60 protein-coding genes, 1 tRNA gene and 1 other RNA gene (1 of these 62 only partly in view) are annotated in these 54,876 nt (G+C 58.9%); 43 read left to right on the forward strand and 19 right to left on the reverse strand.

From position 1 onward, the window contains the following. Window positions 1-456 precede the first annotated feature (456 nt). From C8265_RS14990 to greA, 3 genes are all read right to left on the reverse strand, one after another. Window positions 457-533, reverse strand: a tRNA-Arg gene (locus tag C8265_RS14990). A gap of 261 nt (window positions 534-794) precedes the next feature. Continuing rightward, the gene (locus tag C8265_RS14995) at window positions 795-1,805 is read right to left on the reverse strand and encodes a hypothetical protein (protein WP_108484945.1); all 1,011 of its coding nucleotides are present in this window, start codon (window positions 1,803-1,805) and stop codon (window positions 795-797) included. A gap of 31 nt (window positions 1,806-1,836) precedes the next feature. Further along, entirely contained in the window at window positions 1,837-2,307 is a 471-nt protein-coding gene (gene greA / locus C8265_RS15000) for a transcription elongation factor GreA (RefSeq protein WP_108484846.1), read from the reverse strand. Between the two features lie 161 nt (window positions 2,308-2,468). On the opposite strand from greA, the gene C8265_RS15005 reads away from it, so the two are divergent. The 5 genes from C8265_RS15005 to C8265_RS15025 all read left to right on the forward strand — a co-directional run bounded on the left by C8265_RS15005 (window position 2,469) and on the right by C8265_RS15025 (window position 8,486). Then, a complete protein-coding gene (locus C8265_RS15005; protein ID WP_164512346.1) occupies window positions 2,469-3,461 on the forward strand; it encodes a phosphatase PAP2 family protein in 993 nt (330 codons plus the stop codon). A 143-nt stretch (window positions 3,462-3,604) separates the two neighbouring features. After that, on the forward strand, window positions 3,605-4,069 hold the full coding sequence (locus C8265_RS15010; RefSeq protein ID WP_108484848.1) for a CreA family protein: 465 nt from the start codon (window positions 3,605-3,607) through the stop codon (window positions 4,067-4,069). 123 nt (window positions 4,070-4,192) lie between these two features. Further along, a complete protein-coding gene (locus C8265_RS15015) occupies window positions 4,193-5,839 on the forward strand; it encodes an electron transfer flavoprotein-ubiquinone oxidoreductase (protein WP_108484849.1) in 1,647 nt (548 codons plus the stop codon). Between the two features lie 120 nt (window positions 5,840-5,959). Then, window positions 5,960-7,666 (forward strand): tetratricopeptide repeat protein, encoded by a 1,707-nt coding sequence (locus tag C8265_RS15020; RefSeq protein WP_108484850.1) that lies wholly within the window; start codon window positions 5,960-5,962, stop codon window positions 7,664-7,666. Continuing rightward, window positions 7,653-8,486, forward strand: a complete 834-nt coding sequence (locus C8265_RS15025; RefSeq protein WP_108484851.1) for a 4-(cytidine 5'-diphospho)-2-C-methyl-D-erythritol kinase — start codon at window positions 7,653-7,655, stop codon at window positions 8,484-8,486. The genes C8265_RS15020 and C8265_RS15025 overlap by 14 nt, the downstream gene beginning before the upstream one ends. Here C8265_RS15025 and C8265_RS15030 read toward each other — a convergent pair. Then, on the reverse strand, window positions 8,483-9,481 hold the full coding sequence (locus C8265_RS15030; protein ID WP_108484852.1) for a polyprenyl synthetase family protein: 999 nt from the start codon (window positions 9,479-9,481) through the stop codon (window positions 8,483-8,485). The genes C8265_RS15025 and C8265_RS15030 overlap by 4 nt on opposite strands. A 67-nt stretch (window positions 9,482-9,548) precedes the next feature. Here C8265_RS15030 and C8265_RS15035 point away from each other — a divergent pair, with 67 nt between their 5' ends. From C8265_RS15035 to C8265_RS15045, 3 genes are all read left to right on the forward strand, one after another. After that, entirely contained in the window at window positions 9,549-9,764 is a 216-nt protein-coding gene (locus C8265_RS15035; RefSeq protein ID WP_108484853.1) for a putative signal transducing protein, read from the forward strand. Beyond that, a complete protein-coding gene (locus C8265_RS15040; RefSeq protein ID WP_240611109.1) occupies window positions 9,748-10,509 on the forward strand; it encodes a tRNA1(Val) (adenine(37)-N6)-methyltransferase in 762 nt (253 codons plus the stop codon). The genes C8265_RS15035 and C8265_RS15040 overlap by 17 nt, the downstream gene beginning before the upstream one ends. 104 nt (window positions 10,510-10,613) lie before the next feature. Next, complete coding sequence (locus C8265_RS15045; protein WP_108484855.1) at window positions 10,614-10,781, forward strand: DUF465 domain-containing protein; 168 nt, start codon at window positions 10,614-10,616, stop codon at window positions 10,779-10,781. 242 nt (window positions 10,782-11,023) lie between these two features. Here the strand turns inward: C8265_RS15045 and phbB are convergent, their stop codons facing one another. From phbB to C8265_RS15060, 3 genes are all read right to left on the reverse strand, one after another. Then, the gene (gene phbB / locus C8265_RS15050; protein WP_108484856.1) at window positions 11,024-11,749 is read right to left on the reverse strand and encodes an acetoacetyl-CoA reductase; all 726 of its coding nucleotides are present in this window, start codon (window positions 11,747-11,749) and stop codon (window positions 11,024-11,026) included. 92 nt (window positions 11,750-11,841) lie between these two features. Further along, window positions 11,842-13,014, reverse strand: a complete 1,173-nt coding sequence (locus tag C8265_RS15055) for an acetyl-CoA C-acetyltransferase (RefSeq protein WP_108484857.1) — start codon at window positions 13,012-13,014, stop codon at window positions 11,842-11,844. A gap of 125 nt (window positions 13,015-13,139) precedes the next feature. Beyond that, entirely contained in the window at window positions 13,140-13,979 is an 840-nt protein-coding gene (locus C8265_RS15060) for an EAL domain-containing protein (RefSeq protein ID WP_108484946.1), read from the reverse strand. Between the two features lie 121 nt (window positions 13,980-14,100). Between C8265_RS15060 and C8265_RS15065 the strand changes: the two genes are divergently transcribed. Then, on the forward strand, window positions 14,101-14,676 hold the full coding sequence (locus C8265_RS15065) for a DNA-3-methyladenine glycosylase I (RefSeq protein WP_108484858.1): 576 nt from the start codon (window positions 14,101-14,103) through the stop codon (window positions 14,674-14,676). Here the strand turns inward: C8265_RS15065 and C8265_RS15070 are convergent. Beyond that, complete coding sequence (locus C8265_RS15070) at window positions 14,673-15,221, reverse strand: TlpA family protein disulfide reductase (RefSeq protein ID WP_108484859.1); 549 nt, start codon at window positions 15,219-15,221, stop codon at window positions 14,673-14,675. The two genes, C8265_RS15065 and C8265_RS15070, sit on opposite strands and share 4 nt — an antisense overlap. Window positions 15,222-15,236: 15 nt before the next feature. Here C8265_RS15070 and argH point away from each other — a divergent pair, with 15 nt between their 5' ends. The 5 genes from argH to C8265_RS15090 all read left to right on the forward strand — a co-directional run bounded on the left by argH (window position 15,237) and on the right by C8265_RS15090 (window position 21,125). Then, entirely contained in the window at window positions 15,237-16,628 is a 1,392-nt protein-coding gene (argH, locus tag C8265_RS15075; protein ID WP_108484860.1) for an argininosuccinate lyase, read from the forward strand. An 8-nt stretch (window positions 16,629-16,636) separates the two neighbouring features. Beyond that, complete coding sequence (locus C8265_RS19540; protein ID WP_164512347.1) at window positions 16,637-16,777, forward strand: hypothetical protein; 141 nt, start codon at window positions 16,637-16,639, stop codon at window positions 16,775-16,777. Continuing rightward, window positions 16,777-17,085 (forward strand): DUF2834 domain-containing protein, encoded by a 309-nt coding sequence (locus tag C8265_RS15080; RefSeq protein ID WP_108484947.1) that lies wholly within the window; start codon window positions 16,777-16,779, stop codon window positions 17,083-17,085. The genes C8265_RS19540 and C8265_RS15080 overlap by 1 nt, the downstream gene beginning before the upstream one ends. A 212-nt stretch (window positions 17,086-17,297) precedes the next feature. Then, window positions 17,298-18,563 carry a diaminopimelate decarboxylase gene (gene lysA / locus C8265_RS15085; protein ID WP_108484948.1) on the forward strand — a complete coding sequence of 422 codons (1,266 nt, stop codon included), beginning with the start codon at window positions 17,298-17,300 and terminating at the stop codon, window positions 18,561-18,563. Window positions 18,564-18,602: 39 nt separating this feature from the next. Next, a complete protein-coding gene (locus C8265_RS15090) occupies window positions 18,603-21,125 on the forward strand; it encodes a TIGR02302 family protein (RefSeq protein ID WP_108484861.1) in 2,523 nt (840 codons plus the stop codon). Between the two features lie 25 nt (window positions 21,126-21,150). On the opposite strand, the gene C8265_RS15095 is transcribed toward C8265_RS15090, so the two are convergent. Further along, a complete protein-coding gene (locus C8265_RS15095) occupies window positions 21,151-21,936 on the reverse strand; it encodes a zinc-ribbon domain-containing protein (protein WP_164512348.1) in 786 nt (261 codons plus the stop codon). A 162-nt stretch (window positions 21,937-22,098) separates the two neighbouring features. Between C8265_RS15095 and C8265_RS15100 the strand changes: the two genes are divergently transcribed. Genes C8265_RS15100 through C8265_RS15110 form a run of 3 tightly spaced genes read left to right on the forward strand, consistent with a single transcriptional unit; the run spans window position 22,099 to window position 24,421 of the window. Beyond that, window positions 22,099-22,776: a cell division ATP-binding protein FtsE gene (locus tag C8265_RS15100; RefSeq protein ID WP_108484949.1), complete on the forward strand. Its 678-nt coding sequence runs from the start codon at window positions 22,099-22,101 to the stop codon at window positions 22,774-22,776. Continuing rightward, entirely contained in the window at window positions 22,776-23,675 is a 900-nt protein-coding gene (locus C8265_RS15105) for a cell division protein FtsX (RefSeq protein WP_108484863.1), read from the forward strand. The genes C8265_RS15100 and C8265_RS15105 overlap by 1 nt, the downstream gene beginning before the upstream one ends. Beyond that, the gene (locus C8265_RS15110; protein WP_108484864.1) at window positions 23,675-24,421 is read left to right on the forward strand and encodes a lysophospholipid acyltransferase family protein; all 747 of its coding nucleotides are present in this window, start codon (window positions 23,675-23,677) and stop codon (window positions 24,419-24,421) included. The genes C8265_RS15105 and C8265_RS15110 overlap by 1 nt, the downstream gene beginning before the upstream one ends. 53 nt (window positions 24,422-24,474) lie before the next feature. Here C8265_RS15110 and C8265_RS15115 read toward each other — a convergent pair whose 3' ends face one another. Further along, window positions 24,475-25,437, reverse strand: a complete 963-nt coding sequence (locus C8265_RS15115; protein ID WP_108484950.1) for an acetyl-CoA carboxylase carboxyltransferase subunit alpha — start codon at window positions 25,435-25,437, stop codon at window positions 24,475-24,477. A 304-nt stretch (window positions 25,438-25,741) separates the two neighbouring features. Further along, on the reverse strand, window positions 25,742-26,698 hold the full coding sequence (locus C8265_RS15120) for an L-malyl-CoA/beta-methylmalyl-CoA lyase (RefSeq protein ID WP_108484951.1): 957 nt from the start codon (window positions 26,696-26,698) through the stop codon (window positions 25,742-25,744). Between the two features lie 299 nt (window positions 26,699-26,997). Here C8265_RS15120 and dgcN point away from each other — a divergent pair, with 299 nt between their 5' ends. From dgcN to C8265_RS15135, 3 genes are all read left to right on the forward strand, one after another. Then, window positions 26,998-27,999, forward strand: coding sequence for an N-acetyltransferase DgcN (dgcN, locus tag C8265_RS15125; RefSeq protein ID WP_108484865.1), 1,002 nt, complete (start codon window positions 26,998-27,000; stop codon window positions 27,997-27,999). Continuing rightward, window positions 27,996-28,964: an N-acetyl-D-Glu racemase DgcA gene (gene dgcA / locus C8265_RS15130; protein ID WP_420818872.1), complete on the forward strand. Its 969-nt coding sequence runs from the start codon at window positions 27,996-27,998 to the stop codon at window positions 28,962-28,964. Before dgcN ends, dgcA begins: the two co-directional genes overlap by 4 nt. 111 nt (window positions 28,965-29,075) lie before the next feature. Then, window positions 29,076-29,933, forward strand: coding sequence for a D-amino-acid transaminase (locus C8265_RS15135; RefSeq protein ID WP_108484866.1), 858 nt, complete (start codon window positions 29,076-29,078; stop codon window positions 29,931-29,933). 116 nt (window positions 29,934-30,049) lie between these two features. On the opposite strand, the gene C8265_RS15140 is transcribed toward C8265_RS15135, so the two are convergent. Next, complete coding sequence (locus tag C8265_RS15140) at window positions 30,050-30,340, reverse strand: DUF1244 domain-containing protein (protein ID WP_108484867.1); 291 nt, start codon at window positions 30,338-30,340, stop codon at window positions 30,050-30,052. Between the two features lie 204 nt (window positions 30,341-30,544). On the opposite strand from C8265_RS15140, the gene pyk reads away from it, so the two are divergent. From pyk to C8265_RS15180, 8 genes are all read left to right on the forward strand, one after another. Then, a complete protein-coding gene (pyk, locus tag C8265_RS15145; RefSeq protein ID WP_108484868.1) occupies window positions 30,545-31,990 on the forward strand; it encodes a pyruvate kinase in 1,446 nt (481 codons plus the stop codon). 30 nt (window positions 31,991-32,020) lie between these two features. After that, the gene (locus C8265_RS15150; protein ID WP_108484869.1) at window positions 32,021-32,245 is read left to right on the forward strand and encodes a hypothetical protein; all 225 of its coding nucleotides are present in this window, start codon (window positions 32,021-32,023) and stop codon (window positions 32,243-32,245) included. A 109-nt stretch (window positions 32,246-32,354) separates the two neighbouring features. Beyond that, complete coding sequence (gene rpmI, locus C8265_RS15155) at window positions 32,355-32,555, forward strand: 50S ribosomal protein L35 (protein WP_108484870.1); 201 nt, start codon at window positions 32,355-32,357, stop codon at window positions 32,553-32,555. A 12-nt stretch (window positions 32,556-32,567) separates the two neighbouring features. Then, window positions 32,568-32,933, forward strand: coding sequence for a 50S ribosomal protein L20 (gene rplT, locus C8265_RS15160; protein ID WP_108484871.1), 366 nt, complete (start codon window positions 32,568-32,570; stop codon window positions 32,931-32,933). A 139-nt stretch (window positions 32,934-33,072) separates the two neighbouring features. Continuing rightward, window positions 33,073-34,146 (forward strand): phenylalanine--tRNA ligase subunit alpha, encoded by a 1,074-nt coding sequence (pheS, locus tag C8265_RS15165; protein WP_108484872.1) that lies wholly within the window; start codon window positions 33,073-33,075, stop codon window positions 34,144-34,146. Beyond that, entirely contained in the window at window positions 34,146-34,589 is a 444-nt protein-coding gene (locus C8265_RS19320) for a hypothetical protein (protein ID WP_126623180.1), read from the forward strand. Before pheS ends, C8265_RS19320 begins: the two co-directional genes overlap by 1 nt. Beyond that, a complete protein-coding gene (pheT, locus tag C8265_RS15175) occupies window positions 34,586-36,982 on the forward strand; it encodes a phenylalanine--tRNA ligase subunit beta (protein WP_108484874.1) in 2,397 nt (798 codons plus the stop codon). Before C8265_RS19320 ends, pheT begins: the two co-directional genes overlap by 4 nt. A gap of 104 nt (window positions 36,983-37,086) precedes the next feature. Beyond that, a complete protein-coding gene (locus tag C8265_RS15180) occupies window positions 37,087-37,533 on the forward strand; it encodes a YtoQ family protein (protein ID WP_108484875.1) in 447 nt (148 codons plus the stop codon). Here the strand turns inward: C8265_RS15180 and C8265_RS15185 are convergent. Continuing rightward, window positions 37,530-38,228: a glutathione S-transferase family protein gene (locus C8265_RS15185; protein WP_108484876.1), complete on the reverse strand. Its 699-nt coding sequence runs from the start codon at window positions 38,226-38,228 to the stop codon at window positions 37,530-37,532. The genes C8265_RS15180 and C8265_RS15185 overlap by 4 nt on opposite strands. 130 nt (window positions 38,229-38,358) lie before the next feature. On the opposite strand from C8265_RS15185, the gene mscL reads away from it, so the two are divergent. Continuing rightward, on the forward strand, window positions 38,359-38,790 hold the full coding sequence (gene mscL / locus C8265_RS15190; protein ID WP_108484877.1) for a large conductance mechanosensitive channel protein MscL: 432 nt from the start codon (window positions 38,359-38,361) through the stop codon (window positions 38,788-38,790). A 47-nt stretch (window positions 38,791-38,837) separates the two neighbouring features. On the opposite strand, the gene ald is transcribed toward mscL, so the two are convergent. Next, complete coding sequence (gene ald, locus C8265_RS15195) at window positions 38,838-39,956, reverse strand: alanine dehydrogenase (RefSeq protein WP_108484953.1); 1,119 nt, start codon at window positions 39,954-39,956, stop codon at window positions 38,838-38,840. 130 nt (window positions 39,957-40,086) lie between these two features. Here ald and C8265_RS15200 point away from each other — a divergent pair, with 130 nt between their 5' ends. Beyond that, window positions 40,087-40,548 carry an Lrp/AsnC family transcriptional regulator gene (locus C8265_RS15200; protein ID WP_108484878.1) on the forward strand — a complete coding sequence of 154 codons (462 nt, stop codon included), beginning with the start codon at window positions 40,087-40,089 and terminating at the stop codon, window positions 40,546-40,548. On the opposite strand, the gene C8265_RS20005 is transcribed toward C8265_RS15200, so the two are convergent. The 3 genes from C8265_RS20005 to rpsU all read right to left on the reverse strand — a co-directional run bounded on the left by C8265_RS20005 (window position 40,545) and on the right by rpsU (window position 41,759). Continuing rightward, window positions 40,545-40,919, reverse strand: a complete 375-nt coding sequence (locus C8265_RS20005) for a DUF1294 domain-containing protein (RefSeq protein WP_108484879.1) — start codon at window positions 40,917-40,919, stop codon at window positions 40,545-40,547. The two genes, C8265_RS15200 and C8265_RS20005, sit on opposite strands and share 4 nt — an antisense overlap. Before the next feature lie 69 nt (window positions 40,920-40,988). After that, window positions 40,989-41,435: a transglycosylase SLT domain-containing protein gene (locus C8265_RS15210; RefSeq protein ID WP_108484954.1), complete on the reverse strand. Its 447-nt coding sequence runs from the start codon at window positions 41,433-41,435 to the stop codon at window positions 40,989-40,991. 117 nt (window positions 41,436-41,552) lie between these two features. Beyond that, window positions 41,553-41,759, reverse strand: a complete 207-nt coding sequence (rpsU, locus tag C8265_RS15215) for a 30S ribosomal protein S21 (RefSeq protein ID WP_007118112.1) — start codon at window positions 41,757-41,759, stop codon at window positions 41,553-41,555. Window positions 41,760-41,868: 109 nt separating this feature from the next. On the opposite strand from rpsU, the gene C8265_RS15220 reads away from it, so the two are divergent. The 3 genes from C8265_RS15220 to C8265_RS15230 all read left to right on the forward strand — a co-directional run bounded on the left by C8265_RS15220 (window position 41,869) and on the right by C8265_RS15230 (window position 44,648). Continuing rightward, window positions 41,869-42,552 carry a COQ9 family protein gene (locus C8265_RS15220; RefSeq protein WP_108484880.1) on the forward strand — a complete coding sequence of 228 codons (684 nt, stop codon included), beginning with the start codon at window positions 41,869-41,871 and terminating at the stop codon, window positions 42,550-42,552. A 20-nt stretch (window positions 42,553-42,572) separates the two neighbouring features. Next, window positions 42,573-43,556, forward strand: coding sequence for an NAD(P)H-quinone oxidoreductase (locus tag C8265_RS15225; protein WP_108484881.1), 984 nt, complete (start codon window positions 42,573-42,575; stop codon window positions 43,554-43,556). A 120-nt stretch (window positions 43,557-43,676) separates the two neighbouring features. Then, entirely contained in the window at window positions 43,677-44,648 is a 972-nt protein-coding gene (locus C8265_RS15230; RefSeq protein WP_108484882.1) for a DUF808 domain-containing protein, read from the forward strand. Here the strand turns inward: C8265_RS15230 and C8265_RS15235 are convergent. Beyond that, window positions 44,645-45,274, reverse strand: a complete 630-nt coding sequence (locus C8265_RS15235) for a ribonuclease T2 family protein (protein WP_108484883.1) — start codon at window positions 45,272-45,274, stop codon at window positions 44,645-44,647. The genes C8265_RS15230 and C8265_RS15235 overlap by 4 nt on opposite strands. A 132-nt stretch (window positions 45,275-45,406) precedes the next feature. Between C8265_RS15235 and C8265_RS15240 the strand changes: the two genes are divergently transcribed. The 8 genes from C8265_RS15240 (at window position 45,407) to recR (ending at window position 51,117) form a co-directional block, all read left to right on the forward strand. Next, a complete protein-coding gene (locus tag C8265_RS15240) occupies window positions 45,407-46,153 on the forward strand; it encodes a DUF1013 domain-containing protein (protein WP_108484884.1) in 747 nt (248 codons plus the stop codon). A 73-nt stretch (window positions 46,154-46,226) separates the two neighbouring features. Then, an RNA gene (gene ffs / locus C8265_RS15245) (signal recognition particle sRNA small type) lies at window positions 46,227-46,325 on the forward strand. 145 nt (window positions 46,326-46,470) lie between these two features. Beyond that, the gene (gene rsgA, locus C8265_RS15250) at window positions 46,471-47,514 is read left to right on the forward strand and encodes a ribosome small subunit-dependent GTPase A (protein WP_240611110.1); all 1,044 of its coding nucleotides are present in this window, start codon (window positions 46,471-46,473) and stop codon (window positions 47,512-47,514) included. A gap of 26 nt (window positions 47,515-47,540) precedes the next feature. Then, the gene (locus tag C8265_RS15255; protein ID WP_338065791.1) at window positions 47,541-47,909 is read left to right on the forward strand and encodes a YidH family protein; all 369 of its coding nucleotides are present in this window, start codon (window positions 47,541-47,543) and stop codon (window positions 47,907-47,909) included. A gap of 56 nt (window positions 47,910-47,965) precedes the next feature. Continuing rightward, complete coding sequence (locus C8265_RS15260; protein ID WP_108484885.1) at window positions 47,966-49,684, forward strand: DNA polymerase III subunit gamma/tau; 1,719 nt, start codon at window positions 47,966-47,968, stop codon at window positions 49,682-49,684. After that, the gene (locus C8265_RS15265) at window positions 49,684-50,076 is read left to right on the forward strand and encodes a hypothetical protein (RefSeq protein WP_108484886.1); all 393 of its coding nucleotides are present in this window, start codon (window positions 49,684-49,686) and stop codon (window positions 50,074-50,076) included. Before C8265_RS15260 ends, C8265_RS15265 begins: the two co-directional genes overlap by 1 nt. A 56-nt stretch (window positions 50,077-50,132) precedes the next feature. Further along, on the forward strand, window positions 50,133-50,477 hold the full coding sequence (locus C8265_RS15270) for a YbaB/EbfC family nucleoid-associated protein (protein ID WP_108484887.1): 345 nt from the start codon (window positions 50,133-50,135) through the stop codon (window positions 50,475-50,477). 40 nt (window positions 50,478-50,517) lie between these two features. Continuing rightward, entirely contained in the window at window positions 50,518-51,117 is a 600-nt protein-coding gene (gene recR, locus C8265_RS15275) for a recombination mediator RecR (RefSeq protein ID WP_108484888.1), read from the forward strand. A 98-nt stretch (window positions 51,118-51,215) separates the two neighbouring features. Here the strand turns inward: recR and C8265_RS15280 are convergent, their stop codons facing one another. Next, the gene (locus C8265_RS15280; protein ID WP_420818873.1) at window positions 51,216-53,198 is read right to left on the reverse strand and encodes a bifunctional 2',3'-cyclic-nucleotide 2'-phosphodiesterase/3'-nucleotidase; all 1,983 of its coding nucleotides are present in this window, start codon (window positions 53,196-53,198) and stop codon (window positions 51,216-51,218) included. Window positions 53,199-53,410: 212 nt separating this feature from the next. Between C8265_RS15280 and nudC the strand changes: the two genes are divergently transcribed. Further along, on the forward strand, window positions 53,411-54,373 hold the full coding sequence (gene nudC / locus C8265_RS15285) for an NAD(+) diphosphatase (protein ID WP_108484889.1): 963 nt from the start codon (window positions 53,411-53,413) through the stop codon (window positions 54,371-54,373). Between the two features lie 48 nt (window positions 54,374-54,421). Beyond that, a protein-coding gene (locus C8265_RS15290; protein WP_108484890.1) for an SRPBCC family protein crosses the window boundary here: on the forward strand, window positions 54,422-54,876 show its 5' portion. It continues 13 nt past the right edge of the window; the window shows 455 of its 468 coding nt (coding positions 1-455); it begins with the start codon at window positions 54,422-54,424; its stop codon lies off the right edge, out of view.

A 54,876-nucleotide genomic window follows, 5' to 3' on the forward strand; every position in this document is an offset into this window, starting at 1 on the left:
GCACAGCGCCATCGGCTATACTACGCCACAAGAAGCAGAGGACGCTTTCTATGAAAACTTAAACGGCCATGATAAAGCAGCCTAAGATTTGAACAAAACACTCTCCGGTAAACCCGGGGCGGTTCAGTATCGTCCGAGATAAACGCGTCAGCAGCAAGGGCCGGGCACGACGGGAGAAACACTTTCTCGGTCAGTTTCGCGATTGCCAGCACATCGAGGCCGCGAGCCGCTGTGCGGCCTTCATCACGTTCGACAAAGCAGCCGCGAGACTTGCGAAAGCCACTTACTCTTACGCCGAAGGGGCGACCCAAGTCATCTGCTTGGAAATTCGCGAAACCTGAGTGCCGCCCACGATCAAGCGATGCCTTCCGAAACCGGAAGAAATTGCTTGACACGGTGTGCACGGGAAACCGGCGTTTCGTGCACACTCATGACCCGTTTACATGAATAAGAAAGTGGCGATCCCGGGAGGACTCGAACCCCCAACATCCTGATTAGAAGTCAGGTGCTCTATCCAGTTGAGCTACGGGACCGTTGCTCTTTGATAACGGTTTGGAAAATGGTTCGCAAGAAGGCGTGTTTTACTGACCGTTTGTTGTTTCATCCTGTCGCGAAGCCAGATTCAGGTATTAGACGGCCCAGCCTTTGATCCTGTTTGGCTATCGCCCGGTGGGGCGGTTTTGTCGCGCCGACGTGCGGATGTCGACGGGTTGGGGTCATGCGTCTTTGGCCATCTTTTCGCAGAGATCAGGAATGGCTTATCTGCGGAGGCTGCCCAAGCCTATCCGCTTTTCCTAATCAAACGTCCCGGTCACGCGGCCCAAAAGCATGAAGGCGCGGGCGGTTCTTGTGTCGGTTAGGGCGGCGATTTCTGCATCGCTGGCGGTTTTTTCAAACTCGACGAATGTGTGGTCGAATTTGCGCAGGAAATGATGACAGGCGTCGCGAAATATCGCATCGCTGCGCATGCGTGCGGCTGACAAGGCAAGAGATGAACGATCACGAATGCCGCCCAATGGGGCGACGGCGCGGCCTCTTTCGCCTTGGGCAAATTTGCGCCAGATGTCGGGCCGTGCCCGGTCGGGGCGCAGATCATCCATGTAAATTCCGTCTTGCGACAGCAGGGTCAGCACATCCTGGGCCGCCTGCACCAACTGCGCGGCGCGCCGATCTTGCAAGGCCCGGCGCAGGGCGCGAAACCCGTCCTTGTCTTCGGGGTTCTCGGGGAATTGCAGGGCCGAAATGAAATCGGCGGTTGCAAGGGGTTGGGCCAGGGAATCGGCAGGTGTGCCCAGGGCCAGGCTGGCCTGTTGTTCGGTCTGGCCCGGGGCCGGGGCTGGGGGAAGTGGCGGTGTCTGCGGGCGAATTGAAATGAACGTCGCCAGAACCGTTTCGGTCTTTTTCTGCTGTTCGACAATTTCATTCAGCTTGCGCGCAACCTCGGGCGAGGCGCCGGTTGCCGTGGTCTTTTGCGCCTTGAGATAGGCGGCGCGAATACCGTCGATGGCCAGATGCAGGCGCGCGGATTCTTCGCGCATCACGCGGGCGCTGCGCATCGCGGCGGCCCCGACCCAGATCAGTGCCACGGGCAGGAAAATCGCCAAAAGCGTGGTCACCAGGCGCAAGGGATCAAACCCCGTGCTGCTGACCCCGGTGCCGAGCATGAGAAAGAAAATCCCCGTGCCGATCAGCCAGAGCAAGGCGAGCACCAATGCCAATTTATCCCCGTCGCTCATCACGGGCGCGGGGGGCGGTTTGGCATAAATGCCAAGATCAACGGCGCGGTCTTGATCTGTCTCGGCCATTACAATCCTTTCGGGGGGCATCGCCCGCCGGTCAGCTGTAGACGATTTTCAGCACTTCATAGCTTTTCTCACCGCCGGGCGTGCGCACTTCGACGCTGTCGCCTTCGTCTTTGCCGATCAGGGCGCGGGCGAGAGGGGATTTGATGTTCAACTTGCCCGCTTCCAGGTTTGCTTCGGGTTCGCCGACGATCTGATAGGTCTTTTCGGCCTCGGTGTCTTCATCGACCAATGTGACCCAGGCGCCGAACTTGATCGTGCCCGACATTTTTGAAGTGTCGATCACATCGGCCAGGGACAAAATCCCTTCGATTTCCTTGATCCGGCCTTCGATAAAGCTCTGCTTTTCCTTGGCGGAATGATATTCGGCGTTTTCAGACAGATCGCCGTGTTCGCGGGCCTCGGCGATGGCACGAATGATCGCTGGCCGCTCAACGCTTTTCAGGTTTTTCAGCTCCGCGTTCAGGGCGGTCTGGCCATTTTTTGTCAGTGGAATTTTTTCCATGTGTCAGGTCAGCCTTAATCAATTACATCGCAAAAGAGTCACGCTGTTAATCCAAGCCACGGGCACAAAGTCAATAGGAGGCGCCCGACCTTCGGCTTAGTTTTGCCGGATTGTCGCGGTAGGCAGGAAAAACGATCATCCAGATGAGGTGTCGGGCCACTATGACATTGTTTTTGCGGTTTACTGCGATCTACGTTCTGTTCGGAATGGGATTTGTGGTGGTGTTTCGGGCCTCGCCACTGGCCCTCATCCTGGACATGGCGGCAGATGTGTCGGCGGTGACGTTGATGTTTTTCGATCAGGGCGTGTGGCCGCTGGCGGTGTTTTGCGCGCTGTTTTTCTTTTTGCCGCGGGGCGAACTTTTGCGCCGTATTCCTTTGGCCCTGGCGGGGCTGATGGGGTGCAGTTTGTTTTTTCTGACCTTCACCATGGTCAAGACTTCGCTGCCGTCGGCCGTGCCGTTCTGGGCCGATGGGGTGTTGGGGCATGTGGATCGGGCGATGCATTTCGGTGTTGACCCGTGGGTGATCACCCACGCGATGCTTCCGGATTGGCCGGGCAATTCGTTTCAGGTGTATTATATCGGCCTGTGGATCATGCCGGCGCTGTTTTTTCCGGTTTTACTGGCGCTTTTTGATGGCGATGAGGCGCGTGTGCGAAAATACGTCATTTTGTATATCTGGGCCTGGGTGGGTGTTGGCACACTTTTTGCAATGGCTCTAATGTCGGGGGGGCCGATTTATCATCAGCATCTGACCGGCAGCGATATGTTTGCGCCGTTGTATGAAACACTCGCCACATCCGGCATTACCGACAGCGTGGTGGGCGCCACCCAGTCGATGCTGTGGGCGGCCTATGCCAGTGGCGGGCAGAACCTCGGCTCGGGAATTTCGGCGTTTCCCAGTGTTCATGTGGCTGTGGCCAGTGTGATTGGCCTGTATGTGATTGACAGGTGGCGGATTGCCCTGATCCCCATGGTTGTGATGATCGCCGGATATCAGATCCTGTCGGTGCATCTGGGGTGGCACTATGCGATTGATGGGTATTTTTCGATCCTGACCGTGCTTGCGCTCAGGGCGGTACTGACGCGTCATGCGGTAAAACACGATTTTGCATCCGACCCGGCCCAATGGCCTGATCTTGCAGAAAACTGACGATGGAACCAAATCAGAGGCCGAGGGTTGTGAGATCACAAGCGTGTTATCTGAAGGGACAAGGAAATCATGAGAAATATTTTTTACATCATCGGCGTTATTGTCGTTATCGTTGCAATCTTGTCTTTTGCCGGCATCGTTTAATGCGCTTTTTGGGTTTTATCGCGGTTGTTGCCGGACTGGCCCTGTTTTCGGGTCAGGCGGCAACCGCCGAAGAGGTTGGAAATGTCGATGTTGACTGGTTGGGCAATGACATCATCATCGAAGCGTTCGGTGATCCGAAGGTTGAGGGTGTGACCTGCCATGTGGCATATTTTGACCGAGGCCTGATTGACCGTTTGCAAAAAGGCAACTGGTTCGAAGACCCGTCAAATTCGTCGATCTCGTGCCGTCAGACCGGGCCGATTACAATCGGTGACATTGAAGAGGACGACGATGGCGAAAGCGTGTTTTCCGAACGCCGTTCGATCATCTGGAAATCGCTGAATGTGCGGCGCATCTTTGATAAATCAAACCAGACATTGATTTATATCGCCCATGCCCGGCAGGTGCAGGATGGTTCGGCTAAGATGGCGATTTCAACCGTGCCTTTGTATCAGGGGCCGTAGGCGGATAGCAGAGCCTGCTTCTTCGTGTCGCAAAATCGCTGTTGCGATTGACCCATGGCCCCTTGGTTGTCTATCCCTGCGGCTATGGCCCTTGCGGGGCCAGAGCATAGGGAGAGGCAAAGCATGACCGAACGCGAATCCATGGAATACGATGTTGTCATCGTGGGGGCCGGGCCTGCCGGGCTTTCGGCTGCGATCCGGCTGAAACAGCTTGACGCGGATTTGAACGTGGTCGTGTTGGAAAAGGGATCAGAGGTCGGCGCGCATATTCTGTCGGGTGCCGTTCTGGATCCATCCGGTTTGGATGCGCTGTTGCCCGACTGGCGCGACATGGGCGCGCCAATTACCGTGCCGGTGGTCGAAGACAACTTTTACATGTTGGGCGCCGGGGGCAAAATCCGCGTTCCAAATTTTGCGATGCCGCCATTGATGAACAATCACGGCTGTTTCATCGTTTCCATGGGCAATGTGTGCCGCTGGATGGCCGAGTTGGCCGAAGGGCTGGGCGTTGAAATATTTCCCGGCATGGCCTGTTCCGAGTTGGTGTTTGGCCCGGATGGTGCGGTGACCGGCGTTGTCGCGGGCGAATTTGGCCGCAATCCCGACGGCACAGAAGGGCCGGGATATGAGCCGGGCATGGAGTTGTTGGGCAAATACGTGTTCCTGTCCGAAGGTGTGCGCGGATCGCTGAGCAAACAGGTGATTGCCAAATATAACCTTGATGCCGATTCAGACGTTCAGAAATACGGTCTGGGCATGAAGGAAATCTGGGAAATCGATCCGGCCAAACACAAACCCGGCACCGTGACCCACACCATGGGGTGGCCTCTGGGCAGTAATGCCGGGGGCGGATCCTTTATTTATCACATTGATAATAATCAGGTTTATGTGGGTTTCGTGGTGCATCTGAACTATGAAAACCCGTATCTGTATCCCTATATGGAATTTCAGCAGTTCAAACATCACCCGGTGGTGGCCGACCTTTTGAAGGGCGGCAAACGGGTGGCATATGGCGCGCGGGCCATTTCCGAAGGCGGATATCAATCAATTCCGCAAACGGCGTTTCCGGGCGGTGTTTTATTGGGCTGTTCGGCGGGTTTGGTCAACGTGCCGCGGATCAAGGGCAACCATAACGCCATGCTGTCGGGCAAACTGGCCGCGGAACAGGCGTTCGCGGCGATTGGCGCGGGCCGGTCGGGCGACACGCTGGATGGCTACGATTCCGAACTCAAAAGCGGCCCGATCGGGCAGGATTTGAAAAAAGTGCGCAATGTCAAACCATTGTGGAGCAAATTCGGGCTTCTGACTTCGCTTGGATTGGGTGGGTTGGATATGTGGACAAACACCCTGTTGGGCATGTCATTTTTTGGGACACTCAAACACGGGAAATCCGATGCCGAAGCGACGCGCAAACACTTTGGATATGCGCCGATTGATTACCCCAAACCCGATGGGGTGTTGTCGTTTGACCGGCTGACCAACGTCAGTTTTTCAATGACAAACCACGAGGAAAGTCAGCCCGCGCATCTGAAGCTGGCCGATCCGGCGATTCCTGTCGATTATAACCTGCCTGATTATGCCGGCCCGTCGGCCCGGTACTGCCCCGCAGGTGTGTACGAATTCATCAAGGAAGAGGGCAAACCGACCCGGTTTCAGATCAATTTCCAGAACTGCGTGCATTGCAAAACCTGTGATATCAAGGATCCGGCGCAAAATATCACCTGGACCGTGCCCCAGGGCGGAGATGGGCCGAACTATCCCAATATGTAACGGTTTCGTCAGGGGCGGCGGCATTGCGCCGCCCAGCATGGACTTGGCCGGGGACTGACACTAGATTCCAGAACAGCCGGGGGTGATTGGCACCCGCGTGATTTGCGAAAAGGTTTGTCCATGCCCGTGACACAGCATCTGCGTTTTCTTGCTTTGGCGGCGGGTCTGGGCCTGTCCAGTCCGGTCTGGGCCGATGTGAATGCGGGCGCATATCTGGCAGGGCGCACGGCGGCCACCACATATGATTTTGCCGCCGCGTCGCAATATTTTGCCCAGGCATTGCTGCGCGATCCGGGCAATCCGCAGATCATGGAACTTGCCAATACCGCCTATCTGGGGTTGGGCGATGTCGACCGGGCCGTGGTTATCGCCCGGCAGATGATCGCAACCGGGGACGAAAGCCAAATTGCAAATCTGGTGCTGTTGGGCGATGCAGCGGCCAACGGAAAATGGGGAAACATCATCGCCGATCTGGATGCCGGGCAAACCGTGGGCCCGTTGTTTGACGGGCTTTTGCGCGGCTGGGCGATGTTGGAAGGTGGTGATATCGCCGCTGCCGTCGCCCAGTTTGATGTGGTCAGCAATACCCAGGGCGTGCAGGCGTTCGGTCAGTATCACAAGGGGCTGGCCTTGGCGGCCACCGGCGATTTTGCCGCCGCCGCCGATGTTCTGGCCGACCCCGATATGCGGCTGACCCGGCGCGGTTTGGTGGCGCGGGCGCAGATTTTATCGCAGTTGGGCGAATTCGAACAGGCCATCACCGTCTTGCGCGATGTGTTCGGCCAGGATGTGGATCGCGCTCTGGAAGAGTTGATCACGACTCTGGAGGCGGGCGAGGCGGTGCCGTTTGACATCACGCCCAATGCCACCGCCGGTGTGGCCGAAGTGTTCTTTTCCATCGCCAATGCCCTGAGCGGTGAGCCAAATCTGGGTTACACCCTGTTTTATGCGCGGATGGTTGAACATTTGCGCCCTGATCACGTCGAAGGCATGCTTCTGACCGCCGGTTTGCTTGAACAGATGAACCGGTTCGATCTGGCAATTGCGGCCTATGGCCGTGTGCCGCGCGATCACCCGGCATCGGACGCTGCGCAATTGGGCCGGGCCGAGGCGTTGCGCAAATCGGGCCGCGTCGAGGCCGCGATCGAGGCGATTCAGCAAGTGGCCCAACAGCGCCCTGATCTGCCCGTCGTGTACGTGACCCTGGGCGATACCCTGCGCGAACAGGATCGTTTCGATGAGGCGGCAAAGGCGTATGATCAGGCTGTGGCCTTGTTGGAAAAACCGGCTGCCGGGCAGTGGATCATATATTTCGCCCGCGCCATCACATACGAGCGGACCGATAGATGGCCCGAGGCCGAGGCCGATTTTCGCACAGCGCTTGAGCTTAATCCCGATCAGCCGCAGGTTTTGAATTACCTTGGTTACTCTTATGTCGAGAAACAGCAAAATCTGGATGAGGCGCTGGCGATGATTGAACGCGCCGTCGCCGCCAGCCCCGATAGCGGTTACATCACCGACAGTCTGGGCTGGGTGTTTTACCGTCTGGGCCGCTACGATGAAGCGGTGGCGCCGATGGAGCGCGCGGTGGAATTGATGCCGGTTGATCCGGTGATCAACGATCACTTGGGCGATGTCTATTGGGCCGTTGGCCGTAAATTGGAAGCGCAGTTTCAGTGGAAGCGCGCGCTGTCATTCATTGATCCCGCCGATACCGACGGCGAGGCCGATCCGGTGCGCATCAAACGCAAGCTGGAGGTCGGATTGGACGTGGTGTTGCAAGAAGAGGGCGCGCCGCCCCTGACCGTGGCCAATGACGACGGCTGAATCCTTTGCGCCCGCGAAAATCAATCTGACGCTGCATGTCACCGGACAACGCGATGATGGCTATCATCTGTTGGATTCGCTGGTGGTGTTCGGGGATGTGGGGGATCATGTGCATGTCAGGCTGGCGCGCGACTGGTCATTGGTTGTGACCGGCCCCAAAGCGGCCGGCGTGCCATGTGACGCGGATAATCTGGTGTTGCGTGCCGCCCGTTTCGCTGGCGGGCATCCCTGCGCGATCACGTTGGAAAAGAACCTGCCGATTGCGTCGGGCATTGGCGGCGGGTCATCGGATGCGGCGGCGTGTCTGCGCGCCTTGCACCGTTTGGATGGTCGCCCCATTCCCGATGGTCTGGAACAGATCGGGGCCGATTTGCCGGTGTGCATGGCCGCCTCGCCCACCCGCATGTCGGGCATTGGCGAGGTGTTGCAGCCCGTGCCAACCCTCCCGCCTTTGTGGGTCGTGCTGGTGAATCCGGGGTTGGGTGTGGCAACCGGATCGGTGTTTCGCGCAATGCGATCACGCAGCAATCCGGCGATGGCACCCAAACTGCCCGATTGGCATGGGGGCGATGGGTTGATTGAATGGCTGGCCGCACAGCGCAACGATCTTGAACCGCCCGCCTGCCTTATCCTGCCGGAAATTCCGCGCACCTTGGATCAGTTGCGCAAAACCGATGGCTGTAAACTGGCCCGCATGTCGGGATCGGGGGCCACCTGTTTCGGGCTGTTTACCGATGGGGCCTTGGCAGAGGCGGCCGCCGAAACCCTGCGCGCCAATGGGGCGGGGTCATGGGTGGCGGCAGCGCCCATCCTGTCTTAGGTGATGCGCGCGACCACGTAATCGGCCAGATCGCGCAGCATGTCGCGCAATTCGCCCGCCGGTAAGGGCGCAAGCGCGTCTTTCGCCGTTTCGGCCCAGTTCAGCGCGGTCTGGCGGGTGCTTTCCAGCGTGCCGTGGTGCTGCAACAGACCCAGCGCGCGTTCAAGATCGCCATCTTCCTGGCGGCCTTTGCCGATGGTGCGCACCCAGAATGCCCATTCGCCTGAATCCGCCGCCGCCACCGCGCGAATCACCGGCAGGGTCAGTTTGCGTTCGCGGAAATCATCGCCGATATCCTTGCCGATTCCCGCGCCGCCGGTCCAATCCAACAGATCATCCACCATCTGAAACGCCACGCCCAAGGCATCGCCATAGGTATAAAGTGCTTGAACCTTATCCTCATCGGCACCGGCAATCACACCGCCCACCTGGGTGGCCGCAGAAAACAGCGCCGCCGTTTTGCCGCGCACAATCTGAAGATAGGTATCTTCCAGCGTTGCCAGATCCTGTGCCGCGGTCAGTTGCAGAACTTCGCCCTCGGCGATGGTTGCGCTGGCATTGGCCAGAATATCCAAAACCCGGATCGACCCGGTTTCAACCATCAACTGAAACGACCGCGCGAACAGATAATCACCCACCAGAACCGATGATTTATTGTCCCACAACAGGTTTGCCGTGGGGCGGCCACGCCGTTTGCCGGATTCATCAACCACATCATCATGCAGCAAAGTGGCCGTGTGAATAAATTCGACTGCCGCCGCCAGATGAACGTGATGATGCCCGGAATAGTCGCATAATTGCGCCGCCGCCAGGGTCAGCATCGGGCGAATCCGCTTGCCACCTGCCTCAATCAAATGCGCCGTCACCTCGGGGATGCGGGGGGCATGTTGGCTGGCCATACGTTCGCGAATCACCGTATTCACGGCGTCCAGTTCGGGGGCCAGCAGGGTGGCGAGGCGTTCGTGTGGTTTGGCGCGGGCGTGATCCAGGCTCATTTCGTGTCCCATGGCTTTGGTGTCAGACGGCTCGACAAACCGGGTGGTCTGCCTGTACATCACGCGTATGAAGGAACTGATCCGCACCAGCGACCCCGTTACCATTGCTATCGCAACCGCGCTTCTGTCAGGCGAGGATATAGATTGCTTTGAGTTGGACGTCCATATGAGCGTGCTGGAAGGATCGATCGGAATTTTGCCCCGCCGCCTGATGGTGCATGAGCGCGATTTGTTTCGCGCCCGCGCGGTGTTGAAAGACAACGATATTGAGCTGCCCGACTGAGCCGATGGAATGTTCCAAAGACGCGTTTCTGAACGGACAGTTGCAGATCTATCAACCAAAACAAGGGTATCGCGCCGGTGTTGATGCCGTTTTGCTGGCCGCAGCGGTGCCTGCTGTGGCCGGAGAATCGGTGTTGGAACTGGGCTGTGGCGTGGGTGTGGCCAGCCTGTGTTTGGGCGCGCGGGTGCGCGGGCTTGACCTTGTCGGGGTCGAGGTGCAACCGGACTATGCCGATCTGGCGCGCCGTAATGGCCACAGCAATGGCATCGGATTTGATGTTCATACCGGCGATTTATCGAATATGCCGCCATCGATACGGCAGCGCAGTTTCGACCATGTAATCGCCAACCCGCCCTATTACATGGGCCAAAGCCGCGTGGCGTCACACAGCACAAGCCGTGAAATGGCCCATGTCGAACAAACGCCACTGTCGCTTTGGATCGACACGGCAACCCGCCGTTTGGGCCACCGGGGAAGATTGACGTTGATTCAACGGGCTGATCGGCTGCGCGATGTGTTGCAGGCGTGCGATGATCGGCTGGGCGCGCTGACTCTTTGGCCCATTCAGGCGCGAACGCACAGACCGGCGCAACTTTTTCTGCTGACCGCACAAAAAGGCGGCAGAACCCCCCTGACCATCCGTAACCCATTGATCATGCACGAAGGTGCACAGCATGAACGGGACGGAGAAAGTTACACAAAACAGGTGCGCGGTGTGCTGCGCGACGGAATGGCGCTGATTTAGGTTTAATTTTACGCACGAAATTGCCGCACCCCACAACTGGGAGGTGACAGAATGGTAAAACTGTGCTGCACTGGTGATACCGAAACCCATTCAGGAGGAAGTCAATGTCAATGAGTTCGCACGTCCAGGAGCTTCGGAAAAAACATCAGGCCCTTTCAGACCTGGTCGAAACGGAACAGCGCAGCGCTGCAACCGACGACCTGCATCTCAAAGACCTCAAGAAGAAAAAACTGCATCTCAAGCAGCAGATCGAGCGGTTGGGCAATGCCTGATCTGTTTTCGCGCCGGTCCGTGTGACCCGCGCAGTGCCGCCCGATGAACAGGGCGGCGCAAATCGAAAAGGGGCCAGACCGCAGTTGTGATGTCGGCCCCAGCAACGCCAAGGTCGCTAGAACCGACGCGGCGTGAAAGGCGGCTTCTTATATGAGGAGGCCGCCTTTTTTGCGGGTACATTTCACGCGATCCGGACATTCAGAAAGGGCGCAGAGTTTTATCTCTGCGCCCCTGATCGTATTTATACGACGAACTGTGCACCATTTGCGCTGACTGTGCTTCCGCTGATGAAACCGGCATCGTCACTGGCAAGAAAGATCACGCAGCGTGCGATTTCTTCGGGCTCGCCCAAACGGCCCACGGGAATCTGCGGGATGATTTTTTCGTTCAGTACCTTTTCATCAATGGCGCGCACCATTTCGGTACCGATATAACCGGGGCAGATGGCGTTCACGGTAATTCCGGCGCGCGCGCCTTCCTGTGCCAATGCCTTGGTCATGCCCAGATCGCCCGCTTTCGAAGCGGAATAGTTTACCTGACCGGCTTGGCCCTTTTGCCCGTTGATCGATGAAATATTGATCACGCGGCCGAATTTCCGCTCGCGCATACCGGGCCAGATCGGGTGGGTCATGTTGAACACGCCGGTCAGGTTGGTATCGATCACCTCGTGCCATTGTTGCGGTGTCATCCGATGGAACATCGCATCGCGGGTGATGCCGGCGTTGTTGACCAACACCTCAACCGGGCCAAGCGCGTCTTCGACCGCTTTGATCCCGGCGACGCAGGCGTCATAATCGGCGACCGACCATTTGAAGGTCTGGATGCCGGTTTCATCGGTGAATTTCTTCGCCGCGTCGTCATTTCCGGCATAATTGGCGGCAACGGTGTATCCGGCCTCTTTCAGCGCAACGGAAATGGCAGCGCCGATTCCGCGCGTGCCTCCGGTCACAAGTGCTACACGTCCCATGGTATTCTCCTCCTTAAGTTCGAAACTTGATTACCCAAAAAGAAACGCCTGCGCAATTTTATTACGCAGACGCCATTGGATTTTTTCGCGACTTAACGCTCGACGCACAGGGCAACGCCCATGCCGCCACCGATACACAGGGTCGCGATGCCCTTTTTGCTGTCGCGGCGGGCCATTTCAAACAGAAGCGTGTTCAAAACCCGGCATCCGGATGCACCGATCGGGTGGCCAATCGCAATCGCGCCGCCATTCACGTTCACGATTTCCGGATCCCAGCCCATTTCCTTGTTCACGGCACAGGCTTGGGCGGCGAAGGCTTCGTTGGCTTCGATCAAATCCAGATCGCCAATCGACCAACCGGCCTTTTCCAACGCTTTTTTCGACGCATGAACCGGGCCGACACCCATGATTGCGGGGTCCAGCCCGGCGGTGGCGTACCCGGCGATGCGCGCCAGTGGGGTCAACCCGCGCCTTTCGGCCTCTTTCTCACTCATCAAAAGAACGGCGGCGGCACCATCATTCAGGCCCGATGCGTTGGCGGCTGTCACGCTGCCGTCACGGGTGAAGGCGGGGCGCAATTTTTGCATGGCCTCTATGGTGGCACCGTGGCGGATGTATTCATCCTTATCAACGACGGTATCGCCTTTGCGGCCCTTGACGGTATAGGCGATGATTTCATCGTCGAACCGGCCGGCCTTTTGCGCCGCTTCGGCCTTGTTCTGGCTGGCGACTGCAAATTCATCCTGCTGATCACGGGAAATCTGCCATTTTTCGGCAACATTTTCTGCGGTTTGGCCCATGTGATAGCCATTGAACGCATCCCACAACCCATCGCGGATCATCGAATCGATCAACTGCAGATCGCCCATTTTCTGGCCCGGGCGCAGATTTTGCACATGGGGCGACATCGACATGTTTTCCTGGCCACCGGCGGCGACGATTGCGGCATCGCCCAGTTGGATATGTTGGGCGCCCAAGGCAACAGCGCGCAATCCCGACCCACATACCTGGTTAAGACCCCAAGCCGAGGATTCAATCGGCAGACCGGCCTTGATATGGGCCTGACGGGCGGGGTTTTGCCCCTGACCTGCGGTCAGTACCTGACCCAGAATAGTTTCGCTTACCTCTGCCTTGTCGATCCCGGCACGGGCGATAATCCCTTCCAGAACGGCGGCGCCCAAATCATGGGCGGGCACGTTGGCGAATGATCCCAGAAAACTGCCGACAGGCGTGCGGCCGGCGGATACGATTACAACATTGGTCATGAACAATCCCTTATGGTTCCAAAATTACCGGCGCCACTTCCCCGGTTGGCTGCATCTAGGTTATGCAATCAAGGGCTGACTTACAACGGAATCTGACACCGGATGGTCACATGGGCTTTCAGGCTCTAAGCTGTTTTTTGATCTTCACAGGGGTCCCACCGGGCGCGGATTGTCGGCGCACCAAAATAATACCCCTGCAGGCAATCGACGCCAATTTTCGTCAGATATTTGGCATCCTCGTTGGATTCGACAAATTCGGCCACAGTCACCATATCAAAATGCCGCCCGATCGACAGCAGCGCCTTGACCAATGCCTGATTGTCGGGATTGTGGGCGATGCCGCGAATGAATTGGCCATCTATCTTCAGGATATCGAAATACAAATCCTTGAGATAGCGCAGCGACGTATACCCGGCACCGAAGTCATCAATGGCAAAGCTGATCCCGCGCGCTTGGAGGTCTGACATGAAGTCTTGCACCAGATCGGGCATCAGAATGGCCGAGCTTTCGGTGATTTCCAGGATCAGGCGTTCCCCCAGGGTGGGGTCAGCGGCCAGATGGTGATCCAGCACGCCCATCCACCGCGGATAGCCGATGGAACGGGCCGACATGTTGATCGACAGGCGCAATCGGGGGTGGGCCGCCAAGGTTTCCAGCCCTTTCTCAAGGGCGAGACAGTCGATTTTGCGGCCCAGTTCACGGGTTTCGACCGTGCCGATGAATTCTTGCGCGGGAATGATGCGGCCGTTCTTATCAAGAATGCGAATCAATCCTTCGTAAAATGCGGGCCGATCCTGCCGCCCGGCGGGCACCACCGGTTGATAGGCCAGCATGACATCCCCATTGGCCACGGCCCGTTCAACGGTGTTCAACACATCGCGATCCCGTTCGCTCACCGCGAAGGACAGTGGGCTTTCCAGACCGATTTGAGCATCGGCAATGCTTTTGGGATAGTCAGGTTGCATTCCACTTTCTCCATCACAGGTATCGCCAACCTGACAAAAGGGTTCTAACAAGATATGAACATTCATATTTTGTTCTAATTTGACTAAACTGCCGACAAATGGCCGTAAGGGGCGAATTTTAATGGATAAAAGATGTGATTGGTGCGGCGACGATCCGATTTATGTGAATTATCATGATACGGAATGGGGCATTCCCGAATGGGACAGCCGCGCTTTGTGGGAAAAATTGATTCTCGATGGGTTTCAGGCCGGGCTAAGTTGGATCACGATTCTTAAAAAGCGCGATAATTTTCGCACGGCGTTTGATGGGTTTGTACCCGAACGCATTGCATCCTGGGGCGAAGCGGACGTGCAGCGCCTGTTGGGGAACGCCGGAATCATCCGCCATCGCGGTAAGATTGAGGCGACGATCGGCAATGCCCAAGCCTTCATCGCGCTGGAGGAACGCCAAGGGTTTGACCGGTTTTTGTGGGACTACATGGATGGCACGGCACAACAAAACCGCTTTGCGACGATGGCCGATGTGCCGCCATTCACACCGCTTTCAACACGGATTTCAAAAGATCTGAAAAAGGCCGGGTTTCGGTTTTGCGGCCCGACCATCGTTTATGCGTTCATGGAGGCGGTGGGCATGGTCAATGACCACCTGATTACCTGCCCGTGCCATGATTATGTGGCCAAACTGGCGCGCCCTTAACCCGCGATCAGGGCGCGCAGAATCGCCTTGGCACTGTCGCTGTTCCATTCGGCATCGCCGCGCAAACGGGCGATTTCCTGACCCTCGCGGTTCAGGATCACCGTGATCGGCAGGCCCAGCACCGCCATTTCGCGCGCAACCGCCTGTTTCGGGTCCAACAGGATTGGCAGATGTTGAATGTTCACCTCTTCAAAAAACCGCTCGATCCCCGGTACGGCGTTGCGGCCCGTGGCCAGTGTGACCACTTCAAATGCGTCGCCGCCCAATTCGCCCTGAAGCGCGTCAAGGGCGGGCATTTCGTGGCGACAGGGAGCGCACCAGGTGGCCCAGAAATTCAACAACACGATTTTGCCCTGCCAATCGGCCAAGGTGTATTCGGTGCCATCGGGGGCGGTGAACACGGCCTGCGACACGTCTTTGGCGTCGGAATGAAAATTCAGCTTTTTCATATCGCCATCGCGCAGGCCGTTCAGCGTTTCAAGGTCAGCAGCATTTGCGCCCACCGTCAGCGCGATATAAAGAACGGCAGACATTAAAAACTTCATAACCGGGGCCTTTCCATGACCGAAAAATCTCAGAACGCGATGTGGGGCGGGCGGTTTGCCGCCGGGCCAGATGCGATCATGGAGGCAATTAACGCCTCGATCGCATACGATCAACGGATGGCCGCACAGGATATTGCCGGTTCGCGCGCCCATGCCGCCATGTTGGCCGCCCAAGGTATCATCACCGATAGCGATGCCGACGCGATCCGGGAAGGCCTGCTCACGGTGTTGTCAGAAATCGAAGGCGGCACGTTTCAGTTTTCGGCAGCCTTGGAAGACATTCACATGAATGTCGAGGCGCGCCTGAAAGAGCTGATTGGCGAACCGGCGGGGCGGTTGCACACGGGCCGGTCGCGCAACGATCAGGTGGCGACCGATTTCAAACTTTGGGTGCGTGATCAAATGGATGCGGCCATCGCCGGGTGCGAGGCGTTGCAGCGTGCGCTGTTGACACAGGCCGAGGCGGGCGCCGATTGGGTGATGCCCGGTTTTACCCATTTGCAAACGGCTCAGCCCGTCACATGGGGCCATCACATGATGGCCTATGTCGAAATGCTGGGCCGCGATGTGGGCCGGTTTCGCGATGCCCGCGCGCGGCTGAACGAATCGCCCTTGGGGGCGGCGGCGCTGGCGGGCACCGGATTTGCCATTGACCGCGACATGACAGCGCAGGCTTTGGGGTTTGATCGCCCCACGGCCAATTCGCTGGATTCTGTGGCCGACCGGGATTTCGCGTTGGAGTTTTTGGGCGCGGCAACGATTTGCGCGATGCACCTGTCGCGCTTTGCCGAAGAATTGGTGATCTGGTCCTCGGCGCAGTTTCGCTTTGTCGCCCTGTCAGACCGGTTTTCCACCGGATCATCAATCATGCCGCAAAAGAAAAACCCCGACGCCGCCGAATTGATCCGCGCCAAGATTGGCCGGATATTGGGCGCGCAAGTGGCGCTGTTGACGGTGATGAAGGGCCTGCCGCTGGCTTATTCCAAGGACATGCAAGAGGACAAGGAACAAACCTTTGATGCGGCTGATTCGCTGATGCTGGCGCTGGCGGCGATGGAAGGCATGGTCAAAGACATGACCGCCAATCGCGAAAGCCTGGCCGCCGCTGCCGGTTCGGGGTTTTCCACCGCGACCGATCTGGCCGATTGGCTGGTGCGCGAGGCGGGCCTGCCGTTTCGCGATGCCCACCATGCCACGGGGGCCTTGGTGGCGCTGGCCGAATCGAAGGGATGTGATTTGCCCGATCTGACCCTGGCCGATATGAAAGACGTGAACGACGCCATCACTGATGACGTGTTCAACGTGCTGGGCGTGGATAATTCGGTGGCATCGCGCACCAGTTATGGTGGCACCGCGCCGGTGCGGGTGCGCGAACAGGTGGCGCGCTGGCGCGATATTTTGGGTTAGGAGCTGGCATGCGATACATTCTGATTCCGCTTCTGGGGCTGCTGGTCGCCTGCGGGGCCGATGGCGCGCCTGAAAAACCCACAGGCGCGAACTCTGGCGTCATGATCGATGGCAAGTCGTGCATCGGCGTGGTCGGGAGCGGCCTTTGATTTCTCCGATGCGCCTGATTTATCTGGCCTTGGCGGTCTGGGGCGCGATCCACCCGATGTATTGGTTCGTGTCCCATATGCGCGAAACCGGCACCGGATTGTCGGGGCTGATTGACGCCTGGTATGTCAACGCTTCGACCACCGGCCTGACCTGGGATCTGACGATAGCCGCCATCGCCTTGTTGATCTGGGTGCTGGTCGAAACCTGGCAGCGCAAGGCATGGCTGAACCTGATCGCGATTCCGGCGACGTTTGGGATTGGCGTCAGTTGTGGCTTGCCGCTGTATCTGTTTTTGCGGTCACGCTAGCGGTTTCGATACACAGGACCGTGGGCAGATGGCGCAGACCGGTAAAATATGCCTGCTGCGGCAAACCGTTGCGCTGGGCCGTTCAGGTGTCACCGCCACTACGCTCTCCACCTGTTTGCCCGATTGGTGCACGAAAACCGCCTGAATCGCGGCGATCAATTGCACCCGCCCGCCACTGTGCTATGTCGCGGCGTGGATATTTGGGGGCGGTGATGGATCATTTTCTGTATCGAAACGGGCAATTATACGCCGAAGACGTGCCATTGGCCGATATCGCGGCCGCGGTGGGCACGCCGTTTTATTGTTATTCCGCCGCCACCTTTACCCGCCATTACCAACTGTTTGTTGATGCGCTTTCGGGCATGGATCATTTGGTGTGTTACGCGATGAAGGCCAATTCAAACCTGGCGATCCTGAAATTGCTGGGCGATCAGGGGGCCGGCATGGATGTGGTTTCGGGCGGCGAATATCGCCGCGCGCGGGCGGCGGGTGTGCCGGGCGACAAGATCGTGTTTTCCGGCGTTGGCAAAACCGCCGATGAAATGCGCCTGGCCCTCACCGGGGGCATCCGCCAATTCAATGTCGAATCCGAACCCGAGATGGAGGCGCTGAACGCCGTTGCCCTATCATTGAACATGGTTGCGCCGATTGCAGTGCGGGTAAACCCCGATATCGATGCCAATACCCACGAAAAAATCGCCACGGGCCGCAAGGAAGACAAGTTCGGCATCCCGATTTCCCGCGCGCGCGAGGTTTATGCCCACGCTGCCACTTTACCGGGGCTGAAAATTATCGGCATTGATGTGCATATCGGATCGCAACTGGTCGATCTGGCCCCGTTTGAGGCGGCGTATCGCAAATTGGGCGAACTCACCGCCGTGTTGCGCGCCGATGGCCACGACATCACCCGTTTGGATCTGGGCGGTGGTCTGGGCATTCCGTATGAGCGAAGCAATGCCGACCCGCCGTTGCCCAGCGATTATGGCGCAATGGTGCAACGGGTTCTGGGCGATCTGGGATGTGAAATCGAGATTGAGCCGGGCCGCCTGATTGCCGGCAACTCGGGGGTTCTGGTATCGGATGTGATCTATGTGAAACAGGGCGAAGACCGTGATTTTCTGATCATCGACGCGGCAATGAATGATCTGATCCGCCCTGCCATGTATGGCGCATATCACGATATTGTGCCGTTGGTTGAGCCCGCGCCGGGCACCGAAAAACATATGTATGACGTGGTTGGTCCGGTGTGCGAATCCGGCGATACATTTGCCAAACGCCGCGCCATGCCGCCGCTGAAGGCCGGTGATCTGGTGGCGTTTCGCAGTGCCGGAGCGTATGGCGCGGTGATGGCATCGGAATATAATTCCCGCCCCCTCATCCCCGAGGTTTTGGTCAGCGGCGATCAATTCGCCGTCATTCGGGCGCGCCCCACCTTTGACGAAATGCTGAATCGCGATACCATACCTGAATGGTTGTGACGCGCCCGGCGTCAGAACCGCAGTTTCATGCGAGGGCCGATGCCGGAACCGACACTGACCCACCCCGCCTTTGACAGCCTGCGCCGCCCGCTGGCCCTGACCCGGTTTGGCATGATCGCCGAACGGGTGACCCGCGCCTTTTGGCCGGTCTGGAGCATCGTTCTGGCGGTGCTGGGCCTGTTGATGTTGGGCCTGCATGATGCGGTGCCGGTGGAATGGGTGTGGGGCGTGGGCGCTATGGCCGCGCTGTCGTTGATCTGGTTCCTTTGGCGGGGGGTGCGGGCGTTTGTGATGCCGTCGCGCGCCGATGCACTGGCGCGGCTTGATGCCACCCTGCGCGGTCGCCCGATTCAAACCCTGACCGATACACAGGCCATCGGCGGTGGCGATCCGGGGTCAGAGGCGGTGTGGCAGGCCCATATCGCGCGTATGGCCGAGCGGGTGAAATCCGCCCGCGCGGTGCAGCCGAATCTGCAGATCGCGGCGCGCGATCCCTTTGCGCTGCGCTATGTCGCGGTGTTGCTGTTTGCCGTGGCGCTGTTGTTCGGGGCGTTTGGCCGGGTGGCCAGTGTGGGCGATATGGGGCCGGGCGGTGGCGCGGCCCTGGCCGCTGGTCCCGCCTGGGAGGGCTGGATCGAACCGCCGGGATATACCGGCAAGCCCAGCCTGTATCTGGCCGATATCGCCGCCGCCTCGGTCACGGTCCCCCAAGGCAGCCGCGTAACCCTGCGCCTGTATGGCGAGGTTGGCGCGCTGAAAGTGGAGGAAACCGTATCGGGCCGCGCGGATGACGTGGCCCCGACCACGCCAGAAATCGCGCAGAGCTTTGATGTGGTGCAAAGCGGCACCTTGGATATCACCGGCCCCGGCGGGCGCGCCTGGGATGTGGTGATGGCCCCGGATGCCGCCCCGACGGTTGCCGTCACCGGCCCGGCCGAGCGTAAGGCCGATGGCGAATTGCGCCTGCCGTTTCACGCCCAGGATGATTTTGGCATTGTCGCGGGCACCGCCACGATCACCCTGAACCTGTCCGCGGTTGACCGGCGCCACGGTTTGGCCATTGCCCCCGATCCGCGCGATGAAATCACGCTGGACCTGCCGCTGCCGTTCAACGGCAACCGTGCCGATTTTCAAGAGGTGCTGATTGATAATTTCAGCAAACACCCCTGGGCCAATATGCCCATTACTGTCCGGTTGACCGTCGAAGATGCCCTTGGCCAATCGGGCGAAAGCGGCGCGGTTTCCGAAAATCTGGGTGGATTGCGGTTCTTTGATCCTCTGGCCAAGGCAATCATCGAGCAGCGGCGCGATTTGTTGTGGTCGCGCGACAATGCCCGCCGGGTGGCACAGATTTTGCGCGCGGTGTCGTTTACGCCCAAGGATATCTTCCGCTCAGAAACCCAGTACGACGATTTGCACACTGCCATTGAACAGTTGGAGGCAGGCATCGAACTTGCCTCTCTTTCAACCGAAATTCAGGAAGAGGTGGCCGAGGCTCTTTGGGAATTGGCCGAACAGATCGAATATGGCGATCTGGCCGACGCGTTGGAACGGCTGCGCCGGGCGCAGGATCGGTTGAACGAAGCGATCCGCAATGGTGCCAGCGATGAAGAAATCGCCGGTCTGATGGAAGAATTACGCCAGGCGATGCAGGATTACATGCGCCAGTTGGCCGAACGCAATGACCAGCAAGAGCAACAGGGCGAAGGCGAAACGCAGGAAATTACCAGCGATCAGTTGCAAGAAATGCTGGATCGTATCCAAGAGCTGATGGAGCAGGGCCGCATGGCCGAGGCCCAGGAATTGCTGGATCAGTTGCAGCAGATGATGGAAAACATGCAAGTCACCCAAGGCGAAGGCGGCGAAGGCCAGCAAGGCGCGGGTGAGGAAGCGATGGAGAACCTGCAAGAATCGCTGCGCGAACAGCAGGGCCTGTCGGATGAGGCGTTTCGCGATCTGCAGGAACAGTTCAATCCCGGCCAGGGTCAGCCGGGCCAACCAGGCCAAGGTCAGCCCGGCCAAGATCAAGGCGAGGGCGAAGGCGAAAACCCCGATGGCCAAGAAGGGCGCAGCCTGGCCGACCGCCAGCAGGCTTTGCGCGATGAACTGAACCGCCAACAGGGCAATTTGCCCGGTGCCGGCACCCCCGAAGGCGATGCGGCGCGCGAGGCACTGGGCCGCGCGGGCGAGGCGATGGACGGCGCCGAACAGGCGCTGCGCGATGGCGATTATGCCGAGGCGCTGGATCAGCAATCCGATGCGATGGAGGCCCTGCGCGAGGGCATTCGCAGCCTGGGTGAGTCACTGGCGCAGCAACAACAGCAGCAAAACGGCCAGGGGCAGGCCAGCACCCGGGGCGATCCAACGGGACGCCAGCGTGATCCGCTGGGTCGTGAGCCGGGAGCGAACGGGCAAATGGGCAGCGACGAAAACTTGTTGCCCGGTGAAGATGTCTATCGTCGGGCCGAAGAATTGACCGATGAAATCCGCCGCCGCTCGGGCGAGCAAGAGCGCCCTGAACAGGAGTTGGATTATCTCAAGCGGTTGCTGGATCGGTTTTAAGGGGCGCGGGAAACGTCGGTGCGTGCTAGGCGTTGCCGCCCATCGCATCGACGGCAGTTTGCAGCAGACCGTTGATGCCATCACGCAGGCCATTCGCCCAATCCAGATAAGCATTCAGCGTAGGCGTCAGGCCCGGCGCTTTGTTGGCCAGTTGCGGCGCAAACAGATAAAGCGCGGCCATGACGGCGAAAACCCCGAAAACAAGAAAAAATCCCAACCGGAATCCGCGGCGGGTTTTCACCTGTTCGATCTCATCGTCGATGTGGTCTGCTGTGTCACGTTCACCTGTGGCGGTGAGGGTCGAGTTGATTTCTTCGATGTCGGGCAATAATTCCCGGCGCGAATTGGGGGCCACGGTGGCCGCGATGGCGGCTTGGGCGGCGTCTTTCTCTGTCGCCTCTTCGGGGGTGTCGCGCAGGCGGGCCAGCCGCGCTTTGGCTGCGGCGGCCCGGGATTCGGCGCCATTCGGATCACTCAGGCCCAGATCGGGCTGAATTTCCAGACTTTCACCCATTTCGCGGCGGCGCGCTGCCGCCTCGTGTTCGGCCTCCTGGCGCAAAATCTCGCGCGTCAGGTCATCCATCGGGCGTGCTTTGGCGGCTGGTTTGGGGGGCTCTGCCGGGGCGGGTGGTTCGAAATCCGGGTCAGGTTCGGCCAACTCGTGGTCGTTGGTCAACGTGCCTTTGGCGGTTTCAGACTGTTGAAACCACGTGTGCCCACAGGACGAACATTGCACATCCCGCCCCTCATCGGGGATCATGGACACGTCAACCTCGTACTGCGCTGCGCAATTCGGACATATCAGCCGCATTGCGGACCCCTCAACCATTCCCATTTGACGTTAACACTTTCACCGGACGGGGCGCAACTTCAAGACCCGGGGCGGAAATAATGGTTTTCGCGCGTGATATGATTGAAACACTGGCGTGAGTGATGCAAAACAGCCCAATTGGGGTATCCCCGGGGGCAGATTGTGATCGAACTGAATGAGGTCAGCTATAGCTACGGCGGCGATGCGTTGCTGTCGGATATTTCGCTGCGGCTGGCACCGGGGTCATTTCATTTTCTGACCGGGCCATCGGGGGCGGGCAAATCCACCCTGCTGAAACTGTGCTATATGGAGTTGATGGCGACCCATGGCACCGTCACGATTTTTGGCCGCCCCGCCCATGAAATCAGTCGTGATGGCGTGGCCTCGGTGCGCCGCCGGGTCGGGATCGTGCACCAGGATTGCCAATTTCTGGACCATCTGCCGTTGCTGGAAAATGTGGCGCTGCCGCTGACCGTATCAGGCCAAAGCACCGAGGCGAACATGGCCGAAATGCAGGATTTGCTGGCCTGGGTCGGGTTGGCCGCAAAAATGCGATCTCTGCCGCCGGAATTGTCGGGTGGGGAACGACAACGCGCGGCCCTGGCGCGGGCCGTGGTGATGTCGCCCGATGTGATTTTGGCGGATGAACCGACCGGCAACCTGGATTGGGAAATGTCGCTGCGCCTGCTGACGCTGCTGGTTGAACTGAACCGGATGGGCAAGGCCATACTGGTGGCGACCCATGATCTGAACCTGATCCGCCATGCCAAGGCGCAAGTGGCGGCACGGGTGCTGCGGATCAAGGATCGCAGGCTGCAATTGGCCGGGGCTGATCTGTGATGAAACTGTCCAAGGCAATCGCGCTGATCAAGGGCGATCCGCGCGCTGACCGGGCTGTGCCGCCCACGGGCGTGACCGCACAACTGACCGTGCTGACCGCGGCGGCGATGGCGTTTCTGGGGGTGTTTGCCCTGGCCTTGTCCCTGGCCACGGGGCGGTTGGCCGACCGATGGGCCAGCGAACTGGCGCAAAGTTCCACCGTGCGCATTTCGGCCCCCGCCGAACAGCTGGCCGCGCAGACCGCCGCCGCCTTGCGGGTGTTGGAGCAAACCACCGGTGTGCAATCGGCACGCGCGCTGGACGTGGCCGAACAGCGCGCGCTGCTTGCGCCGTGGTTCGGCCCCGATCTGCCGGTTGAAACCCTGCCGATTCCGCAATTGATCGAGGTGGTGGAAACCCGTGATGGGTATGATGCCGAAGGATTGCGCCTGCGTCTGCGCGGCGAAGCGCCGGGTGCGGTTCTGGATGATCACACCCGCTGGCGGCGACCGTTGATCGAGGCGGCGGGGCGGTTGAATGCGTTGGGGTTGGTATCGCTGGTGTTGATCGGGGTGGTCATGGTGGCGATGATCACGCTGGCTGCCAATGCGGCCCTGTCGGCCAATGCACAGGTGATTCGGGTTTTGCGATTGGTTGGCGCGCGCGACAATTACATCGCCCGCGCCTTTGTGCGCCGGTATACATTGCGCGCCCTTACCGGGGCGCTGGCGGGCACCGCATTGGGGATGGTGGCAATGGCCCTGTTGCCCCGGGCCGATGCGGCGGGCGGATTTTTGACCGGCCTGGGGTTTTCGGGGGCGGGATGGTTGGTGCCGCTGCTAATTCCGCCTTTGGCGGCGATCATCGCGTTCTGGTCGACCCGCTGGGCGGCGCTGCGCGCGTTAAAGGAGATTACGTAATGGCCTATGGCGTGCAATGGATCCGATCGTTGTTTTTCAATATCTCCATGTATCTGGCCATGCCGGTGATCGGGTTGATTGCGCTGCCGTGGATGTTGGTATCGACCAACGGGGCCTATTGGGCCTGTCATGCCTATTGCCGTTGGGTGCAATGGAGTGCCGGCTGGATGATCGGGCTGAAATGCGAAGTGCGCGGCACACCGCCCACGGGCGCCGCACTGGTGGCGGCAAAGCATCAGTCGTTTCTGGATATCCTGATGATTTTCGGTGCCATGCCCCGGGGCCGGTTCATCATGAAAAAAGAGCTGATGTGGGCGCCAATCCTAGGGTTATACGCTTGGCGGATCAAATGCGTGTTCGTGGATCGCGGCAAGCGCGGGCAGGCGATTGCCAAAATGTTGGCCGATGTGGCAGCGGGAAACCGCACCATGGGGCAGTTGACGATTTACCCCCAAGGCACCCGTGTCAGCCCCGGCGTGGTGGCCCCCTATAAGGCCGGCACCGGCATTTTATATGAACAACTGGGCCAACCCTGTGTGCCGGTGGCATGCAATGTCGGTGTGTTCTGGCCCAAACGCGGAGTTTACCGCAAGCCCGGCACAGCCGTTGTTGAATTTCTTGAACCGATCCCACCGGGGGTGCGGCGGGTGGATTTCATGAAACTGTTGCAAGACCGGGTTGAAAGCCGCTCAAACGCGCTGATGGCTGAGGCGGGGTTTGTTGCCCTGCCAAAGGCAAAAGACTGACGATTTCAATCTTTTGCCCTATACACCGGGGTTTGCCGATGCTTTTGGCTGGCTCAGGCGGCCAACCCTTTTGATCCCATATCCAGAAACTTGCGCCGCCGTTCGCCGATGATGGCATCGCGATTCATGCCATCCATTTCGCCCAGCATTTTTTCGATGGCGCTGCCGACATTCTGAATTGTTGTTTGCGAATCGCGCTGGGCGCCGCCCATGGGTTCGGCGATGATCTGATCAATCACGCCCAGTTTTTTCAAATCCTGCGCGGTCAGGCGCAACGCCTCGGCAGCTTCGCGCATTTTTTCGGCGTTTTTCCACAGGATACTGGCGCAGCCTTCGGGGGAAATGACGGAGTAGATCGAATGTTCCAGCATCGCCAGGCGTGAGGCCGTGGCAAAGGCCACCGCGCCGCCTGATCCGCCCTCGCCAATGATAATCGAAATCAGCGGCACACCCAATTGCAGGCATTTTTGCGTGCTGCGCGCGATTGCTTCGCTTTGGCCGCGTTCTTCGGCGCCTTTGCCGGGGAACGCGCCGGGGGTATCCACCAATGTGACGACGGGCATGTTGAACCGGTCGGCCAGATCCATCAGGCGAATTGCCTTGCGGTATCCTTCGGGGCGGGCCATGCCGAAATTCCGTTCAATCCGGGTTTTGGTATCGAAACCCTTTTCATGACCAATCACCATCACCGGCCGGTCATTCAGCCGCCCGATCCCGCCCATCACGGCATGATCATCGGCAAAATTGCGATCACCGGCCAAGGGGGTGTATTCGGTGAACAGCTCTTGAATGTAATCCTTGCAATGGGGGCGGCTGGGGTGGCGCGCGACCTGACACTTGGCCCAGGGCGAGAGGTTTTTATACAGATCGGCCAGCATATCGGCGGCCTTTTTATCCAGGGCGGCGGCCTCTTTTTCCACATCCATCTCTTCGTTGGCCCGGGCCATGGCGCGCAGCTCTTCGGCTTTGCCCTCAATGGCGGACAGCGGTTTTTCGAATTCGAGATAGGTGGTCATATACATGTCTCCTGGGCCTGGGGCTGTGGTGTATATGACAATGGCGCGCGGGCAATGCAACTCGGCAAGATTTGCGAAATTGGCCTGTGCGAAACCGAGGAGCGAAAGGGCTGAGAAAAAAGCGATATAGCAGAGATGGGTAAAGCGGATGCTGTGGGTGTTTGAAAATATTCACGCCGGTAATCTATCTCGCGGTGCGTCTGGGCGGTCTGACCAAACGGAGCGCCTGCGGCGCGCACGATGATTGATTTGGCGCCCGGGGTGGGCCGGATGCCCCCCGGCATCGGTGTGCCGGGGGGAAAGGTTAGCCAGAAATCATTTCCGACTGGCGCACAATCACTTCGGCTTGCCGGATCGATGCGAGATCGACAAGGCGGCCTTTGTAAACAGCGGCGCCTTGGCCATCTTTCCTGGCCTGTTCCATCGCCGCCAGGATATCGCGCGCCTCTTGCACCGCTTCGGCGCTGGGGGTGAAAATTTCATTGGCCAGCGCCACCTGTTTCGGGTGGATCGCCCATTTTCCCACCATCCCAAGGGTGGCCGAGCGCAACGCCTGTGCGCGAAACCCTTCGTCGTCGGAAAAATCACCAAACGGGCCATCGACGGGCAAGACCCCGTGTGTGCGACACGCGGCAACGATGGCGGTTTGCGCCCAATGCCACGGATCGGACCAGTATTTTTGCCCGTCGCGGTACATATAGTAATTTTCCTGGGTGCCACCGATCCCGGTGGTCTGCATACCCATGGAGGCGGCAAAATCCGCCGCGCCCAGGCTCATCGCCTGCAAACGGGGTGAGCTGGCGGCGATCTCTTCAACATGGGCAATGCCAGCGGCGGTTTCGATGATAACCTCAAATGCGATGGGTTTGGTTCGCCCCTTGGCCGCCTCAACCGCCGTGACCAAGGCATCGACGGCATAAACATCGGCGGCGCATCCCACCTTGGGGATCATGATTTGATCAATCCGGTCGCCGGCCTGTTCCAGCACCTCAACCACATCACGATACCAATAGGGCGTGTCGAGCCCGTTGATCCGCACGCTCAGATGTTTGGTGCCCCAATCAATATCGTTGATTGCCTGAATGATGTTCTGGCGCGCCTGCGGCTTGTCATCGGGCGAAACACTGTCTTCAAGATCCAGGTTGATGACATCTGCCGCACTGGCCGCCATTTTTTCAAAGATCGCCGGGCGTGATCCGGGGCCGAACAATTGGCAGCGGTTCGGGCGGGCGGGGGCGCTGGGTTGAACACGAAAAGACATGGGTGCCTCGCAAGATTGTTTCTGAAATTCCACGTTATGGGTTATGATATTGCGCATGTCGATGCAACCCGCTGCGCTGCAGAAAGAAAGACATGGGGTGGTGCGGGTGCGCGCCCTGTAATGATCAGGCTTTGGTGGGTGGTTGTGCGGTGTTTTGACCTCAATGCGCATATTCCTTTCATAAATCCGGCGATCCCGCGAAGTATCCTGCGAAATTTTGCATTTTTGCACCAAATTCGGGATCACCTGTCGCGCTCAGCCCGTATAACGCCCTGAACATACCGATAAAGGACGCCCCGATGATCCAAACACCCTATCTTTTGTTTCTGGGCGATGCGCCCGATGCCTTGGCGGCGAAAGTGGCCCAGGGGATCAAGGATTGGAACCCCGATGTGGCCTTGGGCCAATTCCGATTGCCGGGGTGCGGTGCAGATATGGGGCTGCAGGATATGACCCTGGCCGAGGCAAAGGCGGCCGGGGTGAAAACCGTGGTGATCGGCGTGGCCAACCGGGGCGGGGTGATTTCCGATGCCTGGAAAAAGGTGTTGGTGGAAGCCATCGAAATGGGCTTCGATCTGGCCGCTGGTCTGCACAATCTGTTGCGCAACGAGAATGAGCTGATTTCCGCGGCGCGGATGCACGGGCCCACCCTGCACGATGTCCGCATACCCACGGTGGCCTATCCGATTGCGAACGGCAGAAAACGTACCGGCAAACGCTGTCTGGCGATCGGCACCGATTGTTCGGTGGGTAAAATGTATACCGGCATGGCGATGGATGCCGAAATGCAAAAGCGTGGTGTGAAATCGACGTTTCGCCCCACCGGGCAGACAGGCATTCTGATTACCGGTGGTGGTGTGCCATTGGATGCGGTGATTGCCGATTTCATGGCCGGGGCGGTTGAATACTTGACCCCTGACAATGATCCTGACCATTGGGATCATATCGAAGGGCAGGGCAGCCTGTTTCACGTGTCGTATTCCGGCGTGACCATGGCGTTGATCCATGGCGGGCAACCCGATGCGATGGTGCTGTGCCACGAACCCACCCGCACCCATATGCGCGGTTTGCCGGATTATACCCTGCCGACGCTGGAACAGCTGCGCGATACCGCGCTGCCCCTGGCCCGTATCGCCAACCCCGACGCACAGATCGCCGGCGTGTCGCTTAACACCAAGGCGCTGCGCATAGACGAGGCGCGCCGCCTGATCGAAGAGACGGAAAAACGTATCGGCCTGCCCACGACCGATCCATTCCGGTTTGGCACCGCCAATCTGGTCGATGCGGTGTTGGCCCTATGATACAGCGCACCGTGACCCATGATACGTTTCGTCTGGCCGAAACCTTCACCATCTCACGCGGTTCCCGGACCGAGGCCAAAGTGCTGACCGTTCACCTGGATGATGGCACCCACAAAGGCTGGGGCGAATCTGTGCCCTATGCCCGCTATGGCGAAACGCCAGAGTCGGTAACGGCGCAGATCAACGCGCTGCCCGCTGATATTGACCGGCAAACGCTGCAACAGGTGATGAAGCCCGGCGCCGGGCGGTTTGCCATGGATGCCGCCCTGTGGGACATTGAGGCCAAGCGCAGTGGCAAGCGGGTTTGGCAATTGGCCGGGCTGGCGCGGCCGGGGCCCGAGATCACGGCCTTTACCCTGTCGCTTGATACGCCCGAAAACATGCGCGCAGCGGCGGCAAAACACGCCCACCGCCCGTTGCTCAAGATCAAGCTGGGCACGCCCGACGATATGGCGCGCCTTGAAGCGGTGCGCGCCGGTGCGCCAAACGCCGCCATTATCGTTGATGCCAATGAAGGCTGGAGCGCCGAAGTATACACGGATCTGGCCCCCCATCTGGTGCGCATGGGGGTGAAGCTGGTTGAACAACCATTGCCCGCGGGGCAGGATGACATGCTGGCCGAAATCGCCCGTCCTCTGCCGGTTTGCGCCGATGAGTCGTGCCATGATCGCGCATCTTTGCCCGATCTGGTCGGCAAATACGACATGATCAACATCAAGCTGGACAAGACCGGTGGGTTGACCGAAGGATTGTTGTTGCGCGACGCGGCCCGTGCCCAAGGGTTCGGGATCATGGTGGGCTGCATGGTTGGTACGTCATTGGCGATGGCGCCGGCGGTTCTGTTGGCGCAGGGGGCGGCGTTTACCGATCTGGACGGGCCTTTGTTGCTGGCCGAAGACCGCCAAACGCCGTTGCAGTTTGACGAACGCGGCGTGCATCCCTCTGATCCGGCGCTTTGGGGGTAACGGCGCGGGAAAATCGATTGGCCCACGCTGTTTGTCGCGGATGGGAATGGATTTATCCGTGATCGACTGGCATAGGAAGAAAAGACCCAATAACCCACAAGGACTTTGCCGATGACCCGCACCGTTTATCTGAATGGCGCCTACCTGCCCGAAGACCAGGCCAAGGTTTCGATCTTTGACCGTGGCTTTTTGTTTGCCGATGGCGTGTACGAAGTCACCAGCGTTCTGGGCGGTAAGTTGCTCGATTTCGAAGGTCACGCCGTGCGGCTGCAGCGGTCTTTGTCCGAACTGGAGATCACCAATCCGATTTCCAAGGATGATCTGCTTGAAGTGCACCGCGAATTGGTGCGCCTGAATGAAATCGACGATGGCCTGATCTATCTGCAAATCACCCGCGGCGCGGCTGATCGTGATTTTGCCTATCCCCCCGCCGATACCCCCTGCACGATCGTGTTGTTCACGCAGGCCAAACCGGGCTTGGCGGAAAACCCGATGGCGCAGACGGGCCTGAAGGTGATCAGCATCGAAGATCAGCGGTGGGGCCGGCGCGATATCAAGACGGTGCAACTTCTGTATCCGTCGATGGGCAAGATGATGGCCAAGGCGGCCGGCGCCCACGATGCCTGGATGGTCGAAGACGGGTTCGTGACCGAAGGCACCAGCAACAATGCCTATATCGTAAAAAACGGCAAGATCATCACCCGCCATCTGGGCCATGAAATCCTGCACGGGATCACCCGTGCTGCTGTGCTGCGATTCGCCCGCGAGGCGCAAATGGAAGTGGAAGAGCGCGCCTTTACCCTGGACGAGGCGAAAGACGCCGACGAAGCCTTCATTACCTCGGCATCCATGTTTGTGATGCCGGTGGTAGAGTTGGATGGCGCCCCGATCGGAACCGGCAAGGTGGGCCAGGTGGCCAGTCGGTTGCGCGAAATATATGTCGACGAAAGCCGCAAGGCCGCGATCTGATCGCGGCGGCGCGTCCGCTGAAACCGGACAGGCAAAAGCCCGGTCTGCGGTGTTCGCAGTCCGGGCTTTTTCTTGCTGAAAATATCCTCGCCGAAGGCATGGCGCGCAGCGCCAGTCTATCCGTGGGATTTGGCAAAAGCGTCTTTTTGCTCTTGCGTCGCCTCGGTCTGATGTTTTGATTTCCAGTCCTCAAAGGGCATTCCGTAAAACGCCTCGCGCGCCTGTGCCTTGTCCATGTCGATGCCGCGGTCATTGGCGGCCTCCTGATACCAGCGGCTCAGACAATTGCGGCAGAATCCGGTCTGGTTCATCATGTCGATATTTTGCACGTCGGTCCGTTTTGCCAGATGATCGCGCAGTTTGCGAAATGCGGCAGCTTCAAGTTCCAGTTCGGTTTGGGCGTCCATGACACTCTCCTTTTAGATTTGCCTCAGGGTGGGTTGGTGGGGCGTGTTCGTCAAGGTGTCTGATCTGCCTGAAAAGTGAACGGGATGCGGTCATTCAGGGTTCGATATGGCATTGATGAATGCGCCAGTTGTACCGCTAACATTTTTGCGCCATAAAACCCGCGACCCATCTTCCCTGATGCCCCGAATGAAGGAAAAGGCACTATGAGACGCCTTCGCAATGTAAAGATCGTCGCCACCCTGGGCCCTGCGTCCAATGATTATGATACCATCCGCGCCCTGTTTGAGGCAGGCGCAGATGTGTTTCGGTTGAATATGAGCCATGGAGACCATGAAGAAATCAAGGTGCGCCATGGCATCATTCGCAAGATCGAAAACGATCTCGGTCGTCCGATTGCCATTTTGGCCGATCTGCAAGGCCCGAAATTGCGGGTTGGTGTTTTTGCCAACGGCGAAGAAGATCTGACCGTCGGTCAGAAGTTTCGTCTGGATCTGGACAAGGCCGAGGGCGATTCAACCCGCGTCTGTCTGCCCCACAAAGAGATTTTCGCAGCGTTGGAGCCGGGATCCAGCCTGTTGGTGAATGATGGTAAAATTCGCCTCAAGGTGATTGAATGTGGCAAGGATTTCGCCAATTGCGAAGTGATCGTGGGGGGGACGATTTCCAACCGCAAGGGCGTGAACGTGCCCGATGTGGTTCTGCCCCTGGCCGCACTTTCGGAAAAAGACCGCAAGGATCTGGATTTTGTCTGTGATCTGGGGGTTGATTGGCTGGCCCTGTCGTTTGTTCAGCGCCCCGAAGATGTGGAAGAGGCGCGCGAACTGGCCTATGGCCGCGCCGCAATCCTCAGCAAGATTGAAAAGCCTTCGGCAGTGACGAATTTTGATGCGATCCTCAAGGTGTCAGATGGCATCATGGTGGCGCGCGGCGATCTGGGTGTGGAATTGCCTGTGCAAAACGTTCCACCGATCCAGAAACGTCTGGTGCGCAAATGTCGTGCCGCCGCCAAGCCGGTGATCGTGGCGACACAGATGTTGGAATCGATGATCGAATCACCGGTGCCCACCCGCGCCGAAGTGTCCGATGTGGCCGCCGCGATCTATGAGGGGGCCGATGCCGTCATGCTGTCGGCTGAATCGGCTGCCGGATCGTTCCCTGTTGAGGCGGTCAAAACCATGGACGCGGTCGCCATCGAAGTGGAAAGTGATCCGACCTATCGCGAGGTCATGGAGGCCAGCCGCGACGGCAAAAAGGAAACCGTGGCCGATGCCATCGTTTCGGCCGCGCGCGAAATTGCCGAAACCACGAATATCAAGGCGATCTGTTGCTTCTCGCAATCGGGTAAAACCGCCAGTCTGGTCGCGCGCGAACGTCCGCGTGTTCCGATTTTGGCGATGACCCATGTGGTGGGCACGGCGCGGCGGCTGGTTCTGACGTGGGGGTTGCACTGTGTGATCGCCCGCCCGGTTGATCGGTTCAAGGGCGCGGTTATCGCTTCGACCCGGGCTGCCATGGCCGAAGGGTTTGCCAACAAGGAAGATCAGATCGTGATCACCGCCGGTGTCCCGTTCAATATTCCCGGCACCACCAATATCCTGCGGGTGGCACCCTGTGATGAGCGATTGATTTACAGTGGCGATCCTGAATAATCTGAAAGCACGATAACAAAGGAGTCGCCGGTGAATCCCGATATTGCCCTTGTTCTGGGCGTGATATTTCTGGCGCTGGCGGTTCCTTCGCTGCTTTCGGCGTTTTCTGAATCGCGCCCGCCCCGCGCGGCAATGATCATGATCGTTCTGGCGGGGGGCGCGATTTATTTTGCCATCACATCGCGCCCCGGCGGCTATGCCATTGCCGATATTCCCGAAGCTTTCGTGCGGGTGATCGGGATGATCCTGAACTAACCCCTTGTCAGGATGGCGATCCCGATTTATACGATCCATTCTTTCGTGCGTCCGGCCCAAGAGGCATGCCGAGTCGCGCGCACACCCGACCCAAAGACAGGAGACGGAAATGCCCAAGATGAAGACGAAATCGAGCGCCAAAAAGCGCTTCAAGGTGACAGCGACCGGCAAGGTCGTCGGCGGCTATGCCGGCAAGCGTCACGGGATGATCAAGCGCAGCACGAAATTTATCCGCAGCGCGCGCGGCACACGTGTTCTCAGCGTGCCGGATCAGAAGCTTGCCAAATCTTTCATGCCCTACGCCGGTTAAGGAGACAGATCCATGTCACGTACCAAAGGTGGAACCGTCGCCCATTCGCGTCACAAAAAGGTTCTGAAAGCTGCCAAAGGTTATTATGGCCGTCGCAGCACTGCATTCAAAACGGCAACACAGGCCGTTGATAAAGCCAACCAATACGCCACGCGCGACCGTAAGAATCGCAAGCGGAATTTCCGCGCGCTGTGGATTCAGCGGATCAATGCCGCCGTACGCGGCCATGATGAGGCGCTGACATACAGCCGCTTTATCAATGGTCTGTCCCTGGCCGGGATTGAGGTTGACCGCAAGGTTCTGGCCGATCTGGCCGTGAACGAGCCCGAAGCATTCGGCACGATCGTGGAAAAAGCCCAGGCCGCCTTGGCCGCCTAAGCCGACCCCATCGCATGATGATGCAAAACGCGGGCCAATCGGTCCGCGTTTTTTCGTTTTGGGGGGTGCAACCCCCCGATAACCTTGCAGCGCGCGCCGCCACGCGGTAGCACCCGCGCAGCATATGACGGAGCGGGCCATGGACGATTTACGAGATAAATACATTACACAGATCGCAGGCGCACAGGATGAATCCGCGCTTGAGGCGCTGCGCCTGACCGCCATCGGCAAAAAGGGCGAGGTTTCGCTGAAAATGCGCGAACTGGGCAAGATGACACCGGAACAGCGCCAGGTGGTCGGCCCGGCGTTAAATGCGCTGAAGGATGAAATCACATCCGCCATCGCCGCGCGCAAGGAATCTCTGGGCAATGCCGCGCTTGACGAACGGCTGCGCGGCGAATGGTTGGATGTCACCCTGCCCGGACGGCGCCGAGGTGCCGCCATGGGCACAATCCACCCGGTCAGCCAGGTGTGGGAAGAATGCACCGCGATTTTCGCCGATATGGGCTTTGCCGTGGCCGAAGGCCCGCAGGTTGAAACCGATTTTTACAATTTCGATGCCCTTAACATCCCATCACACCACCCCGCGCGGGGCGAGATGGACACGTTTTATATGCACCGTGACACAGGCGATGCCCGCCCGCCCCATGTGCTGCGCACCCACACCAGCCCGGTACAGATTCGCACGATGCAGGCCCAAGGCGCGCCCGTGCGCATCATCTGCCCCGGTCGCGTCTACCGTGCCGATTACGATCAGACCCACACGCCGATGTTTCATCAGGTCGAAGGCTTGGCGCTGGATAAAAACATCTCGATGGCGAACCTGAAATGGGTGCTTGAGGAGTTTTTTACCGCCTATTTCGGCACCAAGGTCAAAACCCGCTTTCGCGCCTCGCATTTTCCATTCACTGAACCCTCGGCCGAGGTGGATATTCAATGTTCCTGGCAAGATGGCCAGGTGCGCGTCGGCGAAGGCGATGGTTGGCTTGAGGTGCTGGGCAGCGGCATGGTCCACCCCAAAGTGTTAACCGCCGGCGGAATCGACCCCAATGAATGGCAAGGCTTTGCCTTCGGCATGGGCATCGACCGCATTGCCATGCTGAAATACGGCATCCCAGATTTGCGCGCGTTTTTTGACAGTGATCTGCGGTGGTTGCGGCACTACGGGTTCTCGCCGTTGCAGGTGCCGACGTTGCATGGTGGGGTTAGTTGATGAGTTTGTGGGCACCAATAATTACGGCGTTGATCGCTGTTTTCGGAGGTGCGCTAGCCTACTGGAATCAGAAAAGAATCGATAGAAGGGCCACGTTGCTTGAAAGGCGTAGGGATGTCTATCAACGTTTTTTGGAAGCCCTGTTTGATCATGTTGAAGATCGTTCGGAAACGTCAGGTCGGATTTATGATCGAATGAAATGCGAGTTATTATTGGTAGCATCGGATCAAGTACTTGCCGTGATGCCGCTAGTACAAGAAGCATCTGTAATGGATATGAATGCACTTGGGCCGGAGGATGTACACCAACGTGTCAGTGATTTATTTAAAGCAATGCGCAATGACTGCTTCGAAAAGACACGAATTGAGGGGTGGGATTTTGAATATCTAGTTCCCATCGGAAAGCGAACTCCAATTACACTAAAAGAAGGCGCCATGGAATGAAATTCACCCTCTCCTGGCTCAAAGAGCATCTCGACACCACCGCCTCGGTGGACGAAATCACCGACGCCCTGACCGATCTTGGTCTTGAAGTTGAAGGCGTGGAAAACCCTGCGGCACGGTTGTCGGCCTTTACGCTTGGCTATGTCAAAACCGCCGAAAAGCACCCCGATGCGGATCGGTTGAACGTGTGTCAGGTGGACACGGGCGAAGACACGCTGCAAATCATCTGTGGCGCGTCCAATGCGCGGGCGGGCATTACCGTGGTGGTTGCGCGCCCTGGCACCTATGTGCCGGGCATCGACACGACCATTCAAGTGGGCAAAATTCGCGGCGTCGAATCCCATGGGATGATGTGTTCGGAACGGGAAATGGAGCTGTCGGACGAACACGAGGGCATCATCGAACTGCCCAGCGGCACCATCGGCCAACCGTTTACCGATTGGCTGGCCGAACATGACCCGGCCAAAATCGACCCGGTGATCGAAATCGCCATCACGCCAAACCGCCCCGATGCGTTGGGCGTGCATGGCATTGCCCGCGATTTGGCGGCGCGTGGCCTTGGCACGTTAATCGAAACAACCGTGGCCGATGTGCCCGGCACCTTCCCATGCCCAATCACCGTCACGATTGACGAGGATACGCGCGACAGCGCCCCGCACTTCACCGGCCGCCTTATTCGCGGTGTGAAAAACGGCCCGTCGCCGGCCTGGCTGCAACACCGGCTAAAGGCAATCGGGCTCAGGCCAATCTCGGCTCTGGTCGATATCACCAACTTTTTCACCTATGCCTATAATCGCCCCTTGCACGTGTTCGATGCCGATAAAATGCAGGGCGGATTGCGGGTGCATCGCGCCACGGGCGGCGAAACCCTGTTGGCGCTGGATGACAAAGAATACACGTTTCAGCCGGGCCAAATGGTGATTTCCGACGATCAAGGCGTTGAAAGCATTGCCGGAATCATGGGCGGCACGCCGTCGGGATGTTCCGATGAAACGGTGAATGTGTTTCTGGAATCCGCCTGGTGGGATCCGGTGACAATTGCGCACACAGGCCGCGCGCTGAAAATCAACTCAGACGCGCGGTATCGGTTTGAGCGCGGCGTTGACCCTGCATACACCCTGCCGGGGCTTCAGGCCGCCACGCAAATGGTGTTGGACCTGTGCGGCGGGGAAGCGTCAGAGGTGGTAGAGGCCGGCGCAGCCCCCGATCATGCGCGCAGCTACCCGTTGGATACCGATCAGGTGCAAAGCCTGGTGGGCATGACCATCGCGCCCGATGTGCAGCGCGCAACCCTGAGCGCACTCGGTTTTGACGTGCAGGGCGACATGGTGCAGGTGCCATCTTGGCGCCCCGACGTGCAGGGCGCGGCAGACCTGGTGGAAGAGGTGGCGCGCATCGCATCCCTGACCAAGTTGCAAGGCCAACCCATGGCGCGCGCCCAAGCGGGCGTGCCGAAACCGATCCTCACACCGCTGCAAAAACGCGAACAGACCGTGCGCCGCACCATTGCCGCGCTGGGCTATAACGAATGTGTGACCTACAGCTTTGTCGATCAGGCATCGGCGGCGCTGTTTGATGGCGGCAGTGATGCCACGATGCTGGAAAATCCGATTTCCGCCGATCTGTCGCATATGCGGCCGGCGCTGTTGCCCGGATTGTTGCAGGCCGCCAAACGCAACCAGGCGCGCGGTGTCAACGATATGGCCCTGTTTGAGGTCGGCCCCGCCTTTCACGGTGGTGAGCCGGGCGAGCAGCATCTTTTGGTCACCGGCCTGTTGATCGGTCGCACCGGACCAAAAGACGTGCACGGCGATTCCCGTGTGGTCGATATTTACGACGTCAAGGCCGATGCCGAGGCAGCGCTGGCCGCCATGGGCGCGCCGGGCAAGGTGCAGATCCTGCGCGGCGGGCCGGATTGGTGGCATCCGGGGCGGCATGGGATGATCTGCCTTGGGCCGAAAAAGGTACTGGGTATTTTTGGCGAAGTGCATCCGCGCATTTTGAAAGCGATGGATGTGAAAGGCCCGGCCATGGCGTTCACCCTGTGGCCTGCCGAAATCCCATTGCCGCGCAACACCGGCGCGGCGCGCGCGCCATTGATCCTGTCGGGGTTTCAGGCAACGGAACGTGATTTCGCCTTTGTCGTCGATGAGAAGACCGAGGCGTTGACATTGCTGAATGCCGCCGCCGGGGCCGATAAGGCGTTGATCGCAGATGTGCGCCTGTTTGACCAATTCGTTGGCGGCAGTCTGGGCGCGGGGCAGAAATCATTGGCCATCACGGTGCGCCTGCAACCGCAAACCGCCACCCTGACCGAAAAGGAAATCGAGATGGTATCGGCCAAGATCATTGAAAAGGTCGCCAAGGCCACTGGCGGCGTTTTGCGCGGCTGACGTCGGTTTATGGATATTTAAAGCAAGAAAAAACAGAACAGCGTTTGGTTTTTTCTTGCACTAAATATCCCCGCCGGAGGCATTACAACTTTAAGGAGAACGAAATGTTGCATGTTTATCTGTCCGGTGAAATCCACACCGATTGGCGCGAACAAATCATCGACGGCGCACAGGGGTTGGATGTGGTGTTTAACAGCCCGGTCACCGATCACGATGCCAGCGATGATTGCGGTGTGGCGATTTTGGGGGCCGAAGAAAACAAATACTGGCACGATCACAAGGGCGCGATGGTGAATGCCATTCGCACCCGCAAAGGCATTGAAGAGGCCGATGTGGTCGTTGTGCGGTTTGGCGACAAATACAAACAGTGGAACGCGGCGTTTGATGCCGGTTATGCCGCCGCCCTTGGCAAATCGCTGATCGTGTTGCACGGGCCCGATCATGCCCATGCGTTGAAAGAAGTGGATGCCGCGGCCCTTGCCGTTGCGCAAGAGCCGCAGCAGGTGGTTGAGATCCTGCGGTATGTGCTGACAGGAAAACTGCCCGGTTAAGTGCGGGGGGGAATGTTCTTGCCCGTTTCAACGGCTGGGCGGGCATAGAACCTTTTGTGCCAGGCCACCAGATTGGGGTGGTCGGCCCAGCCCACCGTTTCCAGTACGCCGTAAAATTCAAGCCCATTCAGCCAGGGCACGATGGCAATATCGGCGATGGAAAACTCCCCGATTATCCAATCTTTGCCGGTCATTTCTTTTTCCAGCACCGCCAGCAGGCGCTTTGCCTCGTTGATAAATCTTTCACGCGGGCGCGGGTCTTCGATTTCGGCGCCGGCGAATTTGGTGAAATAGCCCAGTTGGCCAAACATCGGGCCAACGCCACCCATCTGAAACATCACCCACTGAATCGTGCGCGCCTTGTCAGATGCGGTTTTACCCATCAACTTTCCGGTTTTTTCCGCCAGATAAATCAGGATCGCGCCGGATTCAAACAGACCCAAGGGCGCGCCGTCAGGGCCGTTGGGATCAATGATCGCGGGGATTTTATTGTTGGGGTTCAGGGACAGAAAAGCGTCAGATTTGACATCTTCATCTGCCAGGGTAACCCGGTGCGGTTCATATTCGAGGCCCAGTTCTTCCAACGCGATCGAGACTTTGACACCATTTGGGGTAGGATAGGAGTAGAGCTGGATCACATCGGGGTTTGCCGCGGGCCAACGGGCGGTGATGGGAAAGGCTGAAAGATCGGGCATGGGATTTCCTTATATTGCGTGAGGCAGACCCTAGGCGATTTTGCGCGGTAAAAAAGCGTAACTTTTGTTTGAATTGATGCTACACGCCGTGCGGTGGCGAACAATGTCAGTATTTTACGCGGGGTCAAAAATGATTAACGAATTTAAGGATTTCATTGCCAAGGGCAATGTGATGGATTTGGCTGTTGGTATCATCATCGGTGCGGCGTTTACGGCGATTGTCAGCAGTCTGGTGGGTGATCTGATCAATCCGGTTATCGGCCTGATTCTGGGCGGGGTCGATTTTACCAGTATGTATTTCGTACTGTCGGGGGATGTTGCGCCGGGTTTGGGGCTCGAGGCGGCGCGGGAAAATGGCGCGGCGATTTTCGCCTATGGCGCGTTCGTCACGGCCTGTATCAATTTCCTGATCATCGCGTTTGTGGTGTTCATTTTGGTAAAAGTCGTCAACCGTCTGAAATCGGCAGCGGAAAAGCCCGATGATGTTGCGCCCGAAGTCAAAACCGGCCCGTCCGAGTTGGACGTTCTGATCGAAATTCGCGACCAGTTGAAGCGCGGTTAGGCGCACCAAATGATACTGTGGCCCGCCGGTGTCGGCGGGCGGCATGTTCACATCTTCAGCGCCAATTTGGGCGACAGCACGTCAATATCCAGCGCCACACCAACCGCATGATTGGTCAGCTTTCCGGCGTGCACATTCAGCCCGGCCAACAAATGCGGATCATCATCGCAGGCCTGTTTCCACCCCTTGTCGGCCAAGGCGAGGATGAATGGCAATGTCGCATTGGACAGTGCAAGGGTCGAAGTGCGGGGCACCGCGCCGGGCATGTTGGCGACACAGTAATGAACAATTCCGTCAACCTCGTATGTTGGATTGTCATGGGTGGTGGCGCGCGAGGTTTCGAAACACCCGCCTTGGTCAATTGCCACATCCACGATCACCGCGCCGGGTTTCATATCGCAGAGTTGCGCGCGTGTGACCAACTTGGGGGCCGCCGCGCCGGGAATCAGGACTGCACCGATCACCATATCGGCCAGCATCACCAGTTCGGCCGTATTGCCCGCATTGGCATAGCGGGTGTTGAACCGGTCGCCAAATACATCATCCAGAAAACTGAGCCGCGGTAACGATCGGTCAAGCACGGTCACATCTGCGCCCATTCCCGCCGCGATACGCGCGGCTTGTGCGCCGACCACGCCACCGCCGATCATAACCACTGTGGCGGGGCCAACGCCGGGCACACCGCCCATCAAAACGCCGCGCCCGCCATTTGCCTTTTGCAACGCATAGGCGCCCACCTGTGGGGCCAGCCGCCCCGCAACCTCGGACATGGGTGCCAACAATGGCAGGCCACCCTGCGCATCGGTCACGGTTTCATAGGCAATGGCGGTACAGCCCGAGGCCAGCAGATCACGTGTTTGATCCGGATCAGGTGCCAAGTGCAGATAGGTGAACAAAACCTGACCCTGGCGCAACATGGCGCGTTCGCCAGATTGCGGTTCTTTTACCTTTATGATCATGTCGGCCTTGGCAAACACGTCGGATGCGGTGTCGGCCAATGTGGCGCCTGCCGTTGTGTAATCCTCATCGGTGAAACCGGCCCCGTCGCCCGCGCCAGTTTCGAAAAGCACGCCATGGCCTTTGGCCACAATTTCGCGCGTGGCATTGGGCGTCAGGCCAACGCGAAATTCCTGTGGTTTGATTTCTTTCGGGCAACCAATCAGCATTTCAACCTCCCTCGCTGTTGGGCCATCATAGAACCATGTCACCAAAATGATTGATATTTTATGACCATCGGCGCAGATAGCCTGCGGTAAACGCGCCAAGAGGTGCAGGGTTTTCAAAGGATGGCGCGCCATGACCGTAATCGACACAACCGACCGGCGAATTCTGTCGGTTTTGCAAAACAGCGGACGGATGTCGAACGCCGATCTGGCGGACAAGGTAAACCTGTCGGCGTCGGCCTGTCATCGCCGCGTGCAACGGTTGGAAGCCGAGGGCGTGATCACCGGCTATGTCGCGCTGTTGGATCGCCAGCAACTGGATCGCAAAACCACGGTATTCGTTGAAATCACCCTGTCGGGTCAGACGGATGAGGTTTTGGATGCGTTTGAACGTGCCGTGGCGCGAATCCCCGATGTTCTGGAGTGCCATTTGATGGCCGGAGTTGCCGATTACCTGTTGAAAGTTGTGGCAAAGGACACCGAAGATTTCGCCATGATCCACCGGCGCCATCTGGCCCGATTGCCCGGCGTGGCGCAAATGCAAAGCTCGTTCGCGCTGCGCACGGTGCGGTGGACAACCGCATTGCCGGTTTAATTTCCTGGGCCAAATCGGCGGGGCAGTATGGGCTTTTCTGCGGATACATCGAAGCTGAACAAAGATCGCATTTGCACTCGGTCTGCCGAATTAAGAGCCCCGAAAACCAACAATCCGCACCCAAGTATCAGCGCCTGTTTCACCGGAACACGGTTCAAATCACGCGCGAACGGCATCTTGCGGGTTTTGTGGCGTAGCCGCCTTTGGGCCAGTTTGGCGGCAGGCCAACCGCCTAGCATGGCAAGCCGCAACAAACGCGCCTCTGACATGCGATAACCGCCGTTTTCGGCCCGGGATTTGTCATGGGAAAACGCACCGTAGGTCACGGCGTTTATTGTGGCGATCCAAAGGGCGAAAGCGAAAAATATCATGGGGTTGGGGTGATGAGGGTTGACTGCACCCCAGATTAAACCGAGTTTGCGCCAAAATTATGGCTTTGGTTAGCTGCGCAAACCGGTTTCTTTCAGCAAACCCAAACGCTTTGCCTCGTAATAATAGCCGCGCGCGTACCATCCCACGGCAGCATCGCGATTGCCGCCCGATACCAGCCATGCGCCGCGCAGGTATTTCACCGCATAGCGCAGGTTTGTTTCGGGCTGTAACAGGGCTTCTGGCGGGCCGTTGTGGCCCATGGTGCGCGCTGTGGTCGGATGAATTTGCATCAACCCATAATAAATACCGTTGCGCGCGGCGGGATTATAGCTGCTTTCGCGCTGAACGACGCGGTGCACCAGATCGGCGGGTACATCGTATAAATCCGCATAGCGCGCGATCATCGCATTCAATGCGCGGGGGCCTTGGGCGGTGTCAGCCCGGGTTGTTTCAACATCTGCGCGCCCGCAGGCGGCCAGTGCGACAAACAAAAGTATAAACAGCCGACGGTTCATGATGCCCTCATGGGTTTTCTGCGCGATAGCCGATTGTCCACGATCAAGCAACAAAAAACCCCCACGCTCGCGCCTGGGGGTCATCTGTCGGGGGCGAACCCCCCAGTATGGGATGACTTACATCATGCCTTCGCGCTGGGCCTTTTTACGGGCAAGCTTGCGGGCGCGGCGAATTGCCTCGGCCTTTTCGCGCGCTTTCTTCTCGGACGGTTTTTCGAAATGTTGCTTAAGCTTCATCTCACGAAAAACGCCCTCACGCTGGAGCTTTTTCTTCAGGGCACGAAGCGCCTGATCGACGTTGTTGTCACGAACACTGACCTGCATGTGGTTTTCACCACCTTTCTAAGTTGAGTTGCAAGGATTTGCAGGAACTGGCCCTATAGCAAACCTGCGCTAACTTGTCTAGCATCGACGCAACCAAAGGAGTGATGCAATGACCGACCCGAAAACCGCCCTTCTTGATGCGGCGCTGGCGCATGTTCCTTTTGACGGGTGGAGCGATGCAACCCTGATTGCCGCCGCGCAGGATACCGGCATTGATCTGGCCGAGGCGCGGGCGCTGTTTCCGCGTGGCGCGGTGGATCTGGCCATGGCGTATCACCGCGCCGGGGATCGCGCGATGGTGGCCCGTATCAAACGCGAACCCCTGACCGATTTGCGGTTTCGCGAAAAAGTCGCGGCTGCGGTTCGGTTTCGTCTTGAGGCGGCGGATAAAGAGGCCGTGCGCCGGGGCACCACCCTGTTTGCCCTGCCAGTCTATGCCGCCGATGGGGCCAAGGCGGTGTGGGAAACCGCCGATCATATCTGGACCGCGCTGGGCGATACCTCGCAAGATGGCAATTGGTACACAAAACGCGCCACGCTTTCGGCGGTCTATGGGGCGACGGTTCTGTTCTGGCTGGGCGACGAATCGGTTGATCAATCCGCAACCTGGGAATTTCTGGATCGCCGGATCGGCGATGTGATGTCGATTGAGAAATTCAAGGCGGCGGTCAATAAAAACCCGCTGTTGAAACCCTTCACCGTGCTGCCAAACCTTGCCATGTCAAAGATGCGCCCGCCTGCCCGTGTGCCGCGCGTCGATCTGCCGGGCAGTTGGACGCGCCCGGACAAATAAAGCCATAGACGGATTTTCCCATGTCAAAGACCATGCAAGCCATTGAAATTACAACGCCCGGCGGACCGGATGTGTTGCGCCCGGTGACACGGGATGTGCCGGTGCCGGGCCATGGGCAGATATTGATCAAACTGTCCTATGCCGGGGTCAACCGCCCCGATGCGTTGCAGCGCGCGGGCCAATATGCGCCGCCGCCGGGGGCCAGCGATTTGCCCGGATTGGAAGGGGCGGGCGAAGTGGCCGCCATTGGCCCCGGCGTCACCCGCTGGCGTGTGGGGGATCGGGTATGCGCCCTGTTGCCCGGTGGCGGATACGCCGAATATGCGGTGTGTCACGGCGATCACGCCCTGCCTGTGCCCGATAACATGGAGATGAAACAGGCCGCCTGTTTGCCCGAGACATTCTTTACCGTTTATTCCAACGTGGTGATGCGCGGCGGGTTGCAAGCGGGCGAGCGGTTTTTGGTACATGGTGGCAGCAGCGGGATTGGCACAACGGCAATTCAACTGGCCCGCTCCATGGGGGCGCGGGTGTTCACCACCGCCGGAAGTGATGAAAAATGCGCCGCTTGTCTGGAATTGGGGGCCGAGGTGGCGGTGAATTACCGCGATGATGATTTCGTCGCGGTGATGAAAGGGGCAGGCGGCGCCAACCTGATACTGGATATGGTGGGGGGCGATTATTTACCCCGCAACGTCAAAGCCTTGGCCGATGATGGCCGGTTGGTGCAGATCGCGTTTCTGAACGGCCCGAAGGTGGAGTTGAACTTTGCGCAACTGATGGTGCGCCGCCTGACCATCACCGGCTCCACGCTGCGCCCGCAATCCGACCTGGCCAAGGCGCGCATCGCCCGGGCGTTGGAACGTGACGTGTGGCCAAAGCTGGCCAGTGGGCAGATCGCGCCGGTGATGGATCAGGAATTTGCCCTGGCCGATGCCGCCTCGGCCCATGCCCGCATGGAAAGCAGCGCCCATATCGGCAAGATCGTTCTGCGCATTGGCTGATCCGGCGGTGCCAAAATCGCCCATGGGGTGGGTCGCGGGCAACTTTCCGCGGTTGTCACGCGTTGTGCACCATCGGGCTCGCCGCAAATCGTGCCACATGCCTAAATCGGAGACGACCCTATGAGCGGACTTGTTGCACTGTTGGACGACGTGGCGGCGATTGCCAAAGTGGCCGCCGCCTCGGTTGATGATGTCATGACCCAGGCGGTCAAAGCATCATCAAAGGCCGCCGGCGCGGTGATTGATGACGCTGCGGTCACGCCGAAATATGTGCACGGGTTTTCTGCCGAACGCGAATTGCCGATCGTCTGGAAAATCGCCAAAGGGTCGCTTTTCAACAAACTCATCATCTTGCTGCCTGCGGCGCTGTTGCTGTCGGCCTTTGCGCCGTGGGCGATTGCGCCCTTGTTGATGCTGGGCGGCGCATATCTGTGTTTTGAGGGGGCAGAAAAGATCTGGCATGTGCTGAACCCCGCAGATCACAAAGCCGAAGACCTGCTTGCCGAAAAGATGAACAAGGCGCAGTTGGAAAAATCCAAGGTCAAAGGCGCGATCAAGACCGATTTCATCTTATCTGCCGAAATCATGACGATCATTTTATCGGCTTTGCCCGAAGGTTTGGGGTTTATCCAAACGGCGGCGGTTTTGGCTCTGGCCGCCGGAATCATCACCTTTGCGGTTTATGGTGCGGTGGGGCTGATCGTGAAGGGCGACGATGTTGGATTGGCGATGGTGGCCAAGGGGCGTTTGGCATTTACCCGCGCTCTTGGTCTGAACATCGTCAAGGGCATGCCCTATTTCATGAAATTGTTGGTGATTATCGGAACGGCGGCCATGGTTTGGGTGGGCGGTTCGATCATTGTGCATGGGTTGCACGAATTGGGCGTACATGCCCCGTCTGAAATGATTCACGCCATTGCCGTGGCCGCGGCCGCGCAGATCCCCGATGCGGCCGGGTTTGTTAAATGGTTTGTCACTGCGTTTCTGGACGGGGTTATCGGGCTGATCATCGGTTTTGCCCTGATCCCGCTGGTGACCTATGTGATTGCCCCGGTCACAGCCCGGTTTTCAAAAGCTGAATCGTCGGCCTAGGGGATTGGGGCGAACAGCGCATCCTGCATCGTGCAATCGCGGATCACGTCGCGCCCACAGGGCACCGGAGACAGGGATTTTGACAGGCAAATCCGCGCCTCCTGGATGCGGTTCGCCTTGCAGGTGATGGTGATCATATCAGGCGTAAGCGTCGGATTATCTTTGATAAATGCGTCCTCGATCACCGAGGCGGGCAATTTTACCGCGCGGTCAAGTTTGCGAAACACTTCCGGGCGCGTGATATTGTCATAGGCCCGGCGCGCGGTGGCGAAATAATCATCGGCGGACAAGCCCGCGCAACGCCCGTGTTTTTTCCATTGATACCAGGCGGCGCCGGGATCGCCCATAATATCGGCCATGGCGCGGGTTTGCCCGCGCGACGGATCGCGCGCCGTGGTGCGGCAATAGCTGGGATAGCCGCGGTGAAATTGCGGCCACAGCCCATGCATGACCCATCCGTTATCGGCATCCGCCCCACATTGCGGTGACTGGCGCCCATTGCCCTCTAACGCGCACCATGTTGGTGACCACGACAGCGCCAGAACATAGTAGTCGAACGTACCGGCACGCTCGCCCTCGCCCCAAACCAGCGTCGGCCACAGCATCAGGGCAAGCAAAAGGCGCATTTTCTCTTTTCCTATGGGTCAGGAATGGCTATATCCCATCCAACTTCCCCGAAAACGAGGTGAGGGTCCAGCCGGACCAGCCGTTTTCCCCGGACCAATCGACATGTCCGGTTGCCGCCAAAGGAGACTGTGATGCAAAAACCGATTATGGCCAAGGCCACTGCCGTTTGGCTGGTCGACAATACGACGCTGACCTTCAAACAGGTTGCCGATTTCTGTGGTCTGCACGAACTTGAAGTGCAGGGCATTGCCGATGGCGATGTGGCCGCCGGGGTGAAAGGGTTTGATCCCGTGGGCAACAATCAGTTGGATCAAAGCGAAATCGACAAGGGCGAAAAAGACCCGTTGCACAAGCTGAAGCTGAAATTTTATGCCGCTGCCGTGGGCGAAGAAAAACGTCGCGGCCCGCGGTATACGCCGCTGTCAAAACGCCAGGATCGCCCGGCGTCGATTTTGTGGTTGGTGAAATTTCACCCCGAATTGTCCGACGGTCAGATCAGCAAACTGGTGGGCACCACCAAGCCGACAATCGAGGCGATTCGCGAACGCACCCATTGGAACATCAACAATATCCAACCGATTGATCCCGTTGCCCTTGGCCTGTGCAAACAGACCGAATTGGATCTGGCGGTGCAAAAGGCCAATGCCAAGAAGGCAAAAGAAGGCGGCGTGATGTCCGATGATGAACGGCGCAAGCTGGTCAGCACCGAACAAAGCCTGGGGATGGACCCCGAGCCCAAGATGCCAACGGCGATTGCCGGTCTGGAAACCTTCAGCCTGTCGCAATCGGATGAGGACGAAAAAGAGCGTGACGTGTCTGACGCCGACAGCTTTTTCAACCTGCCCGATGATGCGCCCGAGGAAGATGACGAAGATTGATCGCCCGTGGGGGGCGTTGCGCGATTGGTGCGTCGTCCCTTGCACACCATTGCCGGTTTGATTATATGAGGGGTGAGAGGTTGGCGCGGGCAGGCACCTCGCCAACCCGGTCAGATCCGGAAGGAAGCAGCCGTAACGAGCCTCGCTTGGGTCGTTGTCCAGCCTCTCACCTTATTTTTGCGGTGGGTTTGCGATGATTGTTAATCGCACCCTACTGGCGCCCTCCCGCCTAACGATTTATCCTTTGCCATCGGTAAACCGCCGTGCTGCCCCTGTTGGCGGTGCGGTTTCTGGTTTCTGGGTGATAAGGTAAGCCTGTGGCAGATACTTCATATTCATTGGCCGATCTGGGATGGTCGGACACGTTTTCTTCGCAGCTTGGCGAAGAAGAAGATGCCGGGTTGGTGGCGATGCGCGTCACCTCGGTTATGCGTGATTCGGTTCTGGCCCTTGGCGAAAGCGGCACAGAGGTGTTGGTTTTGCCCGGCGGTGAAAGTGCCGGAGATTATGCCGTGGGCGATTGGGTGCTGGCCACACCTGACATCTGGCGCGTGGCACGCCGGCTTGAGCGTCATTCGCTGTTGCAACGGCGCGCGGCGGGCACCGGGCGGACAGTTCAACTGATTGCTGCCAATATCGACACATTATTCATCGTTTCATCCTGCAATGCCGATTTCAACCCTGCCCGGTTGGAGCGGTATTTGATACTGGCCGCTGAGGCGGGGGTAACGCCGGTGATCTTATTGACCAAGGCCGATATGGCGAATGCCGATGATTACGTGGCCCGGGCGCGTGCCCTTGGGGATATGCCGGTTGAGGCGTTGAATGCCCGCGATCCGGGGGCGGTATCCATCCTGACCAGATGGTTGGGCACGGGGCGCACTGGCGCGCTTTTGGGCAGTTCCGGTGTGGGTAAAACCACGCTGCTGAACGCGCTGACCAACCAAAGCGGGGCAACCGATGGCATCCGCGAAGATGACGCAAAGGGCCGCCATACCACCACCGCGCGCGGGCTGTTTCCGGCAAAGGGCGGCAGTTGGTTGGTGGATACCCCCGGAATGCGGGCGATACGGCTTTCGGATGTATCCGATGGCATTGATGTGGTGTTTGGCGATCTGGTTGAATTGGCCGGCCACTGCAAATTCAACGATTGCGCCCATCAAACCGAACCGGGCTGTGCCATTCAGGCTGCCATTGCCACAGGCGCGATTGACGCGGACCGGTTAGAGCGGTGGCGCAAACTGGCCAAAGAAGAAGAGCAGAACACGACCTCGATTCACGAAAGCCGCCGGCGCGATCGGTCGCTTCAGAAAACCTATCGCGAGGGCAAGGCGCGGCGGCAGCGCAAACAACAGGACTAAGCCATTCGCAAAAGGAAAGAGGCACAGTGACCCAAGACAAAAATAAAATGGCCGAAGACCGTACGGATTGGGCCGAAGACCGCACGATCCTGGCAAATGAGCGGACGTTTGCGGGGTGGATGCGCACGGGCATGGCCTGTGTTGCACTGGCGCTGGGTCTGCGGGCAATTTTTGGCGAGGCGGATCTGCCGTGGCATCCGGCGCGCGGTGTGGCGACGTTGTTTTGCGCCATTGCGGTGGTTATATTCTGGATGGCGCGGCGAAAATCCTGCGAAACCCTGAGCCGGATGAGCGAACACGCCACCAAACCGATTCCCACGCGCAGCATGACCATGTTGGCGACATTGCTCAGCGTGGGGGCGGCGGGAACGGCTGCGTTGCTCTGGATCATCTGAGGCAGCGGGCCTAAGTTAACCGTGCGATTCCCCGCGCGCAAAAGTTTTGAGGCCCCATGTCTGACACGTCCGCCTATCAGGTGCTTGCCCGCAAACACCGCCCCGCAACCTTTGCCGATCTCAAGGGACAGGATGCGATGGTGCGCACCCTGGAAAATGCGTTCAAGGCTGACCGGATCGCCCAGGCGTTCATCCTGACCGGGATTCGCGGCACGGGAAAAACCACCACGGCACGGATCATCGCCAAGGGAATGAATTGCGTTGGTCCCGATGGCACCGGCGGGCCGACGACTTCGCCTTGTGGGGTGTGCAAACCCTGTGTGGGCATTTCCGAGGGGCGGTTTTTTGATGTGCTTGAAATCGACGCGGCGTCGTCCACCGGGGTTGATAACGTGCGCGAATTAAACGCCATGGCCAACACCCGCCCCGCTGAAGGCCGGTACAAGATTTTCATCATCGACGAAGTTCACATGCTGTCGACCGCCGCGTTCAACGCGCTGCTGAAAACGCTTGAGGAACCGCCCGCCCACACCAAATTCATCATGGCCACCACCGAAATCCGCAAGGTGCCGGTAACGGTTCTGTCGCGGTGCCAACGGTTTGATCTGCGCCGGATCGAACCCGAAGTGATGATTGACCACCTGAAACATATCGCCGGGTTGGAAGGCGCCGAAATCGCCGATGATGCCCTGGCATTGATCACCCGCGCCGCCGAAGGATCGGTGCGCGATGCGATGTCGCTGATGGATCAGGCGATTGCGCATGGTGCGGGCGAAACCACGGCCGAACAGGTGCGCGCGATGCTGGGCCTGGCGGATCGTGGGCGGGTGCTCGATCTGTTTGATATGGTGATGCAGGGCGATGCGGCGGGCGCGTTGACCGAACTTTCGGCGCAATATGCCGATGGGGCCGATCCCATGGCGGTGCTGCGTGATCTGGCCGAAATTACCCATTGGATCAGCGTGATCAAAATTACGCCGGATGCGGGCGACGACCCGACAATCGGCCCCGATGAACAGGCGCGCGGCGCGATGATGGCAGGCAAACTGCCCATGCGTATCCTGACGCGGATGTGGCAGATGTTGCTCAAAGCGCTGGAAGAGGTCGCCAATGCGCCCAACGCGATGATGGCCGCGGAAATGGCGATTATCCGGCTGACCCATGTGGCCGATTTGCCCAGCCCCGATGATTTGTTACGCAAATTGCAAAACACGCCGCGCCCCACCGCGCCCGCACCGAATGCGCCGCCGCCATCGGGGGGGCCGGGGCCGCGCGCCATGTCCACACGCTCTGGTGGCGGTGCGGCCCCCGCCCTGGCCAACCAGCCCGACCCCGGTTTGGCGCGTTTTGCCAGCTTTGACCATGTGATCGATCTGATCCGCGCCAATCGTGACGCCAAACTGTTGATCGAGGTTGAAACCTGTGTGCAACTGGCCAATTACGCGCCGGGCCGGATCGAATTTGTGCCAACTGATGCCGCGCCCCGCGATCTGGCCGCAAGGTTAAGCCAGCGGTTGCAACTCTGGACCGGCGCGCGCTGGGCCGTGACCCTGGTGAATGAGGGCGGCGCGCCCACCATCGCCGCCCTGCGCGATGCGGAATCCAATGACCTGAAGGCAAAAGCGGCGGCGCATCCGATGATGCAGGCGGTGCTGTTGGCCTTTCCCAAGGCCGAAATCACCAATATCCGCACGCCCGAAGACATCAGTGCCGAAGCCGAACAAGAGGCATTGCCCGAAGTGCCCGATGAATGGGACCCGTTCGAGGAAGACTGATGCGCCGCGCCGCACCTTTGATTGCGTTTCTCCCAACCCCGGTTTGGGCCGGGGTCTGCGCACAGGCCCGCCCGGCATGGTCCGCCGCCCAAGGGCGGTTGGATGCCTGGGGCGAGGCGGCGCTGTTTCTCACCTCGCCCTTGGGCGCGGTGGTGATATTGGTCTGTGTGCTGACCTGGGCCGTGCGATCACAGGCCTTGGCGGTGATCGCATTGGTGTTGGCCGTTGGCGTGGCGCTGTTTCTTGGCACGGCCCTGTCTCTTGATCCGCTTTTGGCGGCGCAGATGCAGGACGAAGGCTGCCTTGGCCCGACATGGATCAGTGCCACGATCTATGGCGCCTTGGCGATGCTCACCGCATTGCGGCTTTGGCACCTCTCGCGCCCCTTGTGAGACAGGCCCGCCGTGCGTATCTGTAACAAAACATCAACATTCAGGAGCGTGACAGCATGTTAAAAGGACTCGGCGGATTGGGCGATATGGGCAAAATGATGAAAGCCGCCCAGGAAATGCAAGGCAAAATGACCGAAATGCAGGAACAGTTGGAAACCACCATGGTTACCGGCCAATCCGGCGCTGGTTTGGTAAAAGCCACAGCAACGGCCAAAGGTGTGCTGACCGCGCTTGATATCGACCCGTCGATTTTTAATGCCGATGAAAAAGAAGTGGTCGAAGATCTGATTCTGGCGGCGATCAAGGATGCCCAGCAAAAGGCAGCCGATAAATCGCAAGAGGAAATGAGCAAGCTGACCGAAGGCATGGGCCTGCCCGCGGGCATGAAACTGCCGTTTTAAGGGCTGTTTTGCTGATTCTCCCTTATGAACGGGGTGCGCCGTGAGTGGCCCGCCAAGCGATATTGATGCGCTGATCGATCTGATGGCGCGGCTGCCGGGGCTTGGCCCCCGGTCGGCCCGGCGCGCGGTTTTGCATCTGATCAAAAAGCGCGGGCAGTTGTTAACCCCGCTGGCCGCCGCGATGCAACAGGTGGGCGATACGGCGCGCGAATGTGTGAACTGCGGCAATATCGGCACCGGCGATCTGTGCCCGATCTGCGCCGATGAGCGCCGCGCCACCGGCGAAATCTGTGTGGTCGAAGACGTGGCCGATTTATGGGCGATGGAGCGCAGCGGCATGTTCAAAGGCCGCTATCATGTGTTGGGCGGTACATTATCGGCGCTTGATGCCATCGGGCCGGAAGATTTGCACATTCCCCGCCTTATTGATCGGATATCACGCGAAGGCGTGGGCGAAATCATTCTGGCGCTGAATGCCACGGTCGATGGCCAGACCACCGCCCATTACATCGCCGAACAGGTTGAGACACTGGCGATTTCCGTCACCTCTCTGGCGCAAGGGGTGCCGATTGGCGGGGAGTTGGATTATCTGGACGATGGCACAATCAGCGCAGCGTTAAAGGCGCGGCGCGCGTTTTAGCGCCCCTTTGGGCCGGGTGCCCGGTGCGGATGGTGTGCTTTGGATATTTATAGCAAGAAAAAACAGGGGCGCGGTGAAAATGCCGCGCCCCGTGGTTTTTACAATGTCAGGCGAAAACGGGCGAATCCATCATCGCCATCGCCCGCTGGTTCCAGTTTCACACCCGGCACGGCATCGGCGTAAGAGGCGCCGCCGGGGCCGGTGTCGAAGGTGACGGTGGTGCCGGGCAGGGGCGCAAAGGACCAATTGGCATCGGCCTGTGGGTTGATCGTGCCTTGTTCGACGATAAAGCGCACGATAACATCACGGTTGGTATCGGGCCCCTCAAACACCACGGTATCGCCTTTGGCACCAGGAAAGCCGCCGCCGCCCGAAGCGCGGTAATTGTTGGTGGCAACGATGAATTCCATATCGTCCGTCACCGGCGCGCCGTTGTGTTGCAGATTGATGATCCGGTTCGCGGTCGGGTTCGTTTCTTCGCCTTTGCTGTCGAAACGCGAAGGTTGCGACAGGTCGATCTGATAGGTCACCCCATCGATCACATCAAAGTTGTAGCTGGGAAAATCGAGGTTCAGCAGCGGTTTATCGGTGCTGCCCGGTTCGATCTGGTTGAACATACCCGCGCTGCGTTCCAGCCAGCCTTGCAATTGTGCGCCGTTGATTTTTACCGCGCGCACTGTGTTTGGGTACAGATACAGATCGGCGACGTTTTTGATCGCCACGTCGCCCACCGGCACATCGGTATAATACTCGGGCCCGCCGCGCCCACCGGCCTTGAACGGGGCGGCGGCAGACAGGATCGGCAGGGATTCGTATTCCGTGCCGACCATCATTTGGGTGATATACCACACCTGTGCCTGACTGACGATTTGAACCGATGGATCATCGGCGACAAGCGCGAAATAGCTGTGCAGCGGCGCCTCGGTTTTGCCCACCGCGCGGCGCACATAGGCAAGTGTTGCGTCGTGATCGGCCTGGGTTGCGGCGAGAATTGCGCTATCGCTTTCCACCAAGGCGGTGATCGAGCGGTCATCGTTGCGTTTGGAAATCGGCCGGGTTTCCGACGCATGGGCGGCCACGCGCCATCCTGCACCGTCTTTTTCCAGCATCAGGTCGATCACGCCCAGATGACTGCCCCAGAACCCGCCCATGGTGGCGGGTTTGCCGTGCAATGTGCCGACCTCGGCATCGACCGCGGCAAAATCGGCATAGGTGGGACCGGGAAACACCAGGTGCGAATGACCGGTCAGAATGGCATCGATCCCCGGCACGAGGGCCAGCGCGGTTGCGGCGTTTTCCTGCCCTTCTTGTTCCACCGGCGCGCCGATGCCGGAATGGGACAGCGCAATGATGATATCGGCGCCCATTTCCTTCATCACCGGCACATAGGCGCGGGCCGAGGCGACGATATCGCGCGCGGTCACGTTGCCCTCAAGGTGCTTGCGATCCCAGTTCATGATCTGGGGTGGGACAAACCCGATCAGCCCCACCTTGATCGCATGCTCTTGCCCCGCGCCATCGGTCAGCATCCGATCCAGAATGACAAATGGGGGTAAAAGCGTGGTATCCTTGGTGGGATCGCTGCCTTGGGTTTTGACCACATTGGCGGAAATTACCGGAAAATTCGCGCCTGCAACAGATTTCATCAAGAAATCCAGGCCATAATTGAATTCATGGTTGCCCAGGGTGCTGGCATCAAATCCGACGGTGTTCATTGCGGCGATGACCGGGTGGGTGTCGCCCTCTTTCATGCCGCGCTCGTAGGCGATGTAGTCGCCCATGGGATTACCCTGAAGGAAATCGCCATTGTCGAGCAACAGTGTGTTCGTTGCCTCGGCGCGGATGTCGGCGATATGGGCGGCGGTGCGGGCCAGGCCAACCGTGTCTACGGCTTTGTCGCTGTAATAGTCATAGGGGAAGACGTGCACATGCAGATCGGTGGTTTCCATCAGTCGCAAATGCGCCTGACCTGCGGTGGCCTGGGCCGAAAACGGATGGATCATGATCAAGGCCCCACCGGCGGCGGTGGTGGACAGAAACGTGCGACGGGTCATCGATGGGCGGGCAGTCTGGCGTGGCATGATTTGCTCCTGCTGGGGGCGGACATCTTGTGACTTTGGATCATGACAGGTTTTTTTCACCAGAAAAGCAATGTGTTGGTTTTCACGTTTATCGGACTGTCTGGGTAGGGCAATACATCTTGGGGTTGCGCGGCGGATTATTTTGTCGCCGATGCATTTACCGCACGCGCGCCCCATGGCAGGAACCCACAGCAGTCGGACGGAGAAGCGCGATGAAATTGGCAGAAACGGTCACTTTTGGGGGCGGCGGGTTGCAACGGGCGGGCGAATTGCGCGGGGATGCGGCGGCGCAAGCGCGGATGTGGGCCGATCCGGATGCGCGGGTGATCCCGATCTGGCGCGGCAAGCCTTTGTTTTCGTTTGGGGGTGGCGCGATGGCGCCGGGTTGGCTGCGGGTTGGCGATCCGGTGCTGAGGGCGGCTGGCCCGCCAGTGTTTCTGGGCCTTGCCGATGGGCCGCGCTTTGCCGTTGATCTGTCAGCCTGGGTGCCTGAGGCCCTGCCTGACACTTTGCATGATTTTTTCGACCCGTCGGAACAGGCGCACCCGGACCTGCCCGATGCTTTGCGCTTTGCCGAGTTGCGCGGGGTCATGACGGCGCTTTCGCCCCTGGATGTCGAAATCGTGGCCAGCGGCAAGGCGGTGCTGGCCTGGCACAGTATTCACCGGTTCTGCGCCCGCTGCGGGGCCGAATCGCACATGGCCATGGCCGGTTGGCAACGTAACTGTGCGGCCTGCGGGGGGCATCACTTTCCTCGTACCGATCCGGTGGTGATCATGCTGATCACCCATGGAAATTCGGTTCTTTTGGGCCGCTCTCCGGGGTGGCCCGATGGCATGTATTCGCTGTTGGCCGGATTTGTTGAACCGGGCGAAACCATCGAAGCCGCGGTGCGCCGCGAAGTCATGGAGGAATCCGGGATCAAGGTCGGGCGTGTCGGATACCTGTCGAGTCAGCCGTGGCCGTTTCCCGCGTCTTTGATGTTTGGCTGCTGGGGCGAAGCCACAAGCACCGACATCACCATTGATCCCAACGAAATCGAAGAGGCGCTGTGGTTGCCCCGTGAGGACATGATGCAGGTCTTTGCCGGCGATCATCCGCGCATCCGGCCCCCGCGACGGGGCGCAATTGCCGGGTTTCTTCTGCATCATTGGGTTGCCGATACGCTGGATTAACCGCTAACAGGGCGCGACCGTTTTTCACCATTGCAAGGCCTGCCCCCTATGAAATTCACCACCCGCAAAGACATCGAAGCGCCGCTGGACTATGTGTTTCGTGCCGCCAGCGATTTTGCCGCCTTCGAACGTCAGGCCCTGCGCCGCAACATCGAAGTGGTCCGCACCACCGGGGCCGCGCCGGTCGGGTGTGGTACGGCATGGTCGCTCAAGGTTCCGTATCGCAACCGACTTTGGACCATTGATGCCGAAGTCACCGGGTTCGATGTGCCCACGGGGTTTGTCATACACGGCGCGGGTGAAGGTGTGGACATCGACATGACGGTTGGCCTGATGGCCCTGTCGCGCAACACCACCCGATTTGAAATTTCGGTCGATCTGCGACCGCGCACCATGACGACGCGAATGGTTGTGCAATCGCTGAAACTGGCCAAAGGCCGCATTCAGGGTAAATTCGACACCCGCATCGCGACTTTTGCGTCGGATCTTGAAGACAGGTATCG

Source organism: Oceaniglobus ichthyenteri (genome assembly GCF_003057885.1).
GTDB classification, from domain to species: Bacteria; Pseudomonadota; Alphaproteobacteria; order Rhodobacterales; family Rhodobacteraceae; genus Oceaniglobus; species Oceaniglobus ichthyenteri.

Coding starts and splice junctions, on each gene's coding strand:
- C8265_RS14995 (WP_108484945.1), bottom strand. CDS start 1,805: ATGGCCGAGACAGATCAAGACCGCGCCGTTGATCTTGGCATTTATGCC.
- greA (WP_108484846.1), bottom strand. CDS start 2,307: ATGGAAAAAATTCCACTGACAAAAAATGGCCAGACCGCCCTGAACGCG.
- C8265_RS15005 (WP_164512346.1), top strand. CDS start 2,469: ATGACATTGTTTTTGCGGTTTACTGCGATCTACGTTCTGTTCGGAATG.
- C8265_RS15010 (WP_108484848.1), top strand. CDS start 3,605: ATGCGCTTTTTGGGTTTTATCGCGGTTGTTGCCGGACTGGCCCTGTTT.
- C8265_RS15015 (WP_108484849.1), top strand. CDS start 4,193: ATGACCGAACGCGAATCCATGGAATACGATGTTGTCATCGTGGGGGCC.
- C8265_RS15020 (WP_108484850.1), top strand. CDS start 5,960: ATGCCCGTGACACAGCATCTGCGTTTTCTTGCTTTGGCGGCGGGTCTG.
- C8265_RS15025 (WP_108484851.1), top strand. CDS start 7,653: ATGACGACGGCTGAATCCTTTGCGCCCGCGAAAATCAATCTGACGCTG.
- C8265_RS15030 (WP_108484852.1), bottom strand. CDS start 9,481: ATGAGCCTGGATCACGCCCGCGCCAAACCACACGAACGCCTCGCCACC.
- C8265_RS15035 (WP_108484853.1), top strand. CDS start 9,549: ATGAAGGAACTGATCCGCACCAGCGACCCCGTTACCATTGCTATCGCA.
- C8265_RS15045 (WP_108484855.1), top strand. CDS start 10,614: ATGTCAATGAGTTCGCACGTCCAGGAGCTTCGGAAAAAACATCAGGCC.
- phbB (WP_108484856.1), bottom strand. CDS start 11,749: ATGGGACGTGTAGCACTTGTGACCGGAGGCACGCGCGGAATCGGCGCT.
- C8265_RS15055 (WP_108484857.1), bottom strand. CDS start 13,014: ATGACCAATGTTGTAATCGTATCCGCCGGCCGCACGCCTGTCGGCAGT.
- C8265_RS15060 (WP_108484946.1), bottom strand. CDS start 13,979: ATGCAACCTGACTATCCCAAAAGCATTGCCGATGCTCAAATCGGTCTG.
- C8265_RS15065 (WP_108484858.1), top strand. CDS start 14,101: ATGGATAAAAGATGTGATTGGTGCGGCGACGATCCGATTTATGTGAAT.
- C8265_RS15070 (WP_108484859.1), bottom strand. CDS start 15,221: ATGAAGTTTTTAATGTCTGCCGTTCTTTATATCGCGCTGACGGTGGGC.
- argH (WP_108484860.1), top strand. CDS start 15,237: ATGACCGAAAAATCTCAGAACGCGATGTGGGGCGGGCGGTTTGCCGCC.
- C8265_RS19540 (WP_164512347.1), top strand. CDS start 16,637: ATGCGATACATTCTGATTCCGCTTCTGGGGCTGCTGGTCGCCTGCGGG.
- lysA (WP_108484948.1), top strand. CDS start 17,298: ATGGATCATTTTCTGTATCGAAACGGGCAATTATACGCCGAAGACGTG.
- C8265_RS15090 (WP_108484861.1), top strand. CDS start 18,603: ATGCCGGAACCGACACTGACCCACCCCGCCTTTGACAGCCTGCGCCGC.
- C8265_RS15095 (WP_164512348.1), bottom strand. CDS start 21,936: ATGCGGCTGATATGTCCGAATTGCGCAGCGCAGTACGAGGTTGACGTG.
- C8265_RS15105 (WP_108484863.1), top strand. CDS start 22,776: ATGAAACTGTCCAAGGCAATCGCGCTGATCAAGGGCGATCCGCGCGCT.
- C8265_RS15110 (WP_108484864.1), top strand. CDS start 23,675: ATGGCCTATGGCGTGCAATGGATCCGATCGTTGTTTTTCAATATCTCC.
- C8265_RS15115 (WP_108484950.1), bottom strand. CDS start 25,437: ATGACCACCTATCTCGAATTCGAAAAACCGCTGTCCGCCATTGAGGGC.
- C8265_RS15120 (WP_108484951.1), bottom strand. CDS start 26,698: ATGTCTTTTCGTGTTCAACCCAGCGCCCCCGCCCGCCCGAACCGCTGC.
- dgcN (WP_108484865.1), top strand. CDS start 26,998: ATGATCCAAACACCCTATCTTTTGTTTCTGGGCGATGCGCCCGATGCC.
- dgcA (WP_420818872.1), top strand. CDS start 27,996: ATGATACAGCGCACCGTGACCCATGATACGTTTCGTCTGGCCGAAACC.
- C8265_RS15135 (WP_108484866.1), top strand. CDS start 29,076: ATGACCCGCACCGTTTATCTGAATGGCGCCTACCTGCCCGAAGACCAG.
- C8265_RS15140 (WP_108484867.1), bottom strand. CDS start 30,340: ATGGACGCCCAAACCGAACTGGAACTTGAAGCTGCCGCATTTCGCAAA.
- pyk (WP_108484868.1), top strand. CDS start 30,545: ATGAGACGCCTTCGCAATGTAAAGATCGTCGCCACCCTGGGCCCTGCG.
- rpmI (WP_108484870.1), top strand. CDS start 32,355: ATGCCCAAGATGAAGACGAAATCGAGCGCCAAAAAGCGCTTCAAGGTG.
- rplT (WP_108484871.1), top strand. CDS start 32,568: ATGTCACGTACCAAAGGTGGAACCGTCGCCCATTCGCGTCACAAAAAG.
- pheS (WP_108484872.1), top strand. CDS start 33,073: ATGGACGATTTACGAGATAAATACATTACACAGATCGCAGGCGCACAG.
- C8265_RS19320 (WP_126623180.1), top strand. CDS start 34,146: ATGAGTTTGTGGGCACCAATAATTACGGCGTTGATCGCTGTTTTCGGA.
- pheT (WP_108484874.1), top strand. CDS start 34,586: ATGAAATTCACCCTCTCCTGGCTCAAAGAGCATCTCGACACCACCGCC.
- C8265_RS15180 (WP_108484875.1), top strand. CDS start 37,087: ATGTTGCATGTTTATCTGTCCGGTGAAATCCACACCGATTGGCGCGAA.
- C8265_RS15185 (WP_108484876.1), bottom strand. CDS start 38,228: ATGCCCGATCTTTCAGCCTTTCCCATCACCGCCCGTTGGCCCGCGGCA.
- mscL (WP_108484877.1), top strand. CDS start 38,359: ATGATTAACGAATTTAAGGATTTCATTGCCAAGGGCAATGTGATGGAT.
- ald (WP_108484953.1), bottom strand. CDS start 39,956: ATGCTGATTGGTTGCCCGAAAGAAATCAAACCACAGGAATTTCGCGTT.
- C8265_RS15200 (WP_108484878.1), top strand. CDS start 40,087: ATGACCGTAATCGACACAACCGACCGGCGAATTCTGTCGGTTTTGCAA.
- C8265_RS20005 (WP_108484879.1), bottom strand. CDS start 40,919: ATGATATTTTTCGCTTTCGCCCTTTGGATCGCCACAATAAACGCCGTG.
- C8265_RS15210 (WP_108484954.1), bottom strand. CDS start 41,435: ATGAACCGTCGGCTGTTTATACTTTTGTTTGTCGCACTGGCCGCCTGC.
- rpsU (WP_007118112.1), bottom strand. CDS start 41,759: ATGCAGGTCAGTGTTCGTGACAACAACGTCGATCAGGCGCTTCGTGCC.
- C8265_RS15220 (WP_108484880.1), top strand. CDS start 41,869: ATGACCGACCCGAAAACCGCCCTTCTTGATGCGGCGCTGGCGCATGTT.
- C8265_RS15225 (WP_108484881.1), top strand. CDS start 42,573: ATGTCAAAGACCATGCAAGCCATTGAAATTACAACGCCCGGCGGACCG.
- C8265_RS15230 (WP_108484882.1), top strand. CDS start 43,677: ATGAGCGGACTTGTTGCACTGTTGGACGACGTGGCGGCGATTGCCAAA.
- C8265_RS15235 (WP_108484883.1), bottom strand. CDS start 45,274: ATGCGCCTTTTGCTTGCCCTGATGCTGTGGCCGACGCTGGTTTGGGGC.
- C8265_RS15240 (WP_108484884.1), top strand. CDS start 45,407: ATGCAAAAACCGATTATGGCCAAGGCCACTGCCGTTTGGCTGGTCGAC.
- C8265_RS15260 (WP_108484885.1), top strand. CDS start 47,966: ATGTCTGACACGTCCGCCTATCAGGTGCTTGCCCGCAAACACCGCCCC.
- C8265_RS15265 (WP_108484886.1), top strand. CDS start 49,684: ATGCGCCGCGCCGCACCTTTGATTGCGTTTCTCCCAACCCCGGTTTGG.
- C8265_RS15270 (WP_108484887.1), top strand. CDS start 50,133: ATGTTAAAAGGACTCGGCGGATTGGGCGATATGGGCAAAATGATGAAA.
- C8265_RS15280 (WP_420818873.1), bottom strand. CDS start 53,198: ATGCCACGCCAGACTGCCCGCCCATCGATGACCCGTCGCACGTTTCTG.
- nudC (WP_108484889.1), top strand. CDS start 53,411: ATGAAATTGGCAGAAACGGTCACTTTTGGGGGCGGCGGGTTGCAACGG.